This window comes from Bacillus cereus group sp. MYBK227-1, from assembly GCF_051916325.1.
Taxonomy (GTDB): domain Bacteria; phylum Bacillota; class Bacilli; order Bacillales; family Bacillaceae_G; genus Bacillus_A; species Bacillus_A cereus.
Genome location: NZ_JBQAGK010000006.1, coordinates 173,015 through 215,900, shown reverse-complemented (window position 1 = coordinate 215,900; position 42,886 = coordinate 173,015). Strand labels below are relative to the sequence as shown.

Below are 42,886 nucleotides of genomic sequence, written 5' to 3'. Positions count from 1 at the left end.
GATCAGGTTGATAGGTTCGAGGTGGAAGCATGGTGACATGTGGAGCTGACGAATACTAATAGATCGAGGACTTAACCATATAATATGTAGCAAATGTTATCTAGTTTTGAAGGAATATGCCTTCATAGTTTGGTGATGATGGCAGAGAGGTCACACCCGTTCCCATACCGAACACGGAAGTTAAGCTCTCTAGCGCCGATGGTAGTTGGGACCTTGTCCCTGTGAGAGTAGGACGTCGCCAAGCAAGAACCTAAGTTATTTTGACTTAGGTTTTTTTGTGTTTATTTTTATTTACCGAATGCTATAATCCGTAAATTTAATAAAGCTACAGACGAAAAAAGAATGAAGTAGAGACTCTTTAAAATAATAGTAATGATTTTTTGTGTTCCTGATTTTCCTAATGTCGCTAAAGTAATACTTAAAATAGGACACATTATTTCTATCATAAGTATATATTTTAAATAATGAGATGCTATAAATAAATATTTAATAATTACAGAAATTACTGCAATAGAGAAAAATAAATAGGATAATAGCAAAGTTCTTTCTTTAACAGTTATCCTCCTTAGAAATTAAATCGTTATAATAATACAAGAGTGTATATATTTTGATTAAAAACATACTGAAGTGCTATTTAAACGATAAATACATAAAATAGATCTCTAGAAATATATATTCTAATTCCCTTTTCTTCTTGTATATAGTTGCAATTCTTCTTTTGAATATAACTAAAACACGAACGTTATTGACTGCTAATAAAAAAACATTCGATTATTTATTGACATTGTTTATGAAATATTGTTAATATAGCCATAGAAACAATAATATAAGACCTCATATAATCGCGGGGATATGGCCTGCAAGTCTCTACCTAACGACCGTTATTCGTTAGACTATGAGGGAAAGTCACTCGGTATTTTTCTATTCACAAGGGATACGTATGCCTGAGTAGAGCGCTTTCTCTCATAGTAAAAGAGAAACTGTTCTATTTCAGGCTTTTTTTATTTGAATCGGGGGGATTCTAATATGAAATCACTAGTTGGAGTCATAATGGGAAGTACGTCAGACTGGGAAACAATGAAATATGCTTGTGACATTTTAGATGAATTAAATATACCGTATGAGAAAAAAGTTGTATCCGCTCATCGGACTCCGGATTATATGTTTGAATATGCAGAGACGGCTCGTGAACGTGGATTGAAAGTTATTATTGCTGGAGCTGGTGGAGCAGCACATTTACCAGGAATGGTTGCAGCGAAGACAAATCTTCCTGTAATTGGAGTTCCAGTTCAATCAAAAGCATTAAACGGCTTAGATTCATTATTATCCATCGCCCAAATGCCAGGAGGTGTTCCAGTTGCAACTGTTGCAATTGGTAAAGCCGGTTCAACGAATGCTGGATTACTTGCCGCACAAATACTTGGATCATTTCATGATGATATACATGATGCATTAGAATTGAGACGAGAAGCGATTGAAAAAGATGTGCGTGAAGGTAGTGAGCTAGTATGACGAGAATCATTTTACCTGGAAAAACAATCGGTATTATTGGAGGCGGCCAGCTAGGAAGAATGATGGCATTGGCAGCTAAGGAGATGGGATATAAAATTGCTGTTTTAGATCCTACAAAGCATTCACCATGTGCACAAGTTGCTGATATTGAAATTGTTGCACCATATGATGATTTAAAAGCAATTCAGCATTTAGCAGAGATAAGTGATGTTGTCACATATGAATTTGAGAATATTGATTATAGATGTTTACAATGGCTTGAAAAACATGCGTACTTACCACAAGGTAGTCAGTTGTTAAATACAACACAAAATCGTTTTACAGAAAAGAATGCGATTGAGAAGGCTGGGTTACCAGTAGCAACGTATAGATTAGTTCAAAATCAAGATCAGCTTACAGAAGCAATTGCTGGGTTATCATTCCCTTCCGTCTTAAAAACGACGACAGGTGGATATGATGGGAAAGGGCAAGTTGTTTTAAGAAGTGAAGCTGATGTTGAGGCAGCAAGAAATCTTGTGGATAAAGCAGAATGTATTTTAGAGAAATGGGTGCCTTTTGAAAAAGAAGTATCAGTTATTGTGATTCGTAGTGTAAGTGGTGAAACAAAAGTGTTTCCAGTAGCAGAAAATATTCATGTAAATAACATTTTACATGAATCTATCGTTCCAGCTCGCATTACAGAAGAGCTTTCTCAAAAAGCAATTGCGTATGCAAAGGTACTTGCGGATGAATTAGAACTTGTGGGAACACTAGCTGTAGAGATGTTTGCTACAGATAATGGTGAGATTTATATTAATGAATTAGCGCCAAGACCTCACAATTCAGGACACTATACACAGGATGCATGTGAAACGAGTCAATTTGGTCAACATATTCGAGCAATCTGTAATTTACCTCTAGGAGAAACAAATTTGTTAAAACCAGTTGTCATGGTAAACATTTTAGGCGAACATATAGAAGGGGTCCTAAGACAAGTGAATAGATTAACCGGGTGCTATTTACACTTGTATGGAAAAGAAGAAGCAAAAGCACAGCGAAAAATGGGGCATGTTAATATTTTAAATGATAATATTGAAGTCGCTCTAGAAAAAGCGAAGAGTTTGCATATTTGGGACCATCAAGAACAACTGTTGGAGGGAAAAAGATGATTAGTCGTTATACACGCCCTGAAATGGGTGCGATTTGGACGGAAGAGAACAAATTTAAAGCGTGGTTAGAAGTTGAGATTTTAGCTTGTGAAGCATGGGCTGAGCTTGGCGATATTCCAAAAGAAGATGTTAAAAAAATTCGTGAACATGCATCATTTGATATTGATCGTATTTATGAAATTGAAAAAGAAACACGTCATGACGTAGTTGCATTCACTCGTGCTGTATCAGAAACGCCAGCATTAGGCGAAGAACGTAAATGGGTTCATTACGGTTTAACATCTACAGATGTAGTAGATACAGCATTATCTTACATCTTAAAACAAGCGAATGAAATTATATTAAAAGACTTAGAGAACTTTGTAAGCATTTTAGCTAACAAAGCGAAAGAGCATAAATACACAATCATGATGGGAAGAACACACGGTGTTCATGCAGAACCAACGACATTTGGTTTAAAACTTGGTCTTTGGTATGAAGAGATGAAACGTAACGTAGAGCGTTTCAAACAAGCTGCTGATACAGTTCGTGTTGGTAAACTATCTGGTGCGGTTGGTACATATGCAAATATCGATCCATTCGTAGAAAAATATGTTTGTGAAAATTTAGGATTAGAAGCAGCACCAATTTCAACACAAACATTGCAACGTGATCGTCACGCACACTACATGTCAACACTTGCACTAATTGCAACATCTATCGAAAAGATGGCAGTTGAGATTCGTGGTTTACAAAAGAGTGAAACACGTGAAGTTGAAGAAGCTTTCGCAAAAGGTCAAAAGGGTTCTTCTGCAATGCCACATAAACGTAATCCAATTGGTTCTGAAAATATGACTGGTTTAGCTCGTGTTATCCGCGGTTATATGATGACAGCTTACGAAAATGTTCCATTATGGCATGAGCGTGACATTTCTCACTCTTCGGCAGAACGCGTAATTTTACCAGATGCTACAATCGCATTAAATTACATGTTAAATCGCTTTGGTAATATTGTTAAAAACTTAACTGTATACCCAGAGAATATGAAACGTAATATGACAAGAACATACGGCTTAATTTATTCTCAGCGCGTAATGCTTACACTAATCGACAAAGGTATGGTACGTGAAGAAGCTTATGATATCGTACAGCCTAAAGCGATGGAAGCTTGGGAAACACAAGTACAATTTAAAGAGCTTGTAGAAGCTGATGAGCGTATTACAAGCAAGTTAACACAAGAAGAAATTAATGAATGCTTCAACTATGAGCATCATATGCAACACGTTGATACAATCTTTGAACGCCTTGGATTAAACGAAGCGTAAAATTTCATATGGCACAGAATAGAGTCATTCTGTGCCATTCTTTATAAAAATATTATTCACATTTTTCAAACTACAGGGGGCTTGCGAAATGCAAAAGCTAGAATTGCTGTATGAAGGTAAGGCAAAAAGAATTTATCGTACAGAATCAGCAGATATGGTTTGGGTAGAGTACAAAGATAGTGCGACTGCTTTCAATGGGGAGAAAAAAGAGACGATTACAGGAAAAGGTCGTTTGAACAATGAAATTACAACTTTATTGTTCAGAAAGTTACAAGAAGTGGGAATTAAAACACATTTTGTTGAGAAGTTATCTGAAACAGAACAACTTGTTAAAAAAGTGAGTATTATTCCTTTAGAAGTTGTCACAAGAAATGTAATTGCAGGAAGTCTTTCAAAACGATTAGGAATGGAAGAGGGAACTGTACTTGCAGAACCAATCGTAGAATTTTACTTCAAAGATGATGATTTAGGAGATCCGCTTGTAACGGAAGATCATATTCGTGTATTAAACGTTGCATCGCCAGAGCAAGTAAGTGTATTACGAGATATGGCTCTACAAATCAATCAAGTGTTGATTGATCATTTCGCAAGCTGTCGTGTAAGATTAGTAGATTTCAAATTAGAGTTTGGTGTAACGGAAGAAGGAGAAATCATTTTAGCGGATGAAATTTCACCAGATACTTGCCGTTTATGGGATGAAACGAGCAATGAAAAGTTTGATAAAGACGTATTCCGTCGTGATCTTGGAAATTTAACAGATGCTTATGAAGAGATTTTAAAACGTTTAGGGGGAATTTCACATGTATAAAGTTAAGGTATATGTAACATTAAGAGAAAGCGTATTAGATCCACAAGGAACAGCAGTAAAAGGAGCACTTCATAGTCTTTCATTCACAGAAGTACAAGACGTTCGAATCGGAAAGTACATGGAACTAACAATTGATAAATCTGTATCTGATTTAGATAGCAAGGTAAAAGAAATGTGTGAAAAACTATTAGCGAACGTTGTAATGGAAGACTTCCGTTATGAAGTTGAGGAGGTTGTCGCACAGTGAAATTTGCCGTAATAGTATTTCCGGGTTCGAACTGTGATGTCGATATGTTCCATGCAATTAAAGATGAGCTTGGCGAAGAAGTAGATTACGTTTGGCACGATACAGAGAATTTAGATGAATATGATGCAATTCTACTACCAGGTGGATTTTCTTATGGTGACTACTTACGCTGCGGTGCTATCTCTCGCTTTGCTAATGCAATGAAAGCAGTGCAAAAAGCTGCTGAGCAAGGAAAGCCGATTTTAGGTGTATGTAATGGATTCCAGATTCTTGTTGAATCAGGATTACTACCAGGAGCGTTAATAAGAAACGAAAACTTAAAATTTATGTGTCGCACTGTTCAGTTACGTGTTGAAAATAATGAAACGATGTTTACATCACAATATGAAAAAGATGAAATAATTAATATTCCAATCGCGCATGGTGAGGGGAATTACTATTGTGATGAAGCGACTCTTAAACAATTAGAAGAGAACAATCAAATCGCATTCCGTTACGTAGAAAACCCTAACGGTAGCGTTTCAGATATTGCTGGTATTGTAAATGAAAAAGGAAATGTACTTGGTATGATGCCGCACCCAGAGCGTGCTGTAGATGAATTACTTGGCGGTGCTGAAGGGTTAAAAGTCTTTCAATCTATCTTAAAACAGTGGAGGGAAACATATGTCGTTAATGCTTGAACCAAATCCAACACAAATTAAAGAAGAGCGTATATATGCGGAAATGGGGTTAACAGACGAAGAGTTTGCCATGGTTGAAAAGATTTTAGGTCGTCTGCCAAATTATACAGAAACAGGGTTATTCTCTGTAATGTGGTCTGAACATTGTAGTTATAAAAATTCAAAACCAGTGCTTCGAAAATTCCCAACAACAGGTGAGCGTGTTCTACAAGGGCCTGGGGAAGGTGCTGGAATTGTAGATATCGGTGATAATCAAGCAGTTGTATTTAAAATGGAAAGTCATAACCATCCTTCAGCTATTGAACCATATCAAGGAGCTGCAACAGGTGTTGGTGGTATTATTCGTGACGTATTCTCTATGGGAGCACGTCCGGTAGCTCTATTAAACTCACTTCGTTTCGGTGAATTACAGTCACCACGTGTGAAATATTTATTCGAAGAAGTAGTAGCAGGAATTGCAGGATACGGTAACTGCATCGGTATTCCGACTGTTGGCGGCGAAGTACAATTTGATCCATGTTATGAAGGAAATCCACTTGTAAATGCAATGTGCGTAGGTTTGATTAACCACGAAGACATTAAAAAAGGGCAAGCACATGGTGCTGGTAACACAGTAATGTACGTAGGAGCATCAACTGGTCGTGACGGTATTCACGGTGCAACATTCGCGTCGGAAGAACTATCTGAAAGCTCAGAAGCGAAACGTCCAGCGGTTCAAGTAGGGGATCCATTTATGGAAAAACTTCTTATTGAAGCGTGTTTAGAATTAATTCAATCTGATGCACTTGTTGGAATTCAAGATATGGGTGCGGCTGGTTTAACATCATCATCTGCAGAAATGGCAAGTAAAGCAGGAATGGGTATTGAAATGTACTTAGATGATGTACCACAGCGTGAAACAGGAATGACACCATATGAAATGATGCTATCTGAATCACAAGAGCGTATGTTAATTGTCGTGAAAAAAGGTAGAGAACAAGAAATAGTAGATTTATTTGAGAAGTATGGTCTTGCAGCGGTTACGATGGGGAAAGTAACAGAAGATAAAATGCTTCGTTTATTCCATAAAGGTGAAAAGGTAGCTGAAGTTCCAGCAGATGCTTTAGCAGAAGAAGCACCAATTTATCATAAGCCATCAAAAGAAGCAGCATACTTTGCTGAATTCCAAGCAATGAAAATGGAAACGCCAAAAGTAGAAAATTATAAAGAAACGTTATTCGCTTTATTACAGCAACCAACAATTGCAAGTAAAGAGTGGGTATACGATCAATACGATTACCAAGTTCGCACAAGCACAGTTGTTACGCCAGGTTCAGATGCTGCAGTTGTACGTGTACGCGGTACAGAAAAAGGATTAGCAATGACGACAGATTGTAACTCTCGCTACATTTATCTAGACCCAGAGATGGGCGGTAAAATTGCAGTAGCAGAGGCAGCGCGTAATATCGTATGTTCTGGCGGAGAGCCACTTGCAATTACAGATTGCTTAAACTTCGGTAACCCAGAAAAACCAGAAATCTTCTGGCAAATTGAGAAATCAGTAGACGGTATGAGTGAAGCTTGTCGCACATTACAAACACCAGTTATCGGCGGAAACGTATCGATGTATAACGAGCGTAGTGGTGAAGCTGTATATCCAACACCAACTGTTGGGATGGTCGGACTTGTGCATGACTTAAAACATGTAACAACACAAGAGTTTAAGCAAGCTGGTGATTTAGTGTATGTAATTGGTGAGACGAAAGCTGAGTTTGGCGGAAGTGAATTACAGAAAATGATTCACGGCAAAATTTTCGGTCAATCACCAAGTATCGATTTAGATGTAGAATTAAAACGCCAAAAACAAGTATTAGAAGCAATTCAAGCTGGTCTTGTTCAATCTGCACATGATGTTGCTGAAGGTGGTTTAGCAGTTGCGATTTCAGAAAGTGCAATTGGTGCTAAAGGCTTAGGTGCTACTGTGAAATTAGATGGAGAAGCAACAGCAGCATTATTCGCTGAATCACAGTCTCGCTTCGTGATAACTGTAAAACGTGAAAATAAAGAGGCGTTTGAGAAAGTGGTAGAAGCAATCCAAGTTGGAGAAGTAACAAGTACAAATGAAGTAACAATTCATAATGAAGAAAATGAAGTATTACTTACAGCAAATGTAGATGAAATGAGAAAGGCTTGGAAAGGGGCAATCCCATGCTTGCTGAAATAAAGGGGTTAAACGAAGAATGTGGCGTTTTCGGAATTTGGGGGCATGAAAATGCAGCACAAGTTTCATACTACGGATTGCACAGTTTACAGCACCGTGGGCAAGAAGGCGCAGGCATTGTCGTAAATAATGGGGAAAAAATCGTCGGTCACAAGGGGTTAGGTTTAATATCAGAAGTGTTTTCAAGAGGTGAGCTAGAAGGATTAAATGGAAAATCAGCGATCGGACATGTACGATATGCAACAGCTGGTGGAAGTGAAGTTGCTAACGTTCAACCATTGTTGTTCCGTTTTTCCGATCATAGTATGGCGTTAGCTCATAACGGAAATTTAATTAACGCAAAAATGCTTCGTCGTGAATTAGAAGCAGAGGGCAGTATTTTTCAAACTAGTTCAGATACAGAAGTACTTTTACATCTTATTAAACGTAGTACGAAAGATTCTTTAATTGAAAGTGTAAAAGAAGCTTTAAACAAAGTGAAAGGTGCGTTTGCGTATCTTTTACTAACTGGAAATGAAATGATCGTTGCATTAGATCCGAATGGGTTCCGTCCGCTTTCAATTGGAAAGATGGGGGATGCTTACGTTGTAGCATCTGAAACATGTGCTTTTGATGTAGTAGGTGCAACATACATTCGTGATGTAGAACCGGGTGAATTACTTATCATTAATGATGAAGGAATTCACGTAGATCGTTTCACAAACGATGTAGAACATGCAATTTGTAGTATGGAATACATTTACTTTGCACGACCAGATTCTAATATTGCAGGCGTTAACGTACATGCAGCACGTAAGAATATGGGGAAACGTTTAGCGGCAGAAGCTCCTATTGAAGCAGATGTTGTTACTGGTGTACCAGACTCTAGTATTTCAGCTGCGATTGGCTATGCGGAGGCAACAGGTATTCCATATGAGTTAGGATTAATTAAAAATCGTTACGTTGGACGTACGTTTATTCAACCTTCTCAGGAACTGCGAGAGCAAGGGGTTAAGATGAAGCTTTCCGCAGTAAGAGGTGTAGTTGAAGGGAAACGAGTTGTTATGATTGATGACTCTATCGTAAGAGGAACGACAAGTAAACGAATTGTTCGTATGCTTCGTGAAGCTGGAGCGACAGAAGTTCACGTAAGAATTGCTTCACCACCTCTGAAATATCCATGTTTCTATGGCATTGATATTCAAACGAGAAAAGAATTAATTGCAGCAAATCATACAGTAGAAGAAATCCGTGAAATGATCGGAGCAGATTCTTTAACATTTTTAAGCGAAGATGGATTAGTAGATGCAATTGGACGTCCATATGAAGGGAAATATGGTGGCCTATGCATGGCTTACTTTAATGGGGACTATCCAACAGCTCTTTATGATTATGAGCAAGAGCTTTTAGAAAGTATGAAATAAGAAAAGTGAAACAAGCTTCTACTTCTTTTGATGTAGAAGCTAGCTCCTTTCTTAAAATAGCCCGCCCTGGATGGGGAGAAATTAAAAGACGAGGTGTAAATAACGATGGCGAATGCATATAAGCAAGCAGGAGTAGATATTGAAGCTGGATATGAAGCGGTATCTCGCATGAAAAAACACGTACAAACAACTATGAGAAAAGAAGTACTAGGCGGTTTAGGCGGTTTTGGAGGTATGTTTGATCTATCAAAATTTGCATTAGAAGAACCTGTATTAGTATCTGGAACAGATGGCGTGGGAACGAAATTGATGCTCGCTTTTATGGCAGATAAACATGACACAATTGGTATTGATGCAGTAGCAATGTGTGTAAATGATATTGTTGTCCAAGGAGCAGAGCCGCTTTTCTTCCTTGATTATATTGCTTGTGGTAAAGCTGAACCTAGTAAAATTGAAAACATCGTCAAAGGTATATCAGAGGGCTGTCGCCAAGCTGGTTGTGCATTAATCGGTGGAGAAACAGCTGAAATGCCAGGAATGTATTCTACGGAAGAATATGATTTAGCTGGTTTTACAGTTGGGATTGTTGATAAAAAGAAAATTGTAACAGGTGAAAAGATTGAAGCTGGTCAAGTGCTAATTGGCTTAGCATCTAGCGGTATTCATAGCAATGGTTACTCTTTAGTACGAAAAGTGTTACTAGAAGATGGGGAACTATCTTTAGAGCGTATTTATGGCCGCTTAGAACTACCTCTTGGTGAAGAATTATTAAAACCAACGAAAATTTATGTCAAACCTATTTTAGAACTATTGAAGAAACATGAAGTATACGGTATGGCGCATATTACAGGTGGTGGATTTATTGAAAATATTCCACGCATGTTGCCAGAAGGAATCGGTGCCGAGATTGAACTAGGATCTTGGGAAATTCAGCCGATCTTTAGTTTGCTTCAAGAAGTTGGAAAACTGGAAGAAAAAGAAATGTTCAATATTTTTAACATGGGTATTGGTATGGTAGTAGCAGTGAAGGAAGAAGATGCAAAAGATGTTGTTCGTCTTCTTGAAGAGCAAGGAGAAATGGCTCGTATTATTGGACGTACTATACAAGGAGCTGGCGTTACTTTTAATGGGGGCACAGCACTATGAGTAGATTAGCAGTTTTTGCTTCTGGAAGCGGATCTAACTTTCAATCTCTCGTTAATGCGGTAGAAGAAAAAAGATTGGATGCAGAAATTAGTTTATTAGTATGTGATAAACCAGAAGCACGCGCTGTTGGACGGGCAAATTATCATCATATTCCGTGTTTTGCTTTTTCAGCGAAAGCATATGAGTCAAAAGAAGCATTTGAAAAAGAGATATTAAAGAAGCTAGAAGAATATGAAATTGATTATGTTATTTTAGCTGGATATATGCGGTTAATCGGGCCGACGTTACTAGAAGCATACGGCGGGAAGATTATTAATATTCATCCATCATTACTACCGAGCTTTCCGGGTAAAGATGCTGTCGGTCAAGCGTTAGAAGCAGGTGTGAAAGTAACTGGAGTAACAATTCATTATGTAGATGCAGGTATGGATACAGGGCCAATTATTGCGCAAGAAGCAGTGGTTGTTTCTGAAGGGGATACGAGAGAAAGTTTACAAAAGAAAATTCAACAAGTTGAACATAAATTATACGTAAATACAGTGAATCAAATTGTTCAGTCTGTGAAAGAATCAACTGTTAACTAACATACAACCAGGGGTGAAGGATAAATGAAAAAGCGTGCATTAGTAAGTGTTTCAGATAAAACAGGAGTAGTAGAATTTGTTAAAGGGTTACTAGAACAAGGGATTGAAGTTATTTCAACAGGTGGTACGAAAAAGTTATTAGAAGAAAACGGTTTACAAGTAATTGGTATTTCTGAAGTAACTGGTTTCCCTGAAATTATGGATGGACGTGTGAAAACGTTACATCCAAATATTCATGGTGGTCTATTAGCAGTTCGTGATAATGAAACACATGTAACACAAATGAATGAATTAGGTATGGAGCCAATTGACTTTGTTGTTGTTAACTTATATCCATTTAAAGAAACAATCGCTAAGCCTGATGTAACATTTGCTGATGCAATTGAAAATATTGATATCGGTGGCCCGACAATGATTCGCTCTGCTGCGAAAAATCATAAATTCGTATCTGTAATTGTAGATCCAGTAGATTATGATATTGTGTTAGCAGAACTGAAAGAGAACGGTGAAGTAGCAGAGGAAACAAAACGTAAACTAGCAGCGAAAGTATTCCGTCATACAGCAGCGTATGATGCGTTAATTTCTAACTACTTAACAGAGCAAATGGGTGAAGAAAGTCCAGAAACATTAACTGTGACATTTGAGAAAAAGCAAGACTTACGTTATGGCGAGAACCCACATCAAAAGGCAACTTTCTATAAAGCGCCATTCGCAGCAACTTCTTCTGTTGCATACGCAGAACAATTACACGGTAAAGAATTATCGTATAACAATATTAATGATGCAGACGCAGCACTTAGCATCGTAAAAGAATTTACAGAACCAGCAGTAGTAGCAGTAAAACATATGAATCCATGTGGTGTTGGAGTAGGAACTGATATTCACGAAGCATATACTCGCGCTTATGAAGCAGATCCAGTATCAATTTTCGGCGGTATTATTGCAGCAAATCGTGAAATTGATAAAGCTACAGCAGAAAAGTTACATGAAATTTTCTTAGAAATTGTTATCGCACCTTCGTTCTCGCAAGAAGCTTTAGAAGTGTTGCAAAGTAAGAAGAACTTACGTTTATTAACTATAAATATTGAAAAAGCGACAAGTGCAAGCAAAAAACTAACTTCTGTACAAGGTGGACTTCTCGTTCAAGAAGAAGATACGTTATCATTAGATGAAAGTACAATTTCAATTCCAACGAAACGTGAACCTTCAGAGCAAGAATGGAAAGATTTAAAACTAGCTTGGAAAGTTGTAAAACATGTGAAATCAAACGCAATTGTTTTAGCGAAAGATGACATGACAATTGGCGTCGGTGCGGGACAGATGAACCGTGTAGGTTCTGCAAAAATCGCAATTACACAAGCTGGTGAAAAAGCACAAGGTAGCGCACTTGCATCTGATGCTTTCTTCCCAATGCCAGATACATTAGAAGAAGCAGCAAAAGCAGGAATTACAGCAATCATTCAACCAGGCGGATCAATCCGTGATGAAGATTCTATTAAAGTGGCAGATACGTATGGGATTGCTATGGTGTTCACTGGCGTACGTCATTTCAAACACTAATAGAGGATGTTTAAAAAGTCCGGTCAAGATAACCTTCGCATGTCGTCGTTGCATCGCCAGTGCGGTACTCATGTAGGAAAGCTACACTCCGTGTCCTCCTGGCAAATGCGCCTAGACCTGCTCGGTGCTCTTGATCCTCCTTTTTAAACCTTTATTGAGATGGATGTTTAAAAAGTCCGGTCGAGATAACCTTTTATTGATATGAAAAAGCAAACTAGGAGCATAGCTTCTAGTTTGTACTTATTTAATTATTGGGGGGATGAAATATGAATGTTTTAGTAATTGGCCGCGGTGGGCGTGAGCATGCTTTAGCTTGGAAGTTTGCACAATCTGAAAAAGTAGAAAAGGTATATGTAGCACCAGGTAATGAAGGTATGAGAGATGTTGCAACACCAGTTGATATTGATGAAAATGATTTTGATGCATTAGTTTTATTTGCAAAAGAGAATAATGTTGAGTTAACTTTCGTTGGACCAGAAATTCCGCTTATGAATGGAATTGTTGATTGTTTTAAAGAAGAGGGACTTCGCGTATTTGGTCCGAATAAAGCGGCTGCTGTTATTGAAGGTAGTAAAGCTTTTACAAAAGAGCTTATGAAAAAGTATGATATTCCAACTGCGGCGTACGAAACTTTTACAGATTATGAAGAAGCAGTACAGTACATTCAAAAAGTTGGTGCACCAATCGTTATTAAAGCTGACGGCCTAGCTGCGGGTAAAGGGGTAACGGTAGCAATGACGCTTGAAGAGGCATTACAAGCTGTGAAAGAAATGCTACAAGATGTGAAATTCGGCGCGGCAAGTAAGAAGATCGTTATTGAAGAGTTTTTAGATGGACAAGAATTTTCATTAATGGCATTCGTGAATGGAACAACTGTACATCCAATGGTAATCGCCCAAGATCATAAAAGAGCTTTTGATGGTGATAAAGGTCCAAATACGGGCGGAATGGGTGCATATTCTCCAGTACCACAAATTCCAGAATCAGCAGTTCAAGAAGCGATTCAAACCGTATTACATCCAACTGCTAAGGCGATGATTGCAGAAAACCGTTCGTTTACAGGTATTTTATACGCAGGTCTTATTTTAACAAATGATGGTCCGAAGGTAATTGAATTTAATGCACGCTTCGGTGATCCTGAAACAGAAGTTGTATTACCTCGCTTAGAAAATGATTTAGTTGACGTATGTAACGCTGTATTAGATGAAAGTGAACTAACGTTACAATGGTCAGAAGAAGCTGTAATCGGTGTTGTACTTGCTTCTAAAGGATATCCAGAAGCATATAAAAAAGGTGATATTATTAGTGGACTAGATGCACTGCAAGATGTGATTGTTTTCCATGCAGGTACAGCAATGAAACATGGGGACTTTGTAACGAACGGTGGCCGTGTATTATTTGTTGCTTGTAAGGCAAATAGTTTACAAGAAGCAAAAGATAAAGTATATAAAGAAATCGGTAAAATTGAGAGTGATGGTCTATTTTATCGAAGTGATATAGGATATCGTGCAATTGGGCATGAGATGACGAAAAGTTAATATGTAAAAATCCCGCTGAGGAATCAGCGGGATTTTTTATGCATCTTTATCTTTTTTTAATTTCCCTTTTTGCTTTGCCATTTCTCGAAGTAAATACTCGATGTGTGCATTGACGCTACGAAATTCATCATTTGCCCATTTTTCGATGACTGCGTGTAATTCAGGATCAATACGTAATGGAAAGCTTTTCTTTTTAGCCATAATTACTTATAGCCCTTAGTATAGGCTTCCTGTATTAATAACTGGTTGCGCACCTTTATCTGAAACGATGGCAACTAATAAGTTGTTTACCATATTTGCTTTACGCTCGTCATCGAGTTCTAGTACGCCTTCTTCATCTAACATATGGATGGAATCTTTCGCCATCTTCACAGCACCTTCAACAATTTCTTTTCTAGCAGCTAATACTGCTTTTGCTTGCTGGCGTTGTAGCATTGCATGGGCAATTTCTGTTGCGTAAGCTAAGTGCGTTAAACGAGTTTCTAATACTTCTACACCAGCAATTTCAAGACGCGCCTCTAACTCACGTTTTAATTCTTCAGAGATTTCTTCAGTATTTCCGCGTAACGTAACGCAGGTTTCATCTTGGAAATTGTCATAAGGATATTTTGTTGCAACATGGCGGATTGCCGTTTCGCTTTGAATTTCTACAAATCGATCATAATGTTCAACACCAAACATTGCTTTTGCAGAATCAACAACTTTATATACGATAACAGCTGCAATTTCAATTGGATTTCCATCAACGTCATTTACTTTTAATTTTTTACTGTTAAAGTTTTCAACACGTAAAGATACAGTTTGACGGAATGCGAACGGAATCGTTAAAAATAAACCGTTTTGACGAATTGTTCCTAAATAATTACCGAAGAACGTAATAACCTTCGCTTGATTCGGTTGAACAATACCGATACCTGTAGCGAGAACTGCGGCTAATATAATAGTTAGTGCCGCTCCTATGAAAATTTCTTGTGCAAGGAAAAATACACCGATAGCAGCTAAAATCAAAATTCCAATAATACCGAGAAAACCATTTACATAAAATACTTGTTTTTCTTTCATATGATCGCCTCCTGATATAAAAATGATATCACTTTTATATCATTTTAAGCAAGAGGTATGCACCTAATTTTCTGAATTTTATTGATTGATATCTTTTATATACATTTTAAGGCTGAAAAAGAGAATATACGTTCTGTTTTATGGTAAAATAAAGAAGACTTAACCGCCCACTGCAGCAGCTAAGTCCCTTTGAGAGCATCTTGCATCGTGACAAATGATTCAAAGCGGTTTTGCCAGGATTATATTTTCAATCGCTGACTCAATCTCTTTGTCAGAAGCGTCATAACTTCCTTTTGACTTTGGCTTGTCATGAGTGGAAGTTTGATTCACTTCTTCTTTAGCATGTCCTTTTTCAGCAAAATTCATGCTAGGCATTTTAAATGCCCCCATATTCATGTATTTTCCGAATTTCCACATTTCAACAACAGGGCAGAAACGAACAATTCCTTCTGCAACTTTCATTGCACCAATCCATAGAAAAATGTTAGACCAAGTGCACCACGGCTTGCGTACAAGTTTAGTTGCACTACATCCGAAGAGGACAAGCCCAAGTGTAATTCCAATTAGAGCGTTTATTGTCCCGATATTTTGCTTCATTAGAAAAACACTCCTTTTTATGAAAGTTGAAATAGATAATACTATTTCTTTTATTAGTATCCCGTTTGATTTTTGGGATATGTAATCCAACATTTGACGTGGAAAAAGATGTTGGAATGTGCGTGTGTGTAAGTAACTTTTTTTGTTATAATGAAAGAATGCATAAAAGGAACTTCAAAATTAAATCCTCTAGTTTAAAAAATATGGAAGAGGTAATTCCAAACTTAATTCTCCGTTTTAAACAAATATTTAAGATGAAGTTAAAACAATAATGATGAAAATAAACTGTTATTTTGAACAGAAATATATATAACTAGAGAAAAGGAAGGGTGTTTTCATGTACGATATTTCCGGATGGAAACATGTATTTAAGCTTGATCCAAATAAGGAGTTAAGCGATGAACATTTAGAAATGATTTGTGAGTCTGGAACTGATGCGGTTATTGTAGGCGGAAGTGATGGAGTTACAATTGATAACGTATTACACATGCTAGTTAGCATTCGTAGATATGCAGTTCCTTGTGTATTAGAGGTTTCTGATGTAGAAGCAATTACACCAGGATTTGATTTTTATTACATCCCAAGTGTTTTAAATAGCCGAAAAGTAGAATGGGTAACAGGTGTTCATCATGAGGCATTGAAAGAATTTGGGGATATTATGGACTGGGACGAAATTTTTATGGAAGGGTATTGTGTTTTAAATCCAGAAGCGAAAGTAGCCCAGCTTACAGAAGCGAAATGTGATTTAACAGAAGATGACGTTATTGCATATGCTCGTTTAGCAGACAAGTTATTACATTTACCGATATTTTATTTAGAATATAGCGGTACGTATGGAGATGTTGAACTTGTTAAAAATGTAAAAGCAGAATTGAAACAAGCTAAGTTATACTATGGCGGTGGTATTTCTAATGCAGAACAGGCGAAAGAAATGGCACAATATGCTGATACAGTAGTTGTTGGAAATATTATTTATGATGATATAAAATCGGCGTTAAAAACAGTTAAAGCAGTAAAAGGAGAGTAGGTGCAGGCGTATATGAGTATGACAGATAGATTATTAAACGGTTTAAATCCACAGCAACAAAAAGCAGTCCAAACAACGAATGGACCACTTCTATTAATGGCAGGTGCAGGTAGTGGTAAGACACGTGTGTTAACACATCGTATTGCGTATTTACTTGGTGAAAAAGGTGTAGCACCATGGAATGTACTAGCTATTACCTTCACAAATAAAGCAGCTCGTGAAATGCGTGAGCGTATTGATACACTTGTGGGACCAGAAGCAGAAGATATTTGGATTTCGACGTTCCACTCTATGTGTGTACGTATTTTACGACGGGATATCGATCGTATTGGTATTAATCGTAACTTTACAATCTTAGATTCAGGCGATCAGCTAACTGTAGTCAAAAAAATTATGAAAGAGCGCAATATTGATCCGAAGAAATTTGAGCCGCGCTCTATTTTAGCGGGTATTAGTAATGCGAAAAATGAACTGTTATCTGCGGATAAATATGCAAAAAAAATTACAATGGCTGATCCATATGAAAAATTAACGAGCGATGTATACACAGAGTATCAAAAACGTCTTTTGAAAAATAATTCATTAGACTTTGATGATTTAATTATGACCACGATTCAGTTATTTGAACGTGTTCCAGAAGTATTAGAGTTTTATCAGCGTAAGTTCCAATATATTCACGTTGATGAGTATCAAGATACGAACAAAGCGCAATATCTTCTTGTTAAACATTTGGCAGCGCGTTTTAAAAATCTTTGCGTTGTAGGTGACTCTGACCAGTCTATTTATCGCTGGCGTGGTGCAGATATTTCTAACATTTTGTCGTTCGAAAAAGACTATGAGAATGCACAAGTAATTTTGTTAGAACAAAACTATCGTTCGTCACAAAATATTTTAAATGCAGCGAATGCTGTTATTGAAAAAAATACGAATCGTAAGCCGAAGAAATTATGGACAGACAATCAAGTTGGAAGTAAAATCTCGTATTATCGTGCTGCAACTGAAAAGGACGAAGCGTATTTTGTTGCGAAAAAAATTCGTGACGATATTCAAATGGGGAAACGAAAATATACTGATTTTGCAGTGTTATATCGTACGAATGCTCAGTCTCGTATGGTCGAGGAGATTTTCCTTAAATCTAACATTCCGTACAAAATTGTCGGAGGTACGAAGTTCTACGATCGTAAAGAGATTAAAGATATTTTGGCGTACTTACGTTTAATCGGTAATCCAGATGATGAAATTAGTTTTGCACGTATTATTAACATGCCAAAGCGTGGTATTGGTGCGACTTCTATCGATAAAATTATTAATTACGGTGTGCAAAACGGAATTTCATTAACTGCTGTATTGGATGAAATTGAGCATGTTGGAGTAAGTGCAAAAATTACAAAGGCAGTAAAAGAATTTGCGAATTTATTAAATAACTGGGTAAATATGCAAGAGTATTTATCTGTTACAGAATTAGTAGAAGAAGTTATTGAAAAAACAGGCTATCGCGATATGTTGAAAAATGAACGTTCTTTAGAAGCGGAAGGTCGTTTAGAAAACTTAGACGAGTTCTTATCTGTTACGCAAACATTTGAATCTCAAAGCGAAGATAAGAGCCTTGTTGCATTCTTAACAGATTTAGCACTTGTTGCTGATATTGATCGTGTAGATGAAGACCCAACTGCTGGTGAAGAAGTTATTTTAATGACGATGCACTCAGCGAAAGGATTAGAGTTCCCGGTTGTGTTTATTGTTGGCTTAGAGGAAGGGATATTCCCTCATACTCGTTCTCTTATGGAAGAGGATGAAATGCAAGAAGAACGTCGTCTTGCTTATGTAGGTATTACCCGTGCAGAAGAAGAGCTATATTTATCTAACGCGCAAATGCGTACTTTATTTGGTAGAACAAGTATGAACGCTGCGTCTCGATTCATTACAGAAATCCCGACAGAACTAGTGGAATCATTAAATGAAACAGCGCCAAAGCGTGAAACATCGTTTGGTGCAAAAGGCAGAACGGCAAGTAGCGGCAAAACGACAATCACAACGACAACACGCTCTCGTTCAGCTTTCGCGCGCCCTGCAGCTAAGACGACAGGCGGCGAACAAATTGGCTGGGCAGTAGGAGATAAAGCTTCCCACCAAAAATGGGGAGTCGGTACAGTTGTAAGTGTAAAAGGTGAAGGTGATGCAAAAGAATTAGATATTGCATTCCCAAGCCCAATTGGTGTTAAACGTTTGTTAGCAAAATTTGCACCTGTGACGAAACAATAGAAAGGAATGAGGATATGTCAAAAGAGATAGCAAAAAAACGTATAGAAGAACTGCGTGATTTATTAAATACATTTAACTATCAATATCACGTATTAGACAATCCTTCTGTTTCTGATGCGGAATATGACCGTAATATGCAGGAGCTTATAAAATTAGAAGCAGAGAACCCAGAGTTTATGAGTGAAGATTCTCCCTCCGTTCGCGTTGGGGGGACTGTTCTTGATATATTTGAAAAAGTAACACATAAGTCACCAATGTTAAGTTTAGGAAATGCATTTAACGAAGGAGATTTACGTGATTTCGACAGAAGAGTACGTCAAGGAATTGATGGTGCGAATGTAAGATATATATGTGAATTAAAAATTGACGGGCTTGCCGTTTCGCTTCATTATGAAAAAGGACGCTTCATTCAAGGGGCGACACGTGGTGATGGTGTAACGGGTGAAGATATTACTCAAAATTTAAAAACGATTAAAGCTATCCCACTTCGTTTAAATGAAGAAGTAACGTTAGAAGCACGAGGCGAAGCTTATATGCCGAAGCGTTCATTCGTTAAACTAAATGAAGAAAAAGAGCAAAATGGAGAAGATGTATTTGCGAATCCGCGTAATGCAGCAGCAGGTTCAATACGTCAACTTGATCCGAAAATTGCAGCGAAGCGTAACTTATCTATGTTTGTGTATGGTCTTGCGAATGTAGAAGAAAAAACAATTCCATCACATAGTGAATCGCTTGATTTCTTAGGTGAACTTGGATTTAAGACAAATCCAAATCGCCGTACATGTGAAACAATTGAAGAAGTTATAGCTTATGTAGAAGAATGGCAAGAAAAACGTCCGCATCTTGATTATGAGATTGATGGAATCGTTATAAAAGTAGATGATGTTGCCCTTCAAGAAAGTCTAGGAACTACAGCGAAGAGTCCAAGATGGGCGATTGCTTATAAATTCCCGGCTGAAGAAGTTGTAACGAGATTAACAGGCATTGAATTAAGTGTTGGCCGAACAGGAGTTGTAACACCGACTGCAGAACTAGAGCCAGTGAGAGTTGCTGGTACGATTGTTCGTCGTGCTTCTTTACATAACGAAGATTTAATTCGTGAAAAAGACATTCGAATTGGTGACTACGTTGTTGTGAAGAAGGCTGGAGATATTATTCCTGAAGTTGTGAACGTTATTTTTGATAAGCGTACTGGTGAGGAAGAAGAATACCGCATGCCAACTCATTGTCCAGCATGTGAGAGTGAACTTGTTCGTTTAGAAGAAGAAGTAGCACTTCGTTGTATAAATCCAACTTGTCCTGCTCAAATTCGAGAAGGGTTAATCCATTTCGTTTCAAGAAATGCAATGAATATTGATGGACTTGGAGAACGTGTCATTACACAACTCTTTGATGCTGATTACATTCGTACATTTGCTGATTTATATGCATTGACGAAAGAGCAATTATTACAGTTAGAACGTTTTGGTGAAAAATCAGCAACAAACTTAATACAAGCAATTGAAAATTCTAAAGAAAACTCGTTAGAGCGATTATTATTTGGTCTTGGAATTCGCCACGTTGGAGCGAAAGCAGCACGTACATTTGCAGAGCACTTTGAAACGATGGATGAGCTTGTAAAAGCAACGGAAGAAGAACTAAAAGCAATTAATGAAATTGGCGAAAAAATGGCTCAATCTGTTGTGACATATTTTGATAATGAAGATGTATTAGAGTTATTACAGCAGTTTAAAGAGTATGGCGTGAATATGACATACAAAGGTATAAAAATTGCAGATTTACAAAATGTTGAATCTTACTTCGCAGGAAAAACGGTTGTTTTAACAGGTAAGCTAGAAGTTATGGGGCGAAGTGAAGCGAAGAAGAAGATTGAGGCATTAGGTGGAAAAGTAACGGGAAGTGTTAGTAAGAGTACGGATTTAGTTGTTGCAGGTGAAGCGGCTGGTTCGAAATTAGCACAAGCGGAGAAACATAATGTTGAGGTTTGGAATGAAGAGAGGTTCTTACAAGAGCTAAATAAGTAAGAGGTGCAAACTTACCATGAAAAAAATAGCATTAGCGGTATTAAGCCTTGGCCTACTTGTAAGTGGGTGTAGTGCAGGTGCCGACAAAGATGAAAAAGTGGCTGAGAAATCGGGGAAAGCAAAAGAACAATCAGTTGTTCCAAAATACGCTATTTCGGATGAATATTATAAGACGACTATTCCATTTGATGGTGGAAATGCACGTGGTTTAGTGGTGCAAGGGTTAAATAGTCGTCTTGATATAGATGAATTTGAAACAGGGTTAATGCGAATTGCGAAAGAATCATTTAGTACGAAAGATAATTTTTTAAAAGGCGGAAAAGCTCTAGATACTCAAACTATACAGATGCTTGTTAAAAGAAAACGTACAGATGCTGAACAAAAGGAACTAGAGGACAAATTAAAAAAAGATGCAGTTAAATTTCCTAATATAGGATTAAACCCTGCATTAGGAACAGGATCCGAATCACTAGAAGTGAAAAATAAAAAAAATCCAATATATATTTCAAATATTTTAGAGCATGATTATTATGTGAAAAAAGGCGATAACGGCGAGGAACGCGTTGGTATGGTAGTTGGATTAGCAATGAATTCTGTTCAATATTTTAACGAAGAGCATGGTTATCCACGTGAAGCTGCAATCCCGGATGAAAAGATGTTAGCTGAAGGGAAAAAAATGGCGCAAGAAATTTTGAAAGTCATACATCAAAAAGAACCTGAAACCAAAAATATTCCAATAACATTTGCGATTTATCGCCAAGCTCCAAAGTCTTCGCTCGTGCCAGGTAACTTTGTTTCTTATGCGAATGTTGAAAAAGGTAGTGAAACGGTTGAAGATTGGCAACAAATTAATGAAAAATATTATTTGTTCCCATCAGAGCAAGCGAAAACAGATAATAAACGTGAAGACCTTGCAAGAGTATCCAACTTTAAGGCAAAACTAAGCGATTATTTCCAAGGCGACTATACAGCTGTTATTGGTACTGGTATGTATAGAGATGATGAATTAAGAGAAATGAAGCTTGATATTCCTGTCCAGTTTAATGGAAAAGCTGAAATAGTTGGTTTTACACAATATGTGGCAGGGCTTGTTATGGAATACTTCCCGAATTATATGAAAGTACAAGTAACGATTAAATCTGTAGAACGCCCAGAAGCTATTATTATACGTGAAGCAAAACAAGATGAACCACTTGTGAAGATTTTAGATTAAATATGAAGGCTGTTCCTCTATGGAACAGCTTTTTTTCTTATGTAATTTTGTTATAATTTAAAATGTTGTAAAAAATAGGGGTAAGGGGTAAAGCTCATGGAAGAATTAAGTTTTCAAGTCATTATTTTATTAATTGCATTCGGTTTTTTAGCAGCTTTTATTGATTCCGTTGTTGGAGGAGGAGGGTTAATTTCGCTTCCTGCGCTTATGTTTGTTGGCTTATCGCCAGCTTCGGCAATTGCAACGAATAAATTAGCGGCAACAATGGGGACGTTTACGAGTGCGATGTATTTTATTCGATCAGGAAAAGTTGATTTTAAAATTGTAGGAAAGTTAATCCCGTTAACTATTGTTGGAGCTGTTGCAGGTGCTTTAGTAGTAAAATTTATTCCACCGGATATTTTACGCCCATTAGTACTTGTAATGTTGGTATTTATTGCTATTTATATTATTGCAAAAAAGAATTGGGGAAGTGTGTCTACCTATAAGAAGATGACGCAAAGAAAAACATTAATATTTTTCTTTGCTATTTTAATGATAGGATTTTATGATGGATTTTTTGGACCAGGGACAGGATCGTTTTTAATTTTTGCATTTTTATTAATTGGCTTGGATTTTATTCAAGCGGCAGCATCTGGAAAACTTTTGAACTTTGTTAGTAATATTGTATCTTTAATTACTTTTTTATTTTTAGATATAATTCATTTTGAATACGGTATTATCATGGGATTATCAATGATCTTAGGTGCTTATTTTGGATCGAAGTTTGCGGTTCAAAAAGGTGTTGGATATGTAAGGACTTTATTTTTATTAGTTACTATATTATTGATCGGGAAAAATGTTTTGGAATATACTCATATTTTGTAGATTCATACGCATGTATGAATCTCTTTTTTTTATTATATTTTAAAAATTTATTAATTTTTAAAATATAAGTCTAGGAATATTTGAATAAATCTAAATTATCGTGTAGAATAATGTTGTAAAATGTAAACGTTTTTCTAAGGGGAGGCTAAAAAAAATGGTAGTAGCATACAAACATGAGCCATTTACAGATTTTTCAGTGGAGGCTAACAAATTAGCGTTTGAAGAAGGTTTAAAGAAAGTAGAATCTTATCTTGGACAAGACTATCCATTAATTATTGGGGGAGAAAAAATCACTACAGAAGACAAAATTGTTTCTGTAAACCCTGCAAATAAAGAGGAACTTGTTGGTCGTGTTTCAAAAGCAAGCCGTGAGTTAGCTGAAAAAGCAATGCAAGTAGCGGATGAAACATTCCAAACTTGGAGAAAATCAAAGCCAGAAATGCGTGCAGACATTTTATTCCGTGCTGCAGCAATCGTTCGTCGCAGAAAACATGAATTCTCTGCTATTCTTGTAAAAGAAGCAGGTAAGCCATGGAATGAGGCAGACGCTGATACAGCAGAAGCAATCGATTTTATGGAATATTATGGTCGTCAAATGTTAAAATTAAAAGACGGTATTCCAGTAGAAAGCCGTCCAATTGAATATAATCGTTTCTCTTACATTCCATTAGGAGTAGGTGTTATCATTTCTCCTTGGAACTTCCCATTCGCAATTATGGCAGGTATGACAACAGCTGCTTTAGTTTCTGGTAACACAGTATTACTAAAACCAGCTAGTACAACTCCTGTAGTAGCAGCGAAATTTATGGAAGTATTAGAAGAAGCTGGCTTACCAGCTGGCGTAGTAAACTTCGTTCCAGGTAACGGTTCTGAAGTTGGTGATTACTTAGTAGATCATCCTCGTACACGTTTCGTAAGCTTCACGGGATCTCGTGATGTAGGTATCCGCATCTATGAGCGTGCAGCGAAAGTAAACCCAGGACAAATTTGGTTAAAACGCGTTATCGCTGAAATGGGCGGTAAAGATACAATCGTTGTTGATAAAGAAGCAGATCTTGAATTAGCAGCTAAGTCTATCGTTGCATCAGCATTCGGATTCTCAGGACAAAAATGTTCTGCATGTTCTCGTGCAGTAATCCATGAAGATGTATATGATCATGTATTAAATCGTGCTGTTGAATTAACAAAAGAATTAACAGTTGCTAACCCAGCAGTATTAGGTACAAACGTGGGTCCTGTTAATGACCAAGCTGCATTCGATAAAGTAATGAGCTATGTTGCAATTGGTAAAGAAGAAGGTAGAATCTTAGCAGGTGGCGAAGGAGACGATTCTAAAGGCTGGTTCATCCAACCAACAATCGTTGCTGACGTTGCAGAAGATGCTCGCTTAATGAAAGAAGAAATCTTCGGACCAGTAGTAGCATTCTGTAAAGCGAAAGACTTCGATCATGCACTTGCAATTGCAAATAATACGGAATACGGTTTAACAGGTGCTGTTATTACTAACAACCGTGACCATATTGAAAAAGCACGCGAAGACTTCCACGTTGGTAACTTATACTTCAACCGTGGATGTACTGGTGCAATCGTAGGTTACCAACCATTTGGTGGCTTTAACATGTCTGGTACAGACTCTAAAGCTGGTGGACCTGATTACTTAGCACTTCACATGCAAGCAAAAACTACTTCTGAAACTTTATAAGAAATAGTAGAGGAGCTCTTCACAGAATGTGAAGAGCTCCTTTTAAAATTGAAATCCTATATATTACCATCGTTCGAAGGGAATGAGCTAAAACCTATTAATAGCGGGATAAACATGCGAACAGAAATAAAATGATGAGAAAAGTTGACTTATTAGTCATATTTTTTAGTATTCATTTTGAGAATTTCCTGTATAATACAATTTGAAAGAAAATCTATGGTTCGACAAGGAACACTCCTTTCGGTTTTGCTCACTGAAAGGAGTGTTTTTTTATGTAGCTAAAAATTCTTGCGTGCTTATTACATTTGCATATACACCATTTAAACTAGCTAAAATTGTATTGTGAATGTAAACAGCTGGTATAGTAGCGTTCTTAAAAGAAAGGTCTTTTGTAGCACAAGCATCATGTATAACGGTACATTGAAAGCCAAAATCGAATGCAGCCCTTACTGTAGCATCGATACACATATGAGTCATCATCCCACATACAACGACATGTTCAATATTTAAACGTTTTAATTGCTCTAGAAGATTAGTTTCTCGGAAGCTATTTGGATAATGTTTGACTATAACTGTTTCTTCTCTAAGTGGACGTACGCTTTCGTGAATATGTACACCTTCTGTATTAGGTAGGAAAAAAGTAGCGCCATCTTTTATAGCTACGTGTTGGATATGAAAAATAGGTTCGCTGTTTGTTCTAAAGTGTTGTAATAACTGATTAGCATATTCGCTTGCTTCTACTGGATTACGCAATTCCATCTTTCCATTTGGAAAATAATCGTTTTGAATATCGATGAGTAAAAGAGCTGTTTTCATATATTTATCTTCCTCCGAGTTTCATATTCAAATAAATTTATTCAATTCGTAGAGAAGATTCTCCTGTTTAAAAATATGAGGAAGAAGAATTTTAAATAACCTTGAAAGTTACTATTTTCTCATGAATTTTCATCTGAAAATTTTAATAAAGGAATAATTAATATTTTTCTAAAAAATGTATTGACTCTTATTATTCTGAGTTCTATAATGAGAATTAATTAAACGACAATTAAATCGATACATTCTTATCCAGAGAGGTGGAGGGACTGGCCCTACGATACCTCAGCAACGGGTTTTTTTAATACCGTGCTAACTCCAGCAAGCCATATAAAGGCTTGGAAGATGAGAAGATGTGAATGAGTACATATAAGTGCTCTCCTTCTTATCTTTATGGTTGATAAGAAGGAGAGCACTTTTTATTTTACCTCGAAAGCTCTGCTTCAAGTTTTTACAGCATATAGGAGGGGAAAAAATGATTTCTTTTAACAATGTAAGTAAAGTGTATGAATCAGCTGGGCAATCTGTTCATGCGGTAGAGGATGTAACATTATCAGTTGAGAAAGGCGAAATTTTTGGCATTATCGGTTTTAGTGGCGCTGGAAAGAGTACGTTATTACGCCTAGTAAATATGTTAGAGAGACCGACGGCAGGAACGATTTCAATAGATGATAAAGATATTACATCATTATCGACGAAAGAATTACGTAAACTAAGACAAAGAATCGGAATGATCTTTCAAAGTTTTAATTTATTTAATTCAAGAACAGTATTTGGAAATATTGCTTATCCATTAAAGTTAGCGAAAGTACCAAAGAATGAGATAAAAGAAAGAGTAAATGAACTGCTGAAGTTTGTAGGGTTAGAAGATAAAGCAAACTATTACCCAGAGCAGCTATCAGGTGGACAAAAGCAACGTGTGGGCATTGCTAGAGCACTTGCGACATCGCCAGATATTCTTATATGTGATGAGGCAACATCAGCCTTAGATCCAGAAACAACGACAGAAATTCTAAACTTATTAAAGAAAGTAAATAGAGAATACAATTTAACAATTCTTCTTATTACACATGAAATGCATGTTGTGAAAGAAATTTGTCACCGTGTAGCTGTAATGGAGAAGGGAAAAGTTATTGAAGAAGGAAAACTGTTTGATGTTTTCACGCAACCAAAAACAAAGACGACTCAAAACTTTGTACGTTCTGTCATTAATGATCATTTACCGGAAAGTGTTCTAGCGAAAATTCAAAATGGTGGTCAAATTTATCGTCTAACATTTACTGGTGAGGAGACAGGACAGCCGGTACTATCATATATCGCAAAAAACTATAACGTCGATGTAAATGTACTGTACGGAAATATTATTGAACTTCAAAATGTGCTATTTGGAAATCTTCTTGTAGAGTTGCAAGGGGAGCAGAGGGAAATTCAAAAAGCATTACAACATCTAAGACTGCAAGTGCAGCTGAAGGAGGTAGAAGCTCATGCGAGTTGATTGGAGTATATTTTGGCCGCGCATACTAGATGCGACGGGGGATACCCTCTTAATGGTAATTGTAACCCTTATATTTGCTACAATTCTTGGTATACCGCTAGGTTTACTTTTATATGTAACGAGAAAAGGAAACTTTTTAGAAAATAAATGGGTCTTTTCTATTCTTAACATCATAATTAATACAATTCGTCCGGTACCATTCATTATCTTTTTAGTAGCGTTAAGTCCACTAACGAGAAGTGTTATCGGAACGACGATTGGAACAGCAGCAGCAATTTTCCCGATGACCTTAGTCGCATCAATTGGTATTGCTAGAATGGTTGAAACAAACCTTGTTTCCGTTCCGAAAGGAGTAATTGAAGCAGCGCAAGCAATGGGCGCCTCGCCAATTAGAATTGTTTTTGAAATCCTTGTACCAGAAGCGTTAGCACCATTAATCTTAGGTGTCACATTTATGACAGTTGGTTTAATTGAATTTTCTGCAGTTGCTGGGCTTGTCGGTGGTGGCGGTCTTGGTGATTTAGCAATGACATATGGTTATCAACGTTTTGATACATCAGTTATGTTCGTAACGGTCGTGTTACTTATTATTCTCGTACAGATAGCTCAAAATTTAGGGAATTACTTTGCGAAAGTCTTGTTACGCAGATCATAAAAAGGAAGAGAGGAAAAGAAAATGAAGAAAATTTTAGCATTTGCATTATCAGCGATTGTAGGAGTCTCAGCATTAAGCGGCTGTTCAAGTGGAGACACGGGTGCAGGAGCGAAAGAAAAAGTAGTTCGCGTCGGTGTAACTGGAACGGATGGAGACGCTTGGGAAATTTTGAAGAAAAAAGCTGAAAAAGAAGGGATTAAGATTAAACTGGTGGAGTTCTCCGATTACACAACGCCAAATAAAGCGTTAGCTGATGGAGATATTGAACTAAACTCATTCCAGCATATTGCGTTCTTAGAGCAATTTAAAAAGGAACATAAGTTAGATATTACAGCTGTTGGTACAACACAAATTGCACCAATGGGTTTATACTCTGAAAAATATAAGAAATCAAATGAAATCCCAGATGGTTCAGAAATTGCAATTCCAAACGATCCAACGAACCAAGCACGTGCATTAAAACTTCTTGATGCAGCTGGATTATTAAAGCTGAAAAAGGATTTTGGTCTATTTGGAGATCCAAGTGGTATTGCTGAAAATCCGAAGAAATTAAAAATTACACCGGTTATCGCACAGCAAACACCTCGTGTGTTAAAAGATGTAGCGGCATCAGTTATTAATAACGGTGTTGCTGGTCAAGCTGGATTAGATCCAGCGAAGGATCCTATTTTCTTAGAAGATCCAAAGAATGAAAATGCGAAGCCTTATATTAATATTTTCGCAGCTCGTACGAAAGATAAAGATGATCCAACACTGAAAAAAGTAATTGAATTATACCATTCAAAAGAAGTAACAGATGCAATTAAGAAAGAAACAAATGATGGTTCAATTTCAGTAGATCTTTCACTTGAGGAGCTTGAAAAAATCGTAAAATAATTATTGGGTTTAATGGACTAACAGAAGGAACCCCTCCGCTGTTAGTTCGTTCAACATATAAACTTAACAAACAAACCCTAATTCTGTACCTTCCAATTTTGTATAACGTAGAATCCAATGTTTGTTAAGTAGAGTAATGGACCAGGAGTTTTCCTGGTCTTTTTTTATGAATGAAAATAGCTAGCGAACAGTAAGGTAATCCAAATTATAATGGGATAAGAAAATAAGCTGAAAAGGAGTGTAATTACGAATTGCTTTTGATGAATTAAGTGTTTTTTGGATAAAAAAAAGAAAATAGAAAAGAGAGTAATGAAAAATGCTGATATGACGCCGGGGTTATAGGAGCGATAAATGAAAAACAAAATAATATGTTGAACAGAGTTGAAGAAGATGGCCCCTTGTATAAAAATAATCCAGCATATAGAAGACAAGAAGTTAAGTTGATATAGAAAGACGATAAGTAATACAAAGATTGTTAATACGGAAATGGCAATGAAAAATTGTTGGCTAGTTATAAGACGGATTGAAAATTGATTAGCAAGATATTGTGGCATTTGGAAAGCTTCTTCAAGGTTATGAATGAAAAATGATAAGGGAATGATCCAGAGTATAGTAGTGGAATGCTTTTTCATCAACTTACATCACTCCAATAAAGTATAGAAAGCCTAAAAAAGGCCCTCTATACAGAGATAGTTATTCAATTATGATATTTTTTAAATTAACTTCATGATGATCTCGTTCTTTCGGATAAGCAGTTAGCTCCTCTTGCAAAATATTTAATATTTGCTTAGCTGATTGCTGGATTGGATTAGGTAGCTCATCTAATATATGCATCCCGACTTTTACTTTTGTACGAATTACCCTTCGTAGTAGTTCCTCATGCATGCACTACACCTCCAAACCGAATGTTTAGTATATCTTCTTCAAATTTTGCCCCTTGAATAGAAAGGTGTGTTAACGTTTTTGGCAATGTAATATTTCGTTTCACAGAGCCAGCTCGAATAATTAGCTCATCACCTTTTTGATTTAATGAAAGTTCACTTTTGTTTGAGAAGGGAATAGAAAGAATGAAAATATAATCATCGCCATCTTTTCTTACATATTGTGTGCGGCCGTTAAATTTCACTTCAGTAGGACAATGATCAGTTTTAAATAAAGCATCTCCTACACGCTCTAACATGGGTAAACCAACAACTTCTTGTTCAAACATTGGAGCTTCGTAAATAGGAAGTGGATCAAAACTATTTTGAATTAATGTTTTATATTTCTTTTGCGTATCTTTCCATGCTTGAAAATAAGGATCGGTGACGGTGTTAGGGATGACGCGATTAATCATAATGGCATCTACGTTATAATCGTATAAATTTAAATAAGTAAAGCTACGCTGAGCTTCTTTAATGACCATTTTTTCAGGATTTACAACGATGCGGATACTTGTTACTTCTCGGTTTGATAAAATATCTCTCATTTCTCCGAGCTGTTCAAGTGTATTTGTTAATTCGTCCATAATATCATCGGTTGGAAGAGGGACACCAAGGAGTGGTTGAGCTACAGGACGAACGACTTTTAAAACTTTTCTTTTAATAGGAAACAATTTTTCCATCCACCAGCCGAGCATGTCTGGAAAGCTTAGCATTGCTAATGTTTCTCCTGTTGGAGCACAATCAATAATGATAACATCATATGTGTTTTGTTTATAATAATCGAGTACGCGAAGTAAGCTAATTAAATCTTCCATACCAGGAAACATCGTTAATTCTTCTGTTGTAATATCATCGGCTGCTTTGGAAGTGAAGAGTAGTGTAATATATTTCTGTAATTTTCCCCATCCTTTTTCCATCTCATAAATCGTATTAATTTCTTGTGCCCACAAATTTTCACGAATTTCTAATGGCTCAGAAGATAGCTTTATACCAAATGAATCTCCTAAACTATGAGCGGGATCTGTACTCATGACTAAAGTTTTTAATCCTTGTTTTGCGCTTTGAATTGCTGTTGCTGCTGAAATGCTAGTTTTTCCTACGCCGCCTTTACCTGTATACAAAATAATTCTCATCATTCATATCTCCTTTGTTTCGAATATCGAATATTACGAGTGTCGAAGTAAATGATTGAATAAAAACCCAGATAGGGTTTTATTCAATCGGAATGTTTTTCATTTTAGGTGTAGAAACTTTTTCTTCTGTTTTTTGCTGTGACGTAGCAATGTGATTCATAATCTTTTGGAAGATTTGTAGTAAGAATGCTTTTTCTTCTTCTGACAATGCTTCTGTCACTAAGCTAAAGTAGTGGGCTGCATTTTGTTTTACTTCTTGAACGAGCATTACGCCGTTTTCTGTTAACCGAATTAATACAATACGTCGGTCGTTTTCATCACGGTAGCGCTCAATATATCCCTTTTTTACAAGGCGATTTACAACGCCCGTCGTTGTACTCATCGGTATATCAAGAAGGTCAGCAATTTTCGTCATTGTAATATCTGTATTTCGTTCCATCCAAAGTAAACAAAATACTTCTGTTTTAGAAAGTGTTAAATCTAGGCTTACCCATTCTTCAGGATAGAAAAGTTTCTTGGCGTTATCTAGCAGTAAGTCTAAAAAATGTTCATATTGCAACAATTAATTCCACTCCCGTATATTTCGAGGTTCGTAATATTTATTTTTATTTTATGTAGAATAGAAAAAATTGTCAATGATTTTAATTATTTTTTCAGATTAGACAGAAAACTTTCTTTAAAATAGTATTCTTTTATGATAGATTTATAAATATAAAACTAGAATTTACATAAAAATCCATCATGGTAAATATACTTATCTATAATGGGTATACAGCTAACGAGGGGGAGAACGATGAGAAGACGTAATACGCAAGCGTTCACATTTTTAGCATGGACTTCATTTGTTTGTGCGCTTTCAGGTATGCTAATTGGGATTTATACGTTAGATGAAACGCTTAGTGTAAAAGGATACTATTTAATTGGAACATTATTTTTAACGATGTCTTGTTTTGTATTACAAAAAACAATTCGTGATAATGAAGAAGATAACGAGAGATTTCCAAAAAATAAACCGTTAGATAAAGAGTAAATTGTAAAGAAAGGCATTTGCCTTTCTTTTTTTATGTAAAAATGGCGTAAGTACTCTGTGTTGACTTGCTTGAAGTACTGAAAATTTGGTATCATCAATAGTATTGTAGATTGAACGATATATTATGGAGGTGGCCTAGCCGTGTCAAGAATTTCCGTTGAGAATGTAAAGCACGTAGCACATTTAGCACGTCTTGCAATTACTGATCAAGAAGCAGAAAAATTTCAAAAACAACTAGATGCAATTGTTACATTTGCAGAACAGTTAAATGAATTAGATACAACAGATGTAAAACCAACAACTCATGTATTAACTATGAAAAATGTTATGCGTGAAGATGTACCAGAAAAAGGTTTACCAGTTGAAGAAGTATTAAAAAATGCACCGGATCACAAAGATAATCAAATCCGTGTTCCAGCAGTATTAGAATAGAGGAGGGGAATTTCGATGTCATTATTTGATCATTCAGTATCAGAGTTACATAAGAAGTTAAACAACAAAGAAATTTCCGTTACGGATTTAGTAGAAGAATCTTACAAACGTATTGCGGATGTTGAAGATAACGTAAAAGCCTTTCTTACATTAGATGAAGAAAATGCACGCGCAAAAGCGAAAGAATTAGATGCAAAAATCGGCGCTGAAGATAATGGTTTATTATTCGGTATGCCAATTGGTGTAAAAGATAACATTGTAACTAACGGTCTTCGTACAACTTGTGCAAGCAAAATATTAGCAAACTTCGATCCAATTTATGATGCGACAGTTGTGCAAAAGCTAAAAGCTGCTGACACAATTACAATCGGTAAATTAAACATGGACGAGTTCGCAATGGGTTCTTCAAATGAAAACTCAGGATTCTACGCTACGAAAAACCCATGGAACTTAGATTACGTTCCAGGCGGATCTAGTGGTGGTTCTGCAGCAGCTGTAGCAGCAGGAGAAGTACTATTCTCTCTAGGTTCTGATACGGGTGGTTCTATCCGTCAGCCAGCTGCATATTGCGGTGTTGTAGGTTTAAAACCAACTTACGGACGCGTATCTCGTTACGGATTAGTAGCATTCGCATCTTCACTTGACCAAATCGGACCGATTACACGTACAGTAGAAGACAATGCATACTTATTACAAGCTATTTCAGGTATTGACCGCATGGATGCAACTTCTGCAAACGTTGAAGTTGGAAACTATTTAGCTGGTTTAACAGGCGATGTTAAAGGTTTACGCATTGCTGTACCGAAAGAATACTTAGGCGAAGGTGTTGGCGAAGAAGCTCGTGAGTCAGTACTAGCTGCTTTAAAAGTATTAGAAGGTATGGGCGCAACTTGGGAGGAAGTATCTCTTCCACACTCTAAATACGCTCTAGCAACGTATTACTTACTATCTTCTTCTGAAGCATCTGCTAACCTTTCACGCTTTGATGGCGTGCGTTACGGTGTTCGTTCTGATAATGTAAATAACTTATTAGATCTTTACAAAAACACACGTAGTGAAGGTTTCGGTGATGAAGTTAAACGTCGTATTATGCTTGGTACATTTGCTCTTAGCTCTGGTTACTATGATGCATATTACAAAAAAGCACAACAAGTACGTACATTAATTAAGAACGACTTTGAAAATGTATTTGCTAACTATGATGTTATTATTGGACCAACAACACCAACTCCGGCATTTAAAGTGGGAGAAAAAGTTGACGATCCAATGACAATGTATGCAAATGACATTTTAACAATCCCAGTAAACTTAGCGGGTGTTCCAGCGATTTCAGTTCCATGTGGATTCGGTGCTAACAACATGCCACTTGGTCTACAAATCATTGGTAAACACTTCGATGAAGCGACAATTTACCGCGTTGCACATGCGTTTGAGCAAGCAACAGACTATCATACAAAAAAAGCAAGTCTGTAAGGAGGCGAGCATAGATGAATTTAGAAACAATTATTGGTTTAGAGGTTCACGTTGAGTTAAAAACAAATTCGAAAATTTTCTCTGCGAGTCCAACAGAATTCGGAGCGGAGCCAAATACACAAACAAGTGTAATTGACTTAGGATACCCAGGGGTACTTCCTACTTTAAATAAAGAAGCAGTTAACTTTGCGATGAAAGCTGCAATGGCATTAAACTGTGAAATCGCAACGGAAACGAAGTTTGACCGTAAAAACTATTTCTATCCAGATAACCCGAAAGCTTACCAAATCTCTCAATTTGATAAGCCAATTGGTGAAAATGGTTGGATTGAAATCGAAGTAGACGGTAAAAAGAAACGTATCGGTATTACACGTCTTCATTTAGAAGAAGATGCTGGTAAATCAACGCATACAGCTGATGGTTCATTAGTAGACTACAACCGTCAAGGTATGCCTTTAATCGAGATCGTATCTGAGCCAGATATGCGTACGCCAGAAGAAGCATATGCATACTTAGAGAAGTTAAAATCAATCATTCAATACACTGGTGTATCTGATTGTAAGATGGAAGAAGGTTCCTTACGTTGTGATGCGAACATTTCTCTTCGTCCAGTTGGACAAGAGAAGTTCGGTACAAAAGCGGAACTGAAAAACTTAAACTCATTCACTTACGTACAAAAAGGTCTTGAGCACGAGCAAGTGCGCCAAGAAAAAGAACTGTTATCTGGTGGTATCATCCAACAAGAAACACGTCGTTATGATGAAGCAACGAAGAAAACAATCTTAATGCGTGTGAAAGAAGGATCTGACGATTACCGTTACTTCCCGGAGCCAGACTTAGTTGAACTTTACATTGATGATGAGTGGAAAGAAGCAGTTCGAGCTTCTATTCCAGAACTTCCAGATGCACGTAAAGCTCGCTACGTTGCAGAACTAGGCTTACCAGCTTATGATGCACACGTGTTAACATTAACGAAAGAGATGTCTGATTTCTTTGAAGCAACTGTTGCAGACGGTGCTGATGCGAAATTAACATCGAACTGGTTAATGGGTGAAGTACTTGCATACTTAAACAAACAACAAAAAGAATTAAAAGACGTTGCATTAACGCCTGCTGGTTTATCTAAAATGGTTCAATTAATTGAAAAAGGTACAATTTCTTCTAAAATCGCGAAGAAAGTATTTAATGAATTAATTGAAAAAGGTGGAGACCCAGAAGAAATCGTTAAAGCGAAAGGTCTTGTTCAAATTTCTGACGAGGGTACACTTCGTAAAGTTGTAACAGAAATTCTTGATAATAATGAGCAATCTATCGAAGACTTTAAAAACGGTAAAGACCGTGCAATTGGCTTCTTAGTTGGTCAAATTATGAAAGCTACAAAAGGACAAGCAAATCCACCGCTTGTTAACAAAATCTTACTTGAAGAGATTAATAAGCGATAATAGTAGTAACTTTTAAAGATTAAGCAGAAAAACACCCGTACATGGGTGTTTTTCTAGGTTAATCAAACGTTTGTTTAAATGAGACAAAATCGTTTAAACAAACGTTTGATTAACTGTCAAAAGTGGAAAAATGTTTGTATAGCAACTATGGTATGATAGTTGCAAAAAGGTGGGAATAATGATAAATCTAAACATAGAGGTTTTTTTCATCTCATGAAATAATAGATAGTTATTATTCGTTATATGTAAATTTTTATGGAAGAATGGATAGAAATAAAGTGAAACTTTAATCAGTGGGAGGTTCATCCAACACTGATTATTAGCCCTCACCAATCGGGCATTTACTGCCCGCAAATAGCGGGATAAATTTTGGGGTCAAATAAAAAACCATTGAAATGAATATTTACTTTTGATGGACTACACGAATCGGGTTCTTACTGCCTGTTTGAGCGGGATAAAAGAAGGATAGCAAGATGAGAGGAGGTAGGCATGGGAATACTGAATAGAAGTTCAGTATGTTCTTTTTCGATACATAAAGAAATTTCCTGTGCTAATAAATGATGAAGCGAGCAAGAATTATTTATAATCCTACTTCTGGGCGTGAGCTATTTAAGAAGAGCTTACCAGAAGTATTACAAAAATTAGAACAAGCTGGCTATGAGACATCTTGTCATGCGACAACGGGTCCTGGAGACGCTACTGTGGCGGCGAGGCAAGCTGCGGATCGTAAGTTTGATGTTGTTATTGCGGCTGGTGGCGACGGTACGTTAAATGAAGTAGTAAACGGTTTAGTTGGGCATGAATTCCGTCCGAAATTTGGAATTATTCCAGTTGGAACGACAAATGACTTTGCACGTGCAATTGGTGTACCTCGTTCTATTGAAGAGGCAGCAGATATTATTTGCGAAGGAAAAACAGTGCCATTAGACCTTGGTAGAGCGAACGATACATATTTTATTAACATCGCTGGTGGCGGTCGTATTACAGAATTAACATACGAAGTACCGAGTAAGTTAAAGACAGTATTAGGGCAGCTTGCTTATTACCTAAAAGGTATCGAGATGTTACCATCATTGCATCCGACATATGTTGAAATTGAGTATGATGGAAAGTTACTACAAGAAGAAATTACGATGTTTTTAATTACGAATACTCGTTCAGTAGGTGGATTTGAAAAGGTAGCACCGTATGCATCTATTAACGATGGGTTATTTGACCTATTAGTACTGAAAAAAGGTTCTATCGCTGATTTAATTAAAGCAGCAACACAAGCACAACGTGGTGAACATATTAATAATCCAAAAGTGTTATATACACAAGCGAACCGCATTAAAGTACATTCACCAGATAAACTAATGATTAATTTAGATGGTGAGTATGGTGGAGATGCACCGATGGAATTCGAAAATATATATCATTGTTTAGAACTATTTGTTCCTGAACATCAAGAGGATGCCCTGTAAAGGCATCCTTTTTTACTTTGTTAAAATGAATTGTAAATTGGGAGTTAGTTTGATTTTTATGGTATTTTTACAATTCTTTTATTTTACATCCATATTTTATTGATACACTGGAGGAGATAAGAAACGAGAGGTAGGATGCTATGGAGAAGGTAAAAGCAATACTATTTGATAAAGATGGGACATTAATGGATTTTCATTCAATTTGGATAAAAGTAGCTGAAGAACTTGTAGCTGAATGTATAAGTTTATATCATTTACCAAGTACAATAGGGCAGACCTTATTAGAAGAGATTGGTGTAGAGGGAGCATTTGTTAATCCGAGGAGTGCAATAGCTGCTGGAACAAGCCTTGATGTAGCGAAGGGGCTTTGTAATTATATTGAGTCTGCTAGAGAAGAAGAGATGCATCAGTGGATAAGTGAGAAGTTATTTTCCCTTATGTATGAGCATCGTTCGCATATGAAAATGACAGCGGATTTACCGAAAGTGTTACAGGCATTAAAAGATAAAGGATTTATATTAGGGGTTGTCACGGCGGATGATTTCGCACCAACAGAATTATTTTTAAAACAATATAAGTTGGAGAACTTTTTTGATTATATTATAGCCTCGGATACATTCCTTGCGCAAAAACCAGATAAAAAGATTATAGAAGTGTTTTGTGAGAAATTTAATTTAGAATCATGTGAGGTTGCGGTTGTTGGAGATACGCCAACTGATTTACATTTAGCTAAAAATGGCGATTGCTATGCAATTGGGGTGCTATCTGGTACGGGAGACCGTCCAACATTAGAACCACTTGCTGATTTAGTGTTAGATTCTGTTGGAGAGTTTATTTCTCAATCGGGTGAGTTTTTCTGGGAGAAAGAAAAGTCTAATGTGTAAGGAAAATAAGTCTATAAAGACTCTTAATGAGTCTTTATAGACTTATTTTTTATGCCTGGATACAAAGAATATAGGATAAATGCTAGAAAAGAAAGTTGGCATATATTTTGCAATAAGAAGAGAAAACAATGTAAAGAAAAGGATGGGGTACGCAATGAATACAAAAAAATTTGCTAAAGTAAATGAACAAATTCCAGGACCGAAAGCGGCATCTTTATTGGAACGCCGTCAAAATATAGTACCAAAAGGAGTAAGTAACGGCATCCCAACGTTTGTACAATCTGCAAATGGTGCTCTTGTAACAGATGTTGATGGCAATCAGTACATTGATTTTGCAGGAGCAATCGGGACAATTAACGTAGGGCATTGTCATCCAACGGTTAAAGAAGCGCTCCATAAACAAGTCGATCAATACATTCATACTGGATTTAACGTTATGATGTATGAGCCATATATTGAATTAGCAGAAAAGCTTGCGGCATTGGCACCAGGAAGTTTCGATAAGCAAGTCCTGTTTTTAAATAGTGGTGCAGAAGCAGTTGAGAACGCGGTGAAAATCGCTCGTAAATATACGAAGAGACCTGGTATTATCGCATTTTCTAAAGGTTTCCACGGGCGTACATTAATGACAATGACGATGACAAGTAAAGTGAAGCCATATAAATTTGGGTTTGGTCCCTTTGCTCCAGAAGTATATAAAGCGCCATTTCCATACGAATACCGTCGCCCAGAGGGATTAACGGAAGAGCAGTATGATGATTTTATTATTGAAGAGTTTAAGAACTTCTTCATATCGGAAGTAGCACCAGAAACAATTGCAGCTGTTGTAATGGAACCTGTTCAAGGGGAAGGTGGATTTATCGTCCCAAGTAAGAAATTTGTTCAAGAAGTACGCCGCATTTGTTCAGAGAACGGCATCTTATTTGTAGCGGATGAAATACAAACAGGCTTTAGTCGTACAGGAAAATATTTTGCAATTGATCACTATGATGTCGTTCCAGATTTAATTACAGTGTCTAAATCATTAGGTGCTGGTGTACCGATAAGTGGTGTCATTGGACGTAAAGAAATTATGAATGAGTCTGCACCAGGTGAACTTGGTGGAACGTATGCAGGAAGTCCATTAGGATGTGCGGCTGCATTAGCTGTTCTCGATGTAATAGAAAATGAGAAATTAAATGATAGAGCGATAGAATTAGGAAAAGTCGTAATGAACCGATTCGAAGAGATGAAAAATAAATATCATTGCATCGGTGATGTGCGTGGGTTAGGCGCAATGTGTGCATTTGAGGTCGTTCAAGATCGTAAGACGAAAGCACCTGACAAAACGTTAACGGCTAATCTATGTGCAGAAGCAAATAAGCGTGGGTTACTGTTATTATCAGCAGGGACATATGGAAATGTTATCCGTGTGTTAATGCCTTTAGTTATTACAGATGAGCAACTTGAAGAAGGTTTAACAATAATTGAAGAATCATTGCAAGCTTGTTATGAGCAAACAAACATCGCTCGCGTTTAAAAACTGAAGTATAAATAGCAAACATTCTGGTTGACTCTATATTAAATGCAGAAAATTCACTTTATAATAAAGGTAGTGAAGTGGATCGATGGATTTGAAGTTAGGGGTGGCTAGGATGGTTGCAGAAAAGGAACGAGTGTTAATGGATTTAAAAGATGTATTTGAATATGCGTTTGACGAAATTTTTGTTACAGATGAGCAAGGGATCGTTGTACGTGTAAATAGTACATGTGAAAGGCACTACCAACTAGCTGCAGAAGAGTTAGTTGGTAAGCATGTAAAAGAACTACAAAAGGATGGAATCTTTTATCCATCAGCGACATTAGAAGTGATTGAAAAAAAGAGGCCAATTGAACTCGTTCAAACTACAAAATCAGGAGAGTATTTACACGTTCGTACAAGGCCTGTTTTTGATGATGAGGGAAATTTAAGAAGAGTGATTAGTTATTCTCGCGACCTTACTGAACTCTATCAATTACGTCAAAAGGTAGAGGAAATGGATAATCAGCTAAAAACATATAAAAAAGAATTAAGAGAAACATATGAGCATGAAGGACTTATTTTTAAAAGTCTAGCTATGCAAAAAATAGTCGATACAATCAAAAAAGTATCTGTAGTGGATAGTACTGTTCTCGTTTTAGGCGAGACTGGAGTAGGAAAAAGTCGATTAGTACGCCATTTACATGAAGTGAGTCACCGTAAGCATGAAAGTTTCTATGAAATTAATTGTGCGGCATTACCAACTAATTTAATTGAATCGGAGCTTTTTGGATATTCAGGTGGATCTTTTACAGGTGCGAATCGTGAAGGGAAAAAGGGACTATTAGAATCCGCGCATAAAGGAACTCTTTTTTTAGATGAAATCGGTGAAATGCCGCTTGAAATTCAAGCGAAGCTTTTGCAAGTATTGCAAGAAAAAACATTTCGTCCTATAGGCGGAAGAGAATTAAAAAAAGTAGATGTTCGAATTGTGGCGGCAACAAATAGAGATTTAAGCGAGATGGTGAAACAAGGAACATTTCGGAAAGATTTATACTATCGTTTGAATGTCATTCCAATTGCAATTCCCCCGCTTAGGGAAAGAACAGAAGATATTTTGCCGCTTATTTATCATTACTTGCAGCACTTTAATAAAAAGTACGGACGTGATGTGAAACTAGCGCCGAGTACGTTACAAATGTTTGTTGGATATCCGTGGGAAGGGAACAATAGAGAAATAGAGAATGTAATTGAGAGAATTGTTATTACTGTTGATGATGTTGTAACGGTAGAGGATTTGCCACTCTCTATGCAAGAGGCTGCAGTTGAACAATCGGGGCAAAGCCTTTATAAAATGCTGGAAGAGGTAGAGAGAAATATAATTCTTAAAGCATATAAAACGTATGGATCAAGTTATAAAGTGGCTGAGTTTTTGCAAATTAGTCAATCTGCTGCTACTAGAAAAATTAAGAAGTTCATAGAGGAGGAAGAAAACATTGGATAAAAAGGCGATGTATATAAATGGTGAGTGGATTACACTACAAGAACAAATTGAAGTAAATAATCCTGCGACGAAGGAAATATTTGCAACTGTACCAAAAGGCGGAGTAACAGAGGCAAAGCAAGCTGTTGATGCTGCACATGAAGCTTTTAAAACGTGGTCTAAGTTAACGGCAGCAGATCGTGCAACGAAGTTAAAAAAGTGGTTTACGCTTATTGATGAAAATAAAGAAGAGATCGCAGCGATTATGACGAAGGAACAAGGGAAGCCGTTTGCAGAAGCGCTTGGTGAAGTAAATTATGCAAACAGTTTTGTTGAATGGTATGCAGAAGAGGGGAAACGCGTATATGGTGAAATGATTCCTGCTGCTCATCCGAATAAGCGCATTTTAGTTATGAAGCAACCAGTTGGCGTTATGGCAGCTATTACACCTTGGAACTTCCCAGCTGCTATGATTACGAGAAAGGTAGCCCCAGCGCTTGCAGCAGGCTGTACAGCCGTTGTGAAACCGGCAAGTCAAACGCCATTAACTGCATTGAAATTAGCTGAATTAGCCCATGAAGCAGATATTCCAAAGGGCGTAATCAATATCATAACAGGTAGTGCAAAAGCAATTGCTGATACATGGATGGAAGATGGTCGCGTTCGAAAAGTGTCCTTTACAGGGTCAACGGAAATCGGGAAAGAGTTAATGGCTAGTGCGGCGCAAACGATGAAAAAAGTTTCGCTTGAGTTAGGGGGACACGCTCCGTTTATCGTAATGAATGATGCAGATTTAGATAAAGCAGTAGAAGCGGTGATTGGTTCGAAATTCCGTAATGCAGGACAAACGTGTATATGTACAAACCGAGTATTCGTTCAAGAAGAAGTATACGAAGTATTTGTAGAGAAGTTCCAAAAGGCAGTAGGGCAGTTGAAAGTAGGAGACGGTTTCGGTGACGGAACGACTGTCGGGCCACTTATTGATGAGAATGCAGTTTCAAAAGTACAAGAACATATTGAAGATGCTATTCAAAAAGGTGGAACAGTTTTATATGGTGGTCAAAAGGTCGCAGAGTTAGAGGGACATTTCATTCAACCGACTGTAATTGGGTTGGCAAATGATACGATGCTTTGTATGAATGAAGAAACATTTGGGCCAGTGGCACCAGTTGCGAAATTTAAAACAGTTGATGAAGTAATCGAACGTGCAAACAATACACCATACGGTTTAGCTGCGTATATTTTCACGAAAGACATTAGCCAAGCATTCCAAATTAGTGAAGCGTTAGAGTACGGTATTATCGGTCTAAACGATGGTCTTCCATCAGTTGCACAAGCACCATTTGGTGGATTTAAAGAAAGTGGTATCGGTCGTGAAGGAGGCCATTTCGGCATCGAGGAATATTTAGAAATTAAATATATTTCATTGGGACTATAAGTAGTATACTAGAATCTCTATAAGGTAACAGAGAAGGAGATTCTAGTATGGTATATTGGCTATTATTACTTGTTACAATTATTTTTGAAGTAGCTGGAACAATTGCGATGAAACTATCAAATGGTTTAACAAAGCTCGTTCCAAGTGTACTGATTTTCGTGTTTTATGGGATTTGTTTCAGCGTGTTTGCCATCGTTGTGAAAAAGATTCATTTAAGTATTGCTTATGCTATTTGGTCTGGCGTTGGAACATTACTTATTACAATCATTAGTGTGTACTTTTTTAAAGAGCATATTAGTTTATTTCAAGCATTTTGTATTCTTTTTATTGTTTTGGGTGTCATTGGGCTTAAGGTTTCATCGGCATCATGAAAGCTATCTTTTGTAGAAGATAGCTTTTTTCTATTTGTGCAGTTAACAATTAATACGACAAAATATGACAAGAAAGAGTAAAGCGTTTTGTTATGATACATATGAAATATTGTCTTATGTGGAGGAAAGAGTATGTTAAAAAAGGTAAGTCAAATTGTTTTAATTTTTGGCATAGCTTTTAGTTTAAGTGCTTGCACTGAGACTAAAGATAGTAATGAAAGTAAACAAGAAGATGTTCAAGATAAAGTGTATAAAATAGGGGAGACAGTAGACGTAGATGGTTTGCAAGTAACTATCGATTCAGTTAAATTAGGATATCCGGATTATGATGAGAATAAAAAGAAAGAGGAGATTTTGGGGATTATTTTCAAAGTAGAAAATAATAGTAAAAAGGAAATACCTTTTGCATTTTATGAATTTGAGATTACCGATAAGAAAGGTACAAGATTTAAAGAATATAATAACCCTGATAGCTTTATTAGTAAAAAGTTAGCACCAGATGAAAAAATTCAAGATATCATGCTATTTGACGTAGCGAAAGAAAATACGTATATCGCTACGTATAGACCGGAGTTTACGCATGAAAATAGAAC

Annotated in this window: 41 protein-coding genes, 1 rRNA gene and 2 riboswitches (1 of these 44 only partly in view); of the genes, 33 read left to right on the top strand and 9 right to left on the bottom strand. The window is 36.8% G+C overall.

The features are described 5' to 3' along the window. Positions 1 to 128 precede the first annotated feature (128 nt). Positions 129 to 244 (top strand): 5S ribosomal RNA (gene rrf, locus ACTFRM_RS24330). 43 nt (positions 245 to 287) lie between these two features. Here rrf and ACTFRM_RS24325 read toward each other — a convergent pair. Next, on the bottom strand, positions 288 to 539 hold the full coding sequence (locus ACTFRM_RS24325; protein WP_000927500.1) for a hypothetical protein: 252 nt from the start codon (positions 537 to 539) through the stop codon (positions 288 to 290). Between the two features lie 275 nt (positions 540 to 814). After that, positions 815 to 916, top strand: a riboswitch (purine riboswitch). Positions 917 to 1,026: 110 nt separating this feature from the next. Between ACTFRM_RS24325 and purE the strand changes: the two genes are divergently transcribed. The 12 genes from purE to purD all read left to right on the top strand — a co-directional run bounded on the left by purE (position 1,027) and on the right by purD (position 14,130). Further along, positions 1,027 to 1,512, top strand: coding sequence for a 5-(carboxyamino)imidazole ribonucleotide mutase (gene purE / locus ACTFRM_RS24320; protein ID WP_000839365.1), 486 nt, complete (start codon positions 1,027 to 1,029; stop codon positions 1,510 to 1,512). After that, entirely contained in the window at positions 1,509 to 2,660 is a 1,152-nt protein-coding gene (gene purK / locus ACTFRM_RS24315; protein WP_000196774.1) for a 5-(carboxyamino)imidazole ribonucleotide synthase, read from the top strand. The genes purE and purK overlap by 4 nt, the downstream gene beginning before the upstream one ends. Continuing rightward, positions 2,657 to 3,964: an adenylosuccinate lyase gene (gene purB, locus ACTFRM_RS24310; RefSeq protein WP_000625682.1), complete on the top strand. Its 1,308-nt coding sequence runs from the start codon at positions 2,657 to 2,659 to the stop codon at positions 3,962 to 3,964. The genes purK and purB overlap by 4 nt, the downstream gene beginning before the upstream one ends. Before the next feature lie 88 nt (positions 3,965 to 4,052). Next, positions 4,053 to 4,772: a phosphoribosylaminoimidazolesuccinocarboxamide synthase gene (gene purC / locus ACTFRM_RS24305; protein ID WP_001170544.1), complete on the top strand. Its 720-nt coding sequence runs from the start codon at positions 4,053 to 4,055 to the stop codon at positions 4,770 to 4,772. Then, positions 4,765 to 5,019: a phosphoribosylformylglycinamidine synthase subunit PurS gene (gene purS / locus ACTFRM_RS24300; protein ID WP_000278823.1), complete on the top strand. Its 255-nt coding sequence runs from the start codon at positions 4,765 to 4,767 to the stop codon at positions 5,017 to 5,019. Before purC ends, purS begins: the two co-directional genes overlap by 8 nt. Continuing rightward, positions 5,016 to 5,699 carry a phosphoribosylformylglycinamidine synthase subunit PurQ gene (gene purQ, locus ACTFRM_RS24295; protein ID WP_000666774.1) on the top strand — a complete coding sequence of 228 codons (684 nt, stop codon included), beginning with the start codon at positions 5,016 to 5,018 and terminating at the stop codon, positions 5,697 to 5,699. Before purS ends, purQ begins: the two co-directional genes overlap by 4 nt. Then, entirely contained in the window at positions 5,683 to 7,902 is a 2,220-nt protein-coding gene (gene purL, locus ACTFRM_RS24290) for a phosphoribosylformylglycinamidine synthase II (RefSeq protein ID WP_000055564.1), read from the top strand. Before purQ ends, purL begins: the two co-directional genes overlap by 17 nt. Then, positions 7,887 to 9,302: an amidophosphoribosyltransferase gene (gene purF / locus ACTFRM_RS24285; RefSeq protein WP_000879025.1), complete on the top strand. Its 1,416-nt coding sequence runs from the start codon at positions 7,887 to 7,889 to the stop codon at positions 9,300 to 9,302. The genes purL and purF overlap by 16 nt, the downstream gene beginning before the upstream one ends. A 105-nt stretch (positions 9,303 to 9,407) precedes the next feature. Continuing rightward, a complete protein-coding gene (gene purM / locus ACTFRM_RS24280; RefSeq protein ID WP_173600780.1) occupies positions 9,408 to 10,448 on the top strand; it encodes a phosphoribosylformylglycinamidine cyclo-ligase in 1,041 nt (346 codons plus the stop codon). Further along, positions 10,445 to 11,032 carry a phosphoribosylglycinamide formyltransferase gene (purN, locus tag ACTFRM_RS24275; RefSeq protein ID WP_000088589.1) on the top strand — a complete coding sequence of 196 codons (588 nt, stop codon included), beginning with the start codon at positions 10,445 to 10,447 and terminating at the stop codon, positions 11,030 to 11,032. The genes purM and purN overlap by 4 nt, the downstream gene beginning before the upstream one ends. A 24-nt stretch (positions 11,033 to 11,056) precedes the next feature. Further along, positions 11,057 to 12,592 carry a bifunctional phosphoribosylaminoimidazolecarboxamide formyltransferase/IMP cyclohydrolase gene (gene purH / locus ACTFRM_RS24270; RefSeq protein ID WP_000745439.1) on the top strand — a complete coding sequence of 512 codons (1,536 nt, stop codon included), beginning with the start codon at positions 11,057 to 11,059 and terminating at the stop codon, positions 12,590 to 12,592. A 266-nt stretch (positions 12,593 to 12,858) separates the two neighbouring features. Continuing rightward, positions 12,859 to 14,130 carry a phosphoribosylamine--glycine ligase gene (gene purD, locus ACTFRM_RS24265; RefSeq protein WP_001101962.1) on the top strand — a complete coding sequence of 424 codons (1,272 nt, stop codon included), beginning with the start codon at positions 12,859 to 12,861 and terminating at the stop codon, positions 14,128 to 14,130. A gap of 36 nt (positions 14,131 to 14,166) precedes the next feature. On the opposite strand, the gene ACTFRM_RS24260 is transcribed toward purD, so the two are convergent. The 3 genes from ACTFRM_RS24260 to ACTFRM_RS24250 form a co-directional block, all read right to left on the bottom strand. Continuing rightward, positions 14,167 to 14,331, bottom strand: a complete 165-nt coding sequence (locus tag ACTFRM_RS24260) for a toxin-antitoxin system HicB family antitoxin (RefSeq protein WP_001085171.1) — start codon at positions 14,329 to 14,331, stop codon at positions 14,167 to 14,169. A gap of 15 nt (positions 14,332 to 14,346) precedes the next feature. Next, positions 14,347 to 15,192 (bottom strand): SPFH domain-containing protein, encoded by an 846-nt coding sequence (locus ACTFRM_RS24255; RefSeq protein ID WP_000660669.1) that lies wholly within the window; start codon positions 15,190 to 15,192, stop codon positions 14,347 to 14,349. Positions 15,193 to 15,411: 219 nt separating this feature from the next. Then, positions 15,412 to 15,789 (bottom strand): YgaP family membrane protein, encoded by a 378-nt coding sequence (locus tag ACTFRM_RS24250; RefSeq protein WP_440043636.1) that lies wholly within the window; start codon positions 15,787 to 15,789, stop codon positions 15,412 to 15,414. 337 nt (positions 15,790 to 16,126) lie between these two features. Here ACTFRM_RS24250 and ACTFRM_RS24245 point away from each other — a divergent pair, with 337 nt between their 5' ends. The 6 genes from ACTFRM_RS24245 (at position 16,127) to pruA (ending at position 24,884) form a co-directional block, all read left to right on the top strand. Next, a complete protein-coding gene (locus ACTFRM_RS24245) occupies positions 16,127 to 16,816 on the top strand; it encodes a heptaprenylglyceryl phosphate synthase (protein WP_000272099.1) in 690 nt (229 codons plus the stop codon). Between the two features lie 12 nt (positions 16,817 to 16,828). Beyond that, positions 16,829 to 19,078 carry a DNA helicase PcrA gene (gene pcrA / locus ACTFRM_RS24240; RefSeq protein ID WP_139245440.1) on the top strand — a complete coding sequence of 750 codons (2,250 nt, stop codon included), beginning with the start codon at positions 16,829 to 16,831 and terminating at the stop codon, positions 19,076 to 19,078. A gap of 14 nt (positions 19,079 to 19,092) precedes the next feature. Next, the gene (ligA, locus tag ACTFRM_RS24235; RefSeq protein WP_000031450.1) at positions 19,093 to 21,102 is read left to right on the top strand and encodes an NAD-dependent DNA ligase LigA; all 2,010 of its coding nucleotides are present in this window, start codon (positions 19,093 to 19,095) and stop codon (positions 21,100 to 21,102) included. A 16-nt stretch (positions 21,103 to 21,118) separates the two neighbouring features. Further along, the gene (locus ACTFRM_RS24230) at positions 21,119 to 22,315 is read left to right on the top strand and encodes a CamS family sex pheromone protein (protein ID WP_000717031.1); all 1,197 of its coding nucleotides are present in this window, start codon (positions 21,119 to 21,121) and stop codon (positions 22,313 to 22,315) included. A gap of 96 nt (positions 22,316 to 22,411) precedes the next feature. After that, positions 22,412 to 23,182: a TSUP family transporter gene (locus ACTFRM_RS24225; RefSeq protein WP_000391974.1), complete on the top strand. Its 771-nt coding sequence runs from the start codon at positions 22,412 to 22,414 to the stop codon at positions 23,180 to 23,182. Positions 23,183 to 23,336: 154 nt separating this feature from the next. Next, entirely contained in the window at positions 23,337 to 24,884 is a 1,548-nt protein-coding gene (pruA, locus tag ACTFRM_RS24220) for an L-glutamate gamma-semialdehyde dehydrogenase (protein ID WP_088362282.1), read from the top strand. A gap of 270 nt (positions 24,885 to 25,154) precedes the next feature. On the opposite strand, the gene ACTFRM_RS24215 is transcribed toward pruA, so the two are convergent. Continuing rightward, a complete protein-coding gene (locus ACTFRM_RS24215) occupies positions 25,155 to 25,700 on the bottom strand; it encodes a cysteine hydrolase family protein (protein ID WP_088362283.1) in 546 nt (181 codons plus the stop codon). A 242-nt stretch (positions 25,701 to 25,942) separates the two neighbouring features. Further along, positions 25,943 to 26,049: riboswitch (SAM riboswitch) on the top strand. A gap of 123 nt (positions 26,050 to 26,172) precedes the next feature. On the opposite strand from ACTFRM_RS24215, the gene ACTFRM_RS24210 reads away from it, so the two are divergent. The 3 genes from ACTFRM_RS24210 to ACTFRM_RS24200 are packed head-to-tail and all read left to right on the top strand — an operon-like array spanning position 26,173 to position 28,723. Beyond that, positions 26,173 to 27,192: a methionine ABC transporter ATP-binding protein gene (locus ACTFRM_RS24210; RefSeq protein ID WP_000622969.1), complete on the top strand. Its 1,020-nt coding sequence runs from the start codon at positions 26,173 to 26,175 to the stop codon at positions 27,190 to 27,192. Further along, the gene (locus tag ACTFRM_RS24205; RefSeq protein WP_001261865.1) at positions 27,182 to 27,847 is read left to right on the top strand and encodes a methionine ABC transporter permease; all 666 of its coding nucleotides are present in this window, start codon (positions 27,182 to 27,184) and stop codon (positions 27,845 to 27,847) included. Before ACTFRM_RS24210 ends, ACTFRM_RS24205 begins: the two co-directional genes overlap by 11 nt. A gap of 21 nt (positions 27,848 to 27,868) precedes the next feature. Continuing rightward, on the top strand, positions 27,869 to 28,723 hold the full coding sequence (locus ACTFRM_RS24200) for a MetQ/NlpA family ABC transporter substrate-binding protein (protein WP_000721599.1): 855 nt from the start codon (positions 27,869 to 27,871) through the stop codon (positions 28,721 to 28,723). A gap of 164 nt (positions 28,724 to 28,887) precedes the next feature. Here the strand turns inward: ACTFRM_RS24200 and ACTFRM_RS24195 are convergent, their stop codons facing one another. The 4 genes from ACTFRM_RS24195 to ACTFRM_RS24180 form a co-directional block, all read right to left on the bottom strand. Next, positions 28,888 to 29,355, bottom strand: a complete 468-nt coding sequence (locus ACTFRM_RS24195; protein WP_002204877.1) for an HXXEE domain-containing protein — start codon at positions 29,353 to 29,355, stop codon at positions 28,888 to 28,890. A 61-nt stretch (positions 29,356 to 29,416) separates the two neighbouring features. Further along, positions 29,417 to 29,608, bottom strand: a complete 192-nt coding sequence (locus ACTFRM_RS24190) for a DUF3926 domain-containing protein (protein WP_000544103.1) — start codon at positions 29,606 to 29,608, stop codon at positions 29,417 to 29,419. After that, positions 29,601 to 30,782 carry an ArsA family ATPase gene (locus ACTFRM_RS24185; RefSeq protein WP_002182396.1) on the bottom strand — a complete coding sequence of 394 codons (1,182 nt, stop codon included), beginning with the start codon at positions 30,780 to 30,782 and terminating at the stop codon, positions 29,601 to 29,603. Before ACTFRM_RS24185 ends, ACTFRM_RS24190 begins: the two co-directional genes overlap by 8 nt. A gap of 76 nt (positions 30,783 to 30,858) precedes the next feature. Next, positions 30,859 to 31,341, bottom strand: coding sequence for a MarR family winged helix-turn-helix transcriptional regulator (locus ACTFRM_RS24180; RefSeq protein ID WP_000942482.1), 483 nt, complete (start codon positions 31,339 to 31,341; stop codon positions 30,859 to 30,861). Positions 31,342 to 31,572: 231 nt separating this feature from the next. On the opposite strand from ACTFRM_RS24180, the gene ACTFRM_RS24175 reads away from it, so the two are divergent. From ACTFRM_RS24175 to ACTFRM_RS24125, 11 genes are all read left to right on the top strand, one after another. Then, the gene (locus tag ACTFRM_RS24175; protein WP_001254393.1) at positions 31,573 to 31,809 is read left to right on the top strand and encodes a YiaA/YiaB family inner membrane protein; all 237 of its coding nucleotides are present in this window, start codon (positions 31,573 to 31,575) and stop codon (positions 31,807 to 31,809) included. Between the two features lie 141 nt (positions 31,810 to 31,950). Next, positions 31,951 to 32,241, top strand: a complete 291-nt coding sequence (gene gatC, locus ACTFRM_RS24170) for an Asp-tRNA(Asn)/Glu-tRNA(Gln) amidotransferase subunit GatC (protein ID WP_000086999.1) — start codon at positions 31,951 to 31,953, stop codon at positions 32,239 to 32,241. A 15-nt stretch (positions 32,242 to 32,256) separates the two neighbouring features. Next, on the top strand, positions 32,257 to 33,714 hold the full coding sequence (gene gatA / locus ACTFRM_RS24165; RefSeq protein ID WP_000051433.1) for an Asp-tRNA(Asn)/Glu-tRNA(Gln) amidotransferase subunit GatA: 1,458 nt from the start codon (positions 32,257 to 32,259) through the stop codon (positions 33,712 to 33,714). A 14-nt stretch (positions 33,715 to 33,728) separates the two neighbouring features. After that, a complete protein-coding gene (gatB, locus tag ACTFRM_RS24160; RefSeq protein ID WP_001047685.1) occupies positions 33,729 to 35,156 on the top strand; it encodes an Asp-tRNA(Asn)/Glu-tRNA(Gln) amidotransferase subunit GatB in 1,428 nt (475 codons plus the stop codon). Positions 35,157 to 35,713: 557 nt separating this feature from the next. Beyond that, the gene (locus ACTFRM_RS24155; RefSeq protein ID WP_000977679.1) at positions 35,714 to 36,619 is read left to right on the top strand and encodes a diacylglycerol kinase; all 906 of its coding nucleotides are present in this window, start codon (positions 35,714 to 35,716) and stop codon (positions 36,617 to 36,619) included. A 140-nt stretch (positions 36,620 to 36,759) separates the two neighbouring features. Next, positions 36,760 to 37,503 carry an HAD family hydrolase gene (locus tag ACTFRM_RS24150; protein WP_000416663.1) on the top strand — a complete coding sequence of 248 codons (744 nt, stop codon included), beginning with the start codon at positions 36,760 to 36,762 and terminating at the stop codon, positions 37,501 to 37,503. Positions 37,504 to 37,657: 154 nt separating this feature from the next. Next, positions 37,658 to 39,022 (top strand): 4-aminobutyrate--2-oxoglutarate transaminase, encoded by a 1,365-nt coding sequence (gene gabT / locus ACTFRM_RS24145; protein WP_001093019.1) that lies wholly within the window; start codon positions 37,658 to 37,660, stop codon positions 39,020 to 39,022. 115 nt (positions 39,023 to 39,137) lie between these two features. After that, positions 39,138 to 40,505, top strand: coding sequence for a sigma-54 interaction domain-containing protein (locus ACTFRM_RS24140; protein WP_000225136.1), 1,368 nt, complete (start codon positions 39,138 to 39,140; stop codon positions 40,503 to 40,505). A 7-nt stretch (positions 40,506 to 40,512) separates the two neighbouring features. After that, positions 40,513 to 41,922 carry an NADP-dependent succinate-semialdehyde dehydrogenase gene (gabD, locus tag ACTFRM_RS24135; RefSeq protein WP_002195125.1) on the top strand — a complete coding sequence of 470 codons (1,410 nt, stop codon included), beginning with the start codon at positions 40,513 to 40,515 and terminating at the stop codon, positions 41,920 to 41,922. Positions 41,923 to 41,969: 47 nt separating this feature from the next. Beyond that, the gene (locus ACTFRM_RS24130) at positions 41,970 to 42,293 is read left to right on the top strand and encodes a DMT family transporter (RefSeq protein WP_000263262.1); all 324 of its coding nucleotides are present in this window, start codon (positions 41,970 to 41,972) and stop codon (positions 42,291 to 42,293) included. Positions 42,294 to 42,425: 132 nt separating this feature from the next. Continuing rightward, positions 42,426 to 42,886 carry the 5' portion of a DUF4352 domain-containing protein gene (locus ACTFRM_RS24125; protein WP_000915110.1) on the top strand. Its footprint extends 31 nt past the window's final position, so 461 of the gene's 492 nt are visible here — the first part of the coding sequence; it begins with the start codon at positions 42,426 to 42,428; the stop codon falls past the right edge of the window.

Bases quoted from the DNA above. Each gene is read 5' to 3' on its own strand.
- gatA (WP_000051433.1), top strand. From the start codon at position 32,257: ATGTCATTATTTGATCATTCAGTATCAGAGTTACATAAGAAGTTAAAC.
- ACTFRM_RS24155 (WP_000977679.1), top strand. From the start codon at position 35,714: ATGATGAAGCGAGCAAGAATTATTTATAATCCTACTTCTGGGCGTGAG.
- ACTFRM_RS24195 (WP_002204877.1), bottom strand. From the start codon at position 29,355: ATGAAAAAGCATTCCACTACTATACTCTGGATCATTCCCTTATCATTT.
- ACTFRM_RS24210 (WP_000622969.1), top strand. From the start codon at position 26,173: ATGATTTCTTTTAACAATGTAAGTAAAGTGTATGAATCAGCTGGGCAA.
- gabD (WP_002195125.1), top strand. From the start codon at position 40,513: ATGTATATAAATGGTGAGTGGATTACACTACAAGAACAAATTGAAGTA.
- purS (WP_000278823.1), top strand. From the start codon at position 4,765: ATGTATAAAGTTAAGGTATATGTAACATTAAGAGAAAGCGTATTAGAT.
- ACTFRM_RS24230 (WP_000717031.1), top strand. From the start codon at position 21,119: ATGAAAAAAATAGCATTAGCGGTATTAAGCCTTGGCCTACTTGTAAGT.
- ACTFRM_RS24260 (WP_001085171.1), bottom strand. From the start codon at position 14,331: ATGGCTAAAAAGAAAAGCTTTCCATTACGTATTGATCCTGAATTACAC.
- purD (WP_001101962.1), top strand. From the start codon at position 12,859: ATGAATGTTTTAGTAATTGGCCGCGGTGGGCGTGAGCATGCTTTAGCT.
- purC (WP_001170544.1), top strand. From the start codon at position 4,053: ATGCAAAAGCTAGAATTGCTGTATGAAGGTAAGGCAAAAAGAATTTAT.
- ACTFRM_RS24185 (WP_002182396.1), bottom strand. From the start codon at position 30,782: ATGATGAGAATTATTTTGTATACAGGTAAAGGCGGCGTAGGAAAAACT.
- ACTFRM_RS24205 (WP_001261865.1), top strand. From the start codon at position 27,182: ATGCGAGTTGATTGGAGTATATTTTGGCCGCGCATACTAGATGCGACG.
- pcrA (WP_139245440.1), top strand. From the start codon at position 16,829: ATGAGTATGACAGATAGATTATTAAACGGTTTAAATCCACAGCAACAA.
- ACTFRM_RS24225 (WP_000391974.1), top strand. From the start codon at position 22,412: ATGGAAGAATTAAGTTTTCAAGTCATTATTTTATTAATTGCATTCGGT.
- purN (WP_000088589.1), top strand. From the start codon at position 10,445: ATGAGTAGATTAGCAGTTTTTGCTTCTGGAAGCGGATCTAACTTTCAA.
- ACTFRM_RS24245 (WP_000272099.1), top strand. From the start codon at position 16,127: ATGTACGATATTTCCGGATGGAAACATGTATTTAAGCTTGATCCAAAT.
- purB (WP_000625682.1), top strand. From the start codon at position 2,657: ATGATTAGTCGTTATACACGCCCTGAAATGGGTGCGATTTGGACGGAA.
- gabT (WP_001093019.1), top strand. From the start codon at position 37,658: ATGAATACAAAAAAATTTGCTAAAGTAAATGAACAAATTCCAGGACCG.
- purE (WP_000839365.1), top strand. From the start codon at position 1,027: ATGAAATCACTAGTTGGAGTCATAATGGGAAGTACGTCAGACTGGGAA.
- ligA (WP_000031450.1), top strand. From the start codon at position 19,093: ATGTCAAAAGAGATAGCAAAAAAACGTATAGAAGAACTGCGTGATTTA.
- purM (WP_173600780.1), top strand. From the start codon at position 9,408: ATGGCGAATGCATATAAGCAAGCAGGAGTAGATATTGAAGCTGGATAT.
- gatB (WP_001047685.1), top strand. From the start codon at position 33,729: ATGAATTTAGAAACAATTATTGGTTTAGAGGTTCACGTTGAGTTAAAA.
- pruA (WP_088362282.1), top strand. From the start codon at position 23,337: ATGGTAGTAGCATACAAACATGAGCCATTTACAGATTTTTCAGTGGAG.
- ACTFRM_RS24130 (WP_000263262.1), top strand. From the start codon at position 41,970: ATGGTATATTGGCTATTATTACTTGTTACAATTATTTTTGAAGTAGCT.
- ACTFRM_RS24140 (WP_000225136.1), top strand. From the start codon at position 39,138: ATGGTTGCAGAAAAGGAACGAGTGTTAATGGATTTAAAAGATGTATTT.
- purF (WP_000879025.1), top strand. From the start codon at position 7,887: ATGCTTGCTGAAATAAAGGGGTTAAACGAAGAATGTGGCGTTTTCGGA.
- ACTFRM_RS24215 (WP_088362283.1), bottom strand. From the start codon at position 25,700: ATGAAAACAGCTCTTTTACTCATCGATATTCAAAACGATTATTTTCCA.
- ACTFRM_RS24175 (WP_001254393.1), top strand. From the start codon at position 31,573: ATGAGAAGACGTAATACGCAAGCGTTCACATTTTTAGCATGGACTTCA.
- ACTFRM_RS24190 (WP_000544103.1), bottom strand. From the start codon at position 29,608: ATGCATGAGGAACTACTACGAAGGGTAATTCGTACAAAAGTAAAAGTC.
- ACTFRM_RS24250 (WP_440043636.1), bottom strand. From the start codon at position 15,789: ATGAAGCAAAATATCGGGACAATAAACGCTCTAATTGGAATTACACTT.
- purH (WP_000745439.1), top strand. From the start codon at position 11,057: ATGAAAAAGCGTGCATTAGTAAGTGTTTCAGATAAAACAGGAGTAGTA.
- purL (WP_000055564.1), top strand. From the start codon at position 5,683: ATGTCGTTAATGCTTGAACCAAATCCAACACAAATTAAAGAAGAGCGT.
- ACTFRM_RS24255 (WP_000660669.1), bottom strand. From the start codon at position 15,192: ATGAAAGAAAAACAAGTATTTTATGTAAATGGTTTTCTCGGTATTATT.
- purK (WP_000196774.1), top strand. From the start codon at position 1,509: ATGACGAGAATCATTTTACCTGGAAAAACAATCGGTATTATTGGAGGC.
- ACTFRM_RS24150 (WP_000416663.1), top strand. From the start codon at position 36,760: ATGGAGAAGGTAAAAGCAATACTATTTGATAAAGATGGGACATTAATG.
- ACTFRM_RS24200 (WP_000721599.1), top strand. From the start codon at position 27,869: ATGAAGAAAATTTTAGCATTTGCATTATCAGCGATTGTAGGAGTCTCA.